Genomic DNA, 57671 nt, shown 5'->3' on the forward strand with positions numbered 1-57671 from the left:
GTAACATTTTTATTAGTCCATGAACGATTTTTATCATTAAATACCAACTTTAATGCATGGTTTTCATATAGTTACAACCAACCCTACCCTACTTCACCAGGTAACATACCATATTCATCTTTGAAACATTTGGTGAAATAAGACGGTGCTGAGAAACCTACTTCATAGGCAACTTCTGCTATACTCATGCTACGACTCTCCAAGAGGCGCTTGGCCTTATAGAGCCGTGCCTTGCGCATCAGGTCAACAACCGAAGAACCTGTCATGGCCTTCACCTTGCGATAAAGTTGTACACGGCTCAAACCGATTTCCCTACCAATATCTTCAACACCAAACTCACTGCGTGAGAGATTTGACTGAATAATATGGTGCAACTGTTTCATAAACTGTTTATCGCGATCATCCATGGACGATTGGTCTATCGTCAGTTCATCGGCCTGCGTAATATCCTTGAACAGCGACTTCAACAATCGGCGTTGCTTCAACAGATTGTTGATACGAGCAAGAAGCACCTTACTATGGAATGGCTTGGTGATATAGGAGTCTGCCCCATGCTCATAACCCTCTGCTCGCTGTTCTTCCAGATTCTTTGCTGTCAGCATGATGACGGGAATATGCGACGTAGCAGTATTGGTCTTCAAACGTTCGGTAAATTCGAGACCGTCCATAACGGGCATCATCACATCGCATACTACTAAATCGGGCACTTCCTTTAATGCCACATCAAGACCTTCCTTGCCATCAGCTGCTTCCAATACAAAGTAATCGTCCTGCAACAAATTACGTTCATACTGACGGATGTCATTATTGTCGTCTATAATCAATAATGTGGGACGGTCGGTATCGGGATTTACCAATTGCTGAACCTTGCCCTGCAGTTTGTCACCGTCATCAATATACTGCATGCTACTCTCATCAACAACTATATTACCTTCTGACTCTTCTGGTTCCACTTCACCTTCTTGGGTAAGAGGCAGAACCACAATAAAGTCGGCACCCTTGCCACTTTCACTCTCCACCCATACTTCACCATGATGCAATTCCACAAAGGATTTGACCAATGCCAATCCTATGCCTGTACCGCTGGCGGCACCCTGGGCTTGGAAGAAACGTTCAAATACCTGCGTTATCTCTTCACGTGCAATGCCCTTTCCTGTATCTTTCACATCGATGCGCAATGCATCAGGAGTTTCTGCATCACAAAGCGAAACAAATATGTTGCCACCAGACGGAGTATATTTCAAGGCATTACTCAGGAGATTGAATACTATACGTGCCACTTTCTCTTTATCGGCAATGATGGTCGGTGAAGCTTTAAAGCCTTCGGTGTTGAAGTGGAGTTGGATATTCTTGCGCTCTGCCGTCAGTCGGAAGTCATCAACCCATAAGGTCATAGCCTCTACAATATTGAAACGATTGAGCGTCAATGTCATTTTTCCATTTTGTATCTTTCGGAAATCGAGAATAGAACCTACGAGTTGCTGTAATGCCAATGCGTTGCGCTTCACCATACCAAGTAGTTCCCTACTACGTCCCTTGATATTGTGATCATCAAGCAACATTTCCACCGGATCAGCTATCAAAGTCAATGGTGTACGGAGTTCATGACTGATATTGGTAAAGAATACCAAGCGCGAATGGGTCAACTCCATCACCTCATCGTTGAGTCGTTTCAGTTCATCGTTCTTATCTTCCAATTCCTCATTCATGCGCTTCAATTCATCATTGGCATTGGCAAGTTTCTCATTGAGTCGAGTCTTGACAATATAGCTTCTGAATATCAACGTAGCAGCAATAATACATACCAGTAGGAAAAGTCCCAAGCTCATCAACAGAACCTTTTGGGCATTATAATCCGATAGATATTTATCTACTTGATGGTGGAGCGTTCTTAGTTTGTGCGTTTGCCGTTCGGCATCTCTTGCCTCCATAAGGGTGAGTTCGGCATTTGCTTTAGTAATGATGGAAGAGCTTAGGTAATTATCACGCTGATAAGGTTGATGGTTTAGTATCGTCAAAGCCAATGCAATGACCTCATCGCCTTTGGTGGGATAGAGATAGGATGCTTCAAACACACCATCGCGCACCAATTCCAAGCCTCCGCCTTCGGTAGCCATGCCATCCACACCAGTATATTTATAATTGCGGTTAACGCCCATTTGTCTGGCTGCCATATAGGCCCCCCATGCCAATCGGTCGTTATGAGCAAACACATAATCGAAATCCTGTGTCTGTTGGAGAATACGTTTCATGGCCTTTATACCACTTTCTTCCTTCCAATCACCACCTTCTGAGGCTACAAGATGAATATCAGGATAGTGTTTGACAGCATCCATAAAACCACGATGACGCTCTATGGCAGGTGAAGAACCCTCCGATCCTCGGATTTCCACGATGCGCCCCTTGCCATGAAGCTGTTGTGCGATGAAAGTACCCATCGACTTGCCAATAACATAATTGTCACACCCGATGAATGCGGTATATTTGTCGGAATTGGTTTTGCGGTCATATAGAATAACAGGAATACCTCTGTCATAGGCACGTTCTACAGCCTTTGATATGGCACTCAACTGATTTGGTGAAACAATCAACAAATCCACGCCTTCATCAACAAACTGGTTGATTTGCTTATTCTGCAATACATTGTCATCGTTGGATGAAGCAAGTTTCACCATAATGGAATCATTGAGATACTCTCCCGTTTTCAATTCTTCGTTGAGTTTGTCGCGCCAAACATCTTCTGAACATTGAGATACAGCTATTAAAAACTTTTTATCAGGTTTTCCACAACCCACAACTATAGCGACAAGCAGTAAGAGTGCCAGTCTGAATATACGGGCAACAGGATACATCAGAAATTTATAAGCTAGTATAAGTTTCATATAATGAATATCTATAGAGAGGTCCAACCGCTTGCAAATATACACTATTCTCGTGTTATTGCCAAAAAAAAGCATACATTTTAAGCTATAAAAATCAAAACACGTCATATCTTTACGTCACAATACCCTATTCATATACGCATATAAAGAAAGCAACAAAGCAGGAAAACAATACAATAATAGCTTGCAGACAGCTTGGCGTATGATTTATTATATATATAATGTACGCGCACGTGCGAACTGTAAATCAACATGTTTATATATTCCCAAACAGTATCAGCCCGATTGGGTTACAACCAAATAATCGATTTTGATTAAATAGCCGGAGCCCCATCATTGATATAATGACAGGGCTTCGACAGGATGGCTATTCAGAGGATTAACTCCATATGGGTGTTGCCGGTTGATTACAGCAAGGCCGATGTACGAACACGACTCAAGGTCTCTGGAGTCATCTGCAAATAACTCGCGATATAGACCAATGGAGCGCGTAGTACCAATTGCGGACTTTCCTTCACCAACTTGGCATAACGGTCCTGTGCAGTCTCGAAGCGCAGCATATCTGCATGCTTCTGAGAGATGATGAGCGACTCTTCCAATATCTTACGATAGAGCATCTGAATATTGACATTCTTAATAGCCTCTTGCTCAAGCGCAGCCTTTGGCAATGCATAGATGATAGTGGGTTCAAGAGCAACAATCTGCTGTTTCGACGGTTCCTCATGAAACAAACTTTCGATAGCCATACAGATTGTGTTTTCTGTTGCCATATATTCGGTCAACTCTTTACCATTTTTATGATAGAACTGTCGCACCAGTCCCTTGACAATCCAGAAGATATTTTTGCATACCTCCCCTTCGCGCAGAATGTATTCACCCTTCTGAAATTTCATTGGAACCAATATACCTTCCAGTATATCGAGTTCGTCATGTGTCATCGTACTGTATCGACGTGCCAGTTCACGAGCCACATCACGTGGCGTCAATCCAATATTAGTCATCGTTTTTGGCTTTTATTATATGAGTTAAGATTTTTATTTGTTCGTTAGTTAGTCTAACTTCAGCACAGCAAGGAAAGCTTTCTGTGGCACTTCCACATTGCCAATTTGTTTCATGCGTTTCTTTCCTTTCTTCTGTTTTTCAAGCAGTTTGCGTTTTCGGCTCACGTCGCCTCCGTAACATTTAGCTGTCACATCCTTGCGCACACACTTAATGGTTTCGCGGGCAACAATCTTGGCTCCGATGGCTGCCTGAATGGCAATATCAAACTGTTGACGAGGAATAAGTTCCTTAAGTTTCTCACACATACGTCGTCCAAAGGATACGGCATTATCCTGATGGGTCAGCGTTGAGAGTGCATCGACTGGTTCACCATTGAGCAAGATGTCAAGTTTCGCCAGTTTGGAAGGTCGGAAACAATCTACATGATAGTCGAATGAGGCATAACCCTTAGAGATAGACTTGAGTTTGTCGTAGAAGTCGATAACGATTTCTCCCAATGGCAACATGAAATGCAGTTCCACACGATTACCACTGACATACTGCTGGTCTATCAGTTCACCACGTTTATCGAGACAAAGCGTCATGATAGGGCCGATATAGTCGGCAGCAGTGATGATTGAAGCACGGATATAGGGTTCTTCGATATGGTCGATGAGCGTAGGTTCAGGCAATCCCGATGGGTTGTGCACCTCTTTCACTCCCCCCTGCTTATCGTAGCACATATAGGTTACGTTGGGCACTGTGGTGATAACATCCATATTGAACTCGCGGTCGAGACGCTCCTGTACAATCTCCATGTGCAACAAACCGAGGAATCCGCAACGGAATCCAAAGCCAAGGGCAATGGAGGTCTCAGGCATAAAGGTAAGTGAGGCATCGTTCAACTGCAGTTTCTCAAGAGAGGCACGCAAGTTCTCATAGTCAGTTGGATCAATGGGATAGACACCCGCAAACACCATGGGTTTCACTTCCTGGAATCCGGCAATAGCCTTTTCGCAAGGACGTGCCACATGAGTAATGGTATCGCCGACCTTCACCTCTTTAGAGTCTTTAATGCCACTGATGATATAGCCCACATCACCGGTACGCAATTCGTTGCGTGGTATCATGTCCATTTTGAGCACACCTACCTCATCGGCTTCATATTCCATACCAGTATTAAAGAATTTCACTTTATCACCTTGACGGATAACACCGTTTTCAATCTTGAAATAGGCAATAATGCCACGGAAGGAATTAAACACCGAATCGAAGATCAAAGCCTGTAATGGTGCATCGGCATCGCCTTGCGGATGGGGAATACGTTCCACTACAGCGTCGAGAATCTGCTGTACTCCTTCACCTGTTTTTCCGCTTGCACGGATAATATCTTCTGGGTCACAACCAATGAGATCAACGATTTCGTCTTCCACCTCATCGGGCATAGCCGAAGGCATATCTATTTTATTGATGACGGGAATAATCTCCAAATTATGGTCAATAGCCATATAGAGGTTTGAAATGGTCTGTGCCTGCACACCCTGTGTGGCATCTACCACAAGTAGAGCGCCCTCGCACGCGGCAATAGATCGCGATACCTCATAAGAGAAATCGACGTGTCCTGGAGTATCAATCAAATTGAGCACATATTGCTCTCCGCCATGCGAATATTCCATTTGGATTGCATGGCTCTTGATCGTTATACCACGCTCTCGCTCCAAATCCATATCATCAAGCATCTGACCACCAGTAATCTGAATGGTCTTTGTATATTCAAGCATTCTGTCAGCCAGTGTTGACTTGCCATGATCAATATGGGCAATAATGCAGAAGTTTCTTATATGTTTCATTGTTTCGTTTACGTACAATTTTGTGCAAAGTTACGAAAAAAATATGAATAACACCCGAACATTATACATTTTTATAGAGAATATTCTATGTTTCTTTACTATGTTCTTATTATTTCCGCCACACACAAACTGTTAATATATCATAATTCTTCGCATCATCATAGTACTTTGTATTGCAAGGTACTAATATTTTGCCTAACTTTGCATTCGAAATCATATAAACGCAATATAGTATGAACATAGAGAATGCAAAATCACAGATGCGAAAAGGTATGTTGGAGTACTGCGTACTGCTACTTCTGAAGCGACGTCCATCGTACGCCAGCGATATTATTCAGCAACTGAAACAGGCAGAATTGCTTGTGGTGGAAGGGACACTCTACCCTTTGCTGACTCGTTTGAAGAATGATGGACTCCTGCAATATCAATGGCAGGAATCGACCCAGGGACCTCCACGCAAATACTATGCTCTCAGTCCTGAGGGTGAAAAATTTCTCGAAGGCCTCGATCTCGCTTGGGCAGAACTCTCAGGCACTATCAATTATCTTAAAAACAATCACCCCAATCTTTTAGAAGCAAAATGAAAAAGAACATTACCATCAATCTTTGTGGGCGTCTCTTTCAGATAGATGAAGATGCCTACGAGCTGTTACAACACTACATAGAGTCGTTACGCCATTCTTTCGGTAAGTCGGAAGGTGGCGACGAGATTGTCGATGACATCGAAGCACGTATTGCAGAATTGTTTACTGAACTTCGCGAACAGGGCAACGAGGCTATCACTATCGACCACGTGAAAGCCATCATCAGCCGTATTGGCGAACCTGAACAGCTGACAGAGAACGAAGAAAGCGACAAAAGCGATAAAGCATACAAGTTTGATTCTTTCAACTCAGCTGCACAAGGTGTGTATGACAATGTACGCAAAAGAACTTGCGGAAAGAAGCTATTCCGCAACCCCAACGATAAAATGGTTGCTGGCGTCCTCTCTGGATTGGCTAAATATACCGACACCGACCCTGTCATCTGGCGGCTGCTGACGGTCTTATTCTCGGCTTTTTATGGCGTTGGTATTATTATTTACATCGTTTTGGCCATCATATTGCCTGAAGCAAGAACGCCTGAACAATTATTGCAGATGGAAGGAAAGGCTGTCACACCACAACATTTGGCAGACATTGTGGTAGATAAAGATCAGAGTACTAACCATCAGCCGAATCTGTTTCGCAGTCTTTTCGCCATTATTTTAAAGATTCTGTTCGGATTCTTCGTGGGCATCGCCTCCATCGTAGCCATCATTCTGTTCTGCGGTTTTCTGTTTGCTTTAGTTGTCTTGGTATCGGCCCTGACATTCCCCGTCAACAGTTATATGCCATTCAATTTGCAAGCCATGGGACTGGCAGAACTGTATGAGACTAATCCGATGATACTCATCATTTTCGTATTCTCTCTGTTTATGATGTTGCTCATACCCATATATGCTATCGTCCACATGCTTCTCTCGCTATCGAAAAAGGTTCAGCCAATGGGCATAGCACAGCGCATCGCATGGATTTTGCTATGGATTGTTGCCCTCTGCAGTATAATACCCTGTAGCATTTCGATGGCGAAATTCCGCCATGAACAACGAACCAAAGAGTATTTCCATACCCATATCTATCAAGACGTACTGATGGATGATAACGATATGGACTTTATGCGCCATGGCGAATGGAATCTGATTAAGGCAGAAGACTGTGCCCACTATACTGCACATGGTGAGTATTTCGACGGTAATAAAAGTGTGAGATACCTTGACACCTATAATGATGAGTGTCGCGCAATATACCAAGTGGAACGCAAACAGGCAGTAGAGCCTGGCATCTACCGCCTCGACTGTATTGCTCGCGCCGAGGGTCCCGGTTCGTTTGTCTATGCCATTGGCGACAGTAAGATGCTGACAAGCATTCCTGCCTATGGCAACAGAGGGGGTGAACTGGCTGCACAAATAAAGAAAGAGTTGAGCCACATGCTGGCAAGCGACTCTCTCAATGACGTGGGCATCGACGAAAGCACTAAAGAAGTTGATATTAAGGGCATGAAGTTTGTCTTGACAGATTTACATCAAGATAACAAAAAGAAGCTGAAACGTATCTGCAAAGGCTATGGTTGGTCTATCGTCAGCATAGACAACATCGTGGTAACTGGCGACTCTATTACCTATGGATTATCTACCGACGAGGGCTTCACGGGCCACCCCAATCGTGCTAAGTGGTTCTCTGCCACCGACTTCAAACTGACACGCACAGGCGATCTGCCTCATATAAAAAATGACAAGACACGCCATCCCCGTATAAAGAGGAACAAAAGGCGATAACCGTCTCATTATCCTAAGACTATTTGCATATATTATTTAAATACGACTCCTACAGACAGTCATGTTCAAAAAGACCATCATCGCCCTACTGCTCGTTATGATTGCAACAACGGGATATACGCAAAACATCAGCAAAGACTCCATTTTCGTCATGGGGTATGTGGCAGACGGATTTACGAAAGCAGCCATTCCCGATGCCTTTGTCACACTCATGAGAACGGACTCCACTGTGGTGGACATCATCAAAGTGCAGAAGCAGCAATCATATACCTTCGGTGTAGGACGTGGAGCTGCTTCCACACGCTACTATTTTAAAATGAGTCGCACTCCTGCTGACTATATTATTAAGGTGGAACATCCGAATTACGAAACATCGTTCACACCTTATACGATAAAGAAATATAGCCGACGAACCTATTACACCAATGTGCCTACCATCTATTTGAAAAAGGCAGCACATGCCCATCACTATGAGGGTGGCGAACTGGGCGAGGTTGTATTGAAAGCCACAAAAGTAAAAATGGTGTGGCGAGGCGATACGCTGGTCTATAATGCTGATGCCTTCAACGTGCCAGAAGGTTCGATGCTTGATGGCCTTATCCGTCAGTTGCCGGGTGTAGAGCTGTCTGAGAGTGGTGTGATCTATGTCAACGGAAGGCAGATAGACAACTTGACGCTGAATGGTGCCGATTTCTTCAAAGGCAAAAACAAAATCATGCTTGACAATCTGCCATACTTCACAGTAAAAAACGTGAAGGTATTTAACAAGCAGACTGACGAAAACAAGTTCCTCGGCATCAACGATGAGAGCAAAAAGGAATACACGATGGATGTGGTGCTGAAACGCGAATACAGCATAGGAGGCTCTGCGAATGTTGAAGCTGGAGTCGGTACAGACAGTCGTTACAAGCTGAAAGGGTTCGGACTGCGTTTCAGCGACCGCACCCGTGCCGTAATCTTTGGTGGAATGAACAATATCAACGAGACTATGGAGTATAACGGCAACAACAGCAGTTACAACGATGAACAGCAACAATCTGGCGACCGCCATTTCCGACATGCGGAAAGACAGGATAACAGAATACTTGTTTATCCATAACCAGAAGGACTGGATTCCATTTATGGGAATCCAGTCCTATTTATTGTTATCTGCGCATAGGATGATTCTATCAATAGGAATGTGGCTATAGAAGTTTGTGCTATAGTACATAGTTGTGCAATATTCTACAACCTATATATGGATAGACATAACGTTTGGGTTGATTTATCAGCACACAGCTATTTTAGTTTTCAGGAAAATTTCGACCACTCGACCACACTTATTGCCATCGCTTATCAACATGAAACTGCTAAGCAAATAATCCTTATCGATGCCTAAGCGGAGGCATGATGATTATTACGCTTTTATCCAACGCAGGATAATACTTTTATCAAACGTTGGATAACACCTTTATCAAACGTTGGATAATACTTTTATCAAACGTTGGATAATACCTTTGTCAAACGTTGGATAATACCTTTGTCAAACGTTGAAAAGACCTTTTTCAAACGTTAGACAACATCCTTGCCAAACGTTAAACAATACTTTTGCCAAACGTTGACAATACTTTTGCCAAACATTTGGCAACAACTGCAAAACGTTATCTAAGAAATAGCACTCTCTTTTATTTCTGAGTAACAATTGTTATTGTTGACGGACATATACAAACATCGCGGATACGCTTACCAACAAGTGTGGTCGAAGTGTGGTCGTAAATTCTGAATTACAGGAATCGACCACGCCTGTAAGAGAGTGATTGACAACGAGATGCAGACGCCTGTGGTCGAGTGGTCGAATATTTCATGAAAACTAAATTTCTGGAGCAGTTATCACCCCACCCTTTCGCCTTACAAGCGTTTGGCATATATCTGTCGCCCATCACATAGTGGTCGCGATGCTCATGCTCTCGCTCAAGTCAACTATGATTTATACACCAATCTATCAATCATCAACTCAAATTTACCCACAACCTTTTTGATATTTTGGATGTGTGAGCGTACAAAACGAATACGATAAATATGGCTCATCGGTCTGCATATAGTCAGGAAGAAAAGCAGCATAATGGGACGCTTGAGAGTCTTGGCTGTTGCAAATAGTTGCTTTTCAACATCACGCATGGTTTGTTTCACACCTTCAGGACATGCCACCTGAGAAATCAGATGCTTGTCTCTCAACAAAGCTGGGAACACATAAAGCAACATTCCAGTTGGCCGAACTTGTTTCAAATTCATAGCATGGTCGATGATAATCTGAAAACTGTGTAGTCGTTTTACAAGATTCGCCACCTTGTCTTGGGTAATAGAAGTGGTTACATAGCGATAATAATAAGTAACCTGGGGCAGTACCACCACGGTAGAAACCTCAGACAAAAGTTGATAAGTCCATGGATTGTCTTCATGGATAATGCCTTCTATGAAATACAGCTGATGAGACAAGATAAACTGGCGGTTGACGAGTTTGTTCCATGCCATGATGGGAATGCGATCAAACAATATTGCCTCCACACATGCTTGTCCACCAGTCAACACATAGGGACGAGAGGTATGATACCACAATGATTTCAGTCCTACGCCCCACAGATTGTTGGCTTGAACCACATCTGCCCCAGGACAAAGATCGAAGCCCGACACCAAAGTTGAAAGGCAATCGGCAGATAGATAATCGTCGGAATCGACAAAAAGCAGATAATCGCCCGTTGCGGCATCAATACCCGTATTGCGTGCAGCAGACAAGCCGCGGTTCACTTCGTGACGAAGTAAACGAAACTGAACAGCTCCCTGATAGTTATCCACAAAACGCCGAACAATATCCATACTCCCATCGGGCGAACAGTCGTCAACGATGATACACTCGATATTAGCCTTTGCATCTGATTGGGCTACTACCGAAGCCAGACATTCTTCGATATATGCCTCTACTTTATAGACGGGTATGATAATGGATATGGTTAACATGTATTCCTTTATTCGTAGTTTTGGGTTGTAAGTTATTATCGGTCGAAGCACAGGTCTTAATAGTATTTATTAGCATAAGCGCTACGACAAGGCAAAGTTAAGAAAAATAAATAAGAAAAGAGAATAATAGCCAAACTTTTTTCAAACACATCCCGAACACATCCCGAACACATCCCGAACACATCCCGAACACATCCCGAACACATCCCGAAGGCTGCAAATATTACAAAAGCAGCAGTTTCAGACCAATCAAATCTTCCATCCAGAAAGGTTCAGCAACTTATCATAGTCTCACCCCACTACCATTTCAACTGGTCAATCATCAGTTCCAATGCAAGCATTATGCGCTCCAATATATGATAATTTCTGCGAACGAAATGGAATGAATAGATGTGGTAGAACGGTTTGAAAATAGTCAGCGAGAACAGTAACAATAATGGGCGTCCGTGGCTAATGATATTCTTAAGCAACCGACTGCGCAGACGGCGGAAAGCTTGTAACTCTTCCTCAGAGCAACCATGCTGATCTATCATATTTTGTATCTCCAACAATCGGGAGAAGACATTGACCAACAGACATCCCCGAATATTGCGCTCCTGCTTGAGCATGGTTGTCAAAATAACATCCCAGCAATAAATTGTTTTGCCTATTTTCAATTGTCTTGAGTGCATGATAGAATTAGCATTAGGGCGATAGTAATAGGTAACTTGTGGCAACACCAACACTTTTTGTACAACAGCCATCAATTGATAGCTCCAAGGATTGTCTTCAAAAATGATACCCTCAACAAAATAAATATGATTATTTATGAGCACATTCCGCCTTATCAGTCGGTTCCATGGGGTGACAGGAAAAATAAAATTTACCAAAGCGCCAAGTCGTTCTTTTTTAGATAACAATACTATAGGCTTTTGTCTCTTGCTATATACTTTCTTGTCTAAAAACAAACTATTACCCTGTACAACGTCTGCGTCAGGATTTGCCAACAACCCATCAACCAACGTTTTCAGACCATGTTCCATCAAATAGTCGTCGGAATCGATAAAAAACACAAAATCGCCCGTTGCCGCATCAATACCCGTATTGCGTGCAGCAGATATTCCGCGGTTCACTTCGTGACGAAGCAAGCGAAACTGAATGGCTCCCTGATAGTTATCCACAAAGCGTCGAACAACATCCATACTGCCATCGGGCGAACAATCATCAACGATGATGCACTCGATATTAGCCTTTGCATCTGATTGGGCTACTACCGAAGCCAGACATTCTTCGATGTAGGCTTCAACATTATAAACGGGTATGATGATGGATAGGTCAAGCATGTGTTTCTAATTTCGTAGTTTTGGGTTGGAAGTCATTATCGGTCGAAGCACAGGTCTTAATAGTATTTATTAGCATAAGCGCTACGACGAGGCAAAGTTAAGAAAAATAAATGAGAAAAGAAAACAATAGTCAACTATTTTCTATAAGCCTCAGTTAAATCTTATGTGATTGTACATGAATATAACGATAGATCTAATCAGCATTATACTGTTTTTAGACCCTAAAAAACAATGGCTTTTCTTTATAAGAACAAAAAAAATAGTAGCAAATACATATATTCTTAGAAGAAAAACTTGCGATTATCCTCAATATCCATTATCTTTGTGGAACAAAAAACTAAAAACAACACTCCAATGGCATGGTATTCGAAATATCTATCAATATACGGAAAGAACTTCAACGAAGTATCTAACGACATCATCAGCGAAACAAGAGAAAGGTTGGCTGCATTGCAAAGCGAGAAACCACTTGCTTCAATTGTGGTCATTGCCTATAACGAAGAACAACACCTACAGGCTTGTCTTTGGGCTCTTAGCGAGATAAAATGCAAGTATCCTGTAGAAATCATTGGCGTTGACAACGATTCGAAAGACCGTACTGCAGAAATTTTCGAGGCATCAGGCATACCATATTACACCGAATATCAGCATAGCTGTGGCTATGCACGCCGCTGCGGTCTGCAACACTCAAAAGGCAAATACTATTTCGATATAGATTCTGACACCATCTATCCACCACACTATTTTGACATCATGTTGGAGGAGCTATTAAAACCTGATGTATCCTGTGTCAGTTCGTTGTGGAGTTATTTTCCTGATGAAAACCATTCATGGATTGGTCTTAAACTCTTTGAGACATGTCGCGACCTCTTTTTATATATACAGCACTTCAAACGACCAGAGCTAAGCGTCCGTGGCCTTGTATTTGCCTATAATGCCGATTACGCTCGCCAAGAGGAATATCGTGTAGATATCATCAGAGGAGAAGACGGTTCGATGGCATTATGCCTGAAGAAATACGGCCGTATCGCCTTTATCTACAACCGCAAAGCACGTGCAATTACCGGCTATGGTACACTATCATCAGATTCGCTTTTTAAAAGTTTCATCAAGCGCATCAAGATTCAAACAAAAGGCATTACTCGCATTTTCTTCACAAAAGACCATTACGAAGATGCTGATGACAATTTGGTGAAATAGATACAAGCAACAACAATTGAATGATTTTATAATTGACCAGTACTTTCTCTTAGAACAGCAAAGCTTCCACTACATCACTTCTCGGTTGTGCCGAGAAGTGCCTTTACTAAACTGTTGATGAGTATTTGGTTTTTGCTGCTCATCTTGCGTGCAAAGAGATATTCGGAACTGAGCAATTCCGCTTCGTCACCATCCTGCCAAGTATAAGGTTCACCACGTCGTTGCTGTTCGATGTTGGCACGTTTGAAATCGATAAAACGCATACAACTATGAACACCATCGTCCATATCAAAGATATTCTTCTTCAATTCGGGATTGGAGATGATCAACGAATGTTTATACATCTCATCGCCACACGATGTATGGGCAAAGCGTTTGTTGATAAAAGCCTCCTGGGCTATCAGATATTTCACGGCATTCTCCGTCAGCGAAACCCAGTTGTGACCTGTACGAAAAGTCAGTTCGTTGCCTCGTGAAAAATGGATAATATCCTGCAATTTCAAGAGAATATGACGGATAATCTGTGCGGGCACAACCTTCCAACGCGGTTCAAAGGGACAACGGAAGTTCCAACGCATCAAGACATAATATCTGCGGCGCTTGCGCTCAGTATCGGCTTTGATATAATCGGTACGGTCGAAGAAGCCGATAAACTCCTTGCCTTCATGTTCATCGAAGAACCGATGGATGTAGTCTTGAGTCTTGATAGGCAGATCCACACCCGATAGTAAATGGTAGTATTGATAGGGACCATGCAGGAAAGCAGTCTTGAAAAGTTCCATCTCACTATGTATCTGGCTGACATCTCCCCATCTCACATCGTAGCGTTTGGGCGTATAGTAGAGCGTAGAATGTTTGGGCTGATACAGCTCTGGCATTTGCTTCACCTTCTTATCGATATGCAGATAAATATCGTTGCGATCATCGTCAAGCAACGAGAGCGACACATTGAGCAGGCTCCATTCATTATGAGCAATAATTAAATAGGCGTGTCTGTGGTTTGTCATTATCTGTTAGTTGTTGGTTTAATGATTATCATTTTGAACTATCGTTTCAAACAGTTTCGTCCATTGTGGCATAATATTGTCTGAGGTAAATCTTGCAGCATTCAATCTTGCTCGTACTCCCAACCATTCGCGCAACTCTTTGTTGTTGATGAGCAGTTCCATCTTTTCAGCCAACTGTTGGATATTGCCATTCTCTACCAAAAAGCCATCTTCACCATCGCGAATAATATCACTCGGTCCATAAGGACAATCGAAGGAAACACAGGGCAAACCACATGACATTGCTTCAACAAGCACGAGCCCCCACCCTTCATAGCGCGAACTCATCACATAGAAGGCGCTATTCTGATATTCTTTATAGATGTTGTCGGTCGTACCAGCGAAAGTCATAGACGATGTAAGGCCAGCTTTCTCCAACTGCTGTTGTAACTTCTGTAGGTCTCCACCATGTCCATAGACGACAAGTTGCCAATCAGGATGCCTTGCGGCTATAAGTTGCCAAGACTGAATCAATAGGTCGAAGCCCTTCTGTTCGTGAAGTCTGCCTACGGCAATTATCCTTTTCGGTCTATCTGCAACATCGGTTGTTTTTTCTGGATAATTAGTCACTACGTTATGAATAACCACGATATTGTCATAGCCTTTCCAGCATGCCGCATCCTTATGAGTAAGAACAACAACCTTTTCACATCGTTTCAGCATCTTCAACAGATGCTGCGAAATCTTTCGGTCTAACCATGGAATATGAGTAAAAATGAACTGTAACAAGCGTCCATAATAGACATGCGACTCTACTACGTGCCGATAGGGCATGGATAAGATTTCGCGGAAAAGGGCAAGTGAATTAGTCGTGGATATGACCAGATTAGGCTGAATCTCGTCTAACAACTGTCGTAAGCGATGTTTAAACAATCGTGGCATAGTGATTTTAAAGTAGATTCTCTTCAGCAATGACATCGTGCCCGTTGTAAAAAACCTTGTGTTTAAATCGACATGTCTGATTTTATTAGACAAAGGATATGCGAAAGGATGGTTACCTTGTTCGTAAGTTACAAATACTATCTCATATCCTGCAACTTCAGCCAGCCAGTTCATCTTGTCACAGAAAATACGCTCTGTGCCACCTTTTGCTGCAAATGAACTGAATATATAGACTAACTTCATATCTGAAATTGTTTGTTCGTGCAAATATATAAAATATTTCTTTATATCCATTTACATTTCGTGTTTTTTTAGTAATTTTGGCGGAAAAATCATTGGTATGGCAAAAAAGGTATGCTTTTTGGTTGATTCCATCTTCAGTATAGGAGGGGTGCAGCGCGTTACTGCAGTCATTGCCAAAGCGTTAAGCAACACCTATGAGGTGACTATTGTCACATTGGACGCTCCATCGGCTTACGATACAACCCTCTACGGACTGGATGAATGTCAGATCAACTTCCGTTTCTTCCAATACCCTCCTGTAGGAAAATGGAAGAACCTGATGTGTAAGGCATATAGCTACCTCTATCGGAAAGTGTTGCCACAAACACACTTCACCTCTGACCTCTATGCGCATAGTTCTTTTCCATCAGAACTTCGGAATGCTTTGGTTGCTGAATTAGACCGACAGTATGACGTCATCATTGGCGACCACGCACCATTGGCAGTCAGAGTGGCAACATGCAAAAAACAGCTGAAAGGATCGAAATTGATGGGGTGGATACACAATTCATACGCTGCACTCTATGGCAAAGGGTCATTATATATAGGTGAGGAGTTGCAACAACACTATGAATACCAACTGTCGAAACTACAACATACCATCGTTTTGTGTCATTGCGATGCCATCAAATATCATATCCCAACCGACGTGATCTATAATCCCCTAACCCTCAAACCGGGTCAGCCTTCTGACGGAACATCCAAGCGATTTCTTGCTATTGGACGTTTCTCGCCACTCCACAAGGGATTCGACATACTGATAGATGCCTTCTGTCTGTTTGCCCAACATAATAGCGAATGGCATCTGGATATAGTGGGTGAAGGTCAGGAAGGCGATCGCATCCAACGAATGATAGACAAATACAAGCTCAACAACAGAATCACTATCCATCCATTTACCAACAATATCCAAGCGTATTATTCACGTGCTCAAGTCTATATATTGAGTTCGCGGTGGGAAGGTATGCCGTTGGTATTGATGGAAGCCATGTCACATGGGCTTCCTGTGGTTTCTTCCGATCTCCCCGTGTGTCAAGAGATTATGGGCGATTTCGGCATGTACTTCAGAAATGAAGATGTTGAAGATCTGTCGCGCAGAATGGGCGTTGCCACCATGATCAATTGGAAAGAGAAGTCTGCTGAAGCCATGGACATTGCCAAAAACTTCAGTACAGACAGTATTATCAAACAATGGAAAGCACTAATTGAAGAATGAAACACAGTAAGGGATTGGGAGAAATCATCCGTTTCGGCATTGTCGGAGTGATTGCCACCGGCATCCAATATGGCATATATTACTTGCTGCTGGGGCACCTCAACGAAACTGCTGCCAATACGGTGGGCTATCTGGTTAGCTTTGTCTGCAACTTCATCATGACAACCTACTTTACATTTCAGGTAAAACCCAATAGAAAGAAAGCAGGCGGCTTTGCCTTGAGTCATTTGGTCAACCTGATATTGCAAAACATATTCCTCAATTTATTCCTATGGCTGGGTGTCGCAAAAGAATGGGCGCCATTGCCTATGTTTGCCATCTGCGTACCCATCAACTTCCTCTTGGTGCGGTTTTTCGTCAAACGTTAGTCAGAATCACTCTTTCAACTGATGGGTTGGAAACACAGATTCAACCACTTTCTGCATCTGCACCTTCCACGACAGATGATCCACACTATGACGTATGACCGTAGGATTCCATGATTGACTATCTACAAAGTCGATGATATCACAGATATTGATGGGCGATTCATCTGCTGGAGCCTTTAAGACATAAGACTGATGATCGAAATCTTCATCTTGTTCGCTATATATAAAAGGTATGCCGCGAGTGGCATACTCACGATTTTTCAAGGTCTTGATACGAGTTATACCACTACGATGGCGTCCTAAAGAACCGATGGCAAACTGGCATTGGTTGAAGACATCATCCAATTCTGCACCAAACAAAGCTCCATGGAATATAACTTTATCCTTCAAATCATAGCGGTCTATCAAAGTTTGAAAGCCTATCTGCTTGGAATTGCCTATCATATACGTTTCATCCACTCCACCCACAATATGGAAGATGACGTCACGCTTCACCTTGCTCGGCTGTTGGTAATAGGCACCCAAACCAGCTATCAGTCGGTCGAAGCCGTGCCAATAATGCACCTCTGCCACACCGATCAGGTGAAGGGGATTGGATAATTGCGGAAACGCAGGATGCAAAGGTGTGCTATCCATATCCACACCATTGCTAATGCGGATGGTTTGCTGACCAAATATCTCCTGTTCGTCAGAGAAAGTGACGATGGCTGACATGGTTTGCGCCAATTGTTGGCGGTATTGTTTATTGATAAAGACACCCAACCGCACACTCCATCCATAGTCGTGAGTATATTCCGAATCATAGGGATAGGTGGGGATTTCGGTAACTGCCACTATTCCCTTTGATCGCAATCTACGGAAGAAACGAATCAGGAAGGGATTGGCATTATGAAAGCTGCGGGCATAGACGAACGCTATTCCCTCACGAAGACAGTAGTCATACACACAGCGATAGTCAATACGCTGACGCACAGCAGCCAAGCGTCCCTTGCCATAATCCTGTATAACCTGACCATCAATATATCGACAACGATGGCCTTCGGGAGAGAAAGCATAGTAGCAGAGGCGGACATCGTGTCCGTTTTCACGCAGTCCCTTCACTTGATAGTGAATCTTCTTGCTGATACCGCTATAGTCGGAAAATCCGTGGTAAACGAGGAAGAGTATCTTCATCCTTATAGTATTTATCTTTGCAAAAGTATAGATTATTTTCGAAAAATCACCATAATATTTGCATTTTTACACTTTTAGTAGTACCTTTACCGCCATGAAAGACAAAGAAACGATGCGAGAACGGCTGAAAGCAAGTCCACGATTGAAACATCTGTTGGACTGTATCATCATGAACCAACGAGATGCACGCCCCCGATGGTACATCAGAATATTGGCGCCTCTCTATCAACATCGTGGTCGCAGTTCGAAGATATACAGTAGTGTGAGGATGGACACCCCACCCTACCGAAAGTTTTCGCTTGGCAAGAATAGTGTGATAGAATCGTTCTGCTGTATCAACAATGCTGTAGGCGACGTCAGTATTGGTAATCACACGCGCATCGGGCTTCATTGCACAGTAATCGGCCCTGTAGCAATCGGCAATCATGTCAATCTGGCACAAGGCATCACCGTAACTGCGCTTAACCATAATTTCGCAGACACCAATCTACGTATTGATGCGCAAGGTATCAGCACACAACCTATTATTATCGGCGATGACGTATGGATTGGCGCCAATGCCGTCATCCTCCCTGGTGTTTCCATCGGTTGCCATTCGGTTGTTGCAGCAGGTGCTGTGGTCAGCAAAGATGTGCCCGACCATTGCGTCGTGGCTGGTGTTCCAGCAAGAATTATCAAGAGACTGGACTAAATAATATTTGAGAACTATTTCCCCATATAAGGACTGTGAGATGATGAGAATTGGTATTGAAGCGCAACGCATATTCCGCAAGAACAAACACGGCATGGATTTCGTGGTTCTTCAAGAGATTAAAGAACTGCAAAAGATGGATACCCCACATGAGTATTTTGTCTTTGTCAAACCTGGCGTTGATCGCTGTATAGAGAGTTCTGAACATGTTCACATCATCGAAGTCAATTGTCCGTCCTATCCGCTTTGGGAACAATGGGCTTTACCACGTGCTGCAAGAAAAGCAGGTGTAGATATTTTGCATTGCACAAGCAATACGGCACCTATCTGGTGCGACATTCCATTGGTGCTGACGCTGCACGACATCATCTTTCTGGAGCCACGCGACAAAAAGAATAAATCGCTCTATCAAAACCTGGGTTATTTCTACCGCCGATGGAATGTGCCTCGCATTCTGAAGAAATGTCGCCGCATCATTACGGTATCTGATTTTGAATTAGGCAATATCAAACAGAAACTTCAACTGCCCGACAGCCAGTTGAAGATGATTTATAACGGTTACAACGAGTGGTTTCGTCCTATAGAAAGTGACAAACAACAATACAGAAAATATATTGCCGATGCTGGCTATTTCTTCTTCCTTGGCAATACCGATCCGAAAAAGAATACGGAACGCACGCTTGTGGCTTATGCCAAATATCTGGAACTATCAGAAGTGAAACGTCCTTTGCTTATGGCTGATCTTGACCAAGAATATCTCAATGGCATCATCGAGCGCAACGGCATAGAGGCTATCCGTGACCACATCGTGATGCCTGGATACATTATCAATAGCGATTTACCTTATATCTACAATAATGCCTTTGCATTTCTCTACACATCATTGCGTGAGAGTTTCGGCATTCCTTTGCTTGAAGCCATGGCTTGTGGCACACCTGTTATCACATCAAACAAATCTTCCATGCCTGAAATAGCTGGTCATGACGCCATTCTTATTAACCCTGAAAGTAGTGATGAGATTGCGTTGAAGATGTTGCAACTGGAACGTGATACAGATTTCTACCAACGACAGAAGGCTGTAGGACTGGAGAGAGCCAAACTCTTCTCATGGCGCAAGACGACAGAAAACCTGCTTCGTCTTTATGAAGAGGTGTATAAGGAAATAAAATAAGTATGTTTGATTGGTCGCTAATCAAATAGACTAAGCGAAAGATCTTGCTGTTGAGGTTTCTCATCTTCGGCTTCCTCGATGTTTTCATGCTCTTGAAATTCGAGCATGAGTTGTCGGGCATCTGCCGAACCTTTGGTATTGAGACGATAATAACCTCTGCGTTCTGTTCTCTCTATGAGCGACAAAGACGATCGTGAATTGCGTAAGAGATACTGTTGTACATAGGTGCGTATTTCCTCAAAGTCGGGAGATACAAAAAACGACACATTCATATTAAAGACGTGTCTTGCTATGGTTTGAACCGAAATGCCGCGCTCGCCAGCTTCAGTCAATATATGTAGAATCTGTTGGTCGTATGTCATTTGTTAGGAAAGAAAAGGCCGATAAGCGAAAAACTTACCGGCCTCTTCTATAGTTTCATATTGGATTATGCCAATGTGATTTTGTCTTCAGCCGAAACGAGCTTACCCTCTTTGAAGAGCCATCCCAGACCGAGGAGAGTTTCCTCTTCGCTGATTTTAGCAGCTTTGGCAATTTCCTTAACGGTCAGAGCCTTTTCTGCAGCAGCGAGTGCCTGATATACATCACCAGCCTTGAAGCCGATATTCTCTGCATTGACTACTACTTCAGCAACCTTCTTGGCTGCGGGTTTCTTTACGGCTGCCTTTTTAGGCTCAGCAACTTTAGCAGTTGCAGTTGCCTTCTTTGTTGTTTTTTTCTCTGTCATAGTTACGTTAAATAATACACTATTCAATATCTTTCCCTAACATTCCGTTGCAAATTTAGGTAAAATCTTATAATATATTAACGTATTAACATGAAATTTACACTTTTACCGCTTTATTCTTGACGTAGGTCAATAGACAGGTTAAGTTCTTCTAACTGTTTGGCATCAAGCTCACCCGGTGCGTCGAGCATCACATCGCGTCCGCTATTATTCTTTGGGAAAGCGATGCAGTCGCGGATGGAATCGAGTCCTGCCATAATGCTTACGAAGCGGTCGAGACCGAAGGCAAGTCCTGCATGAGGGGGTGCGCCATACTTGAAGGCATTGATGAGGAAGCCAAACTGTGCCATTGCCTTTTCGGGTGTGAAGCCCAAAATCTGGAACATTTTCTCCTGAAGTTTACCATCATGGATACGGAGTGAACCTCCACCGACTTCGATGCCGTTGCAGACAAAGTCGTAGGCCACCGCACGCACACGTTCTGGATGTTCATCAAGCAAGGGGATGTCGTCTGGATTAGGCAATGTGAATGGGTGGTGAGTTGCCATGAGGCGCTGTTCTTCATCGCTCCATTCAAAGAGTGGGAAATCGACAATCCACAGACACTCAAACTTGTTTTTATCGCGCAGTCCGAGGCGGTCGCCCATCTCCAAGCGTAGTGTACAGAGTTGTACGCGAGTCTTATTGGCATTGTCACCACTGAGGATGAGTACGAGGTCGCCATCTTTTGCACCTGTCTTTTCTTTGAGCTGTGCCCATACTTCAGGAGTATAGAACTTGTCTATGCTGCTCTTGACAGTACCGTCGGCATTGTATTTCACATAAACCAATCCCTTGGCGCCTACCTGTGGACGTTTCACAAATTCGGTCAGTTGGTCGAGTTGTTTGCGGGTATAGTCAGCGCAACCTGGCACAACAATACCGCCGATATATTCTGCCTCGTTGAATACTGAGAATGAACCAGTTCCTTTGAGCACATCCATCATCTCGACAAATTCCATGCCGAAGCGCAAATCGGGTTTATCGGAACCGAAACGACGCATAGCATCATGCCATGTCATGCGTTGCATCTTAGGAATCTCTACGCCGCGAATTTCTTTAAAGAGATGGCGTGCGAGATCTTCGAATATCTGAAGTACGTCTTCCTGGTCGGCAAACGACATTTCGCAGTCTATCTGTGTGAACTCTGGCTGACGGTCAGCGCGCAAGTCTTCATCGCGGAAACACTTGGCAATCTGAAAATAGCGATCGAATCCACTCACCATCAAGAGCTGTTTCAAGGTCTGTGGACTCTGTGGCAAAGCATAGAACTGACCGGGATTCATACGGCTGGGCACCACGAAGTCACGTGCACCTTCAGGAGTACTTCCAATAAGTATTGGAGTTTCAACCTCTATAAAGTTCTGATTGTCAAGGAAGTTACGAATCAAGATGGTCATACGGTGACGCAGTTCAAGATTCTTTCTCACAACAGCACGGCGCAGGTCAAGATATCTGTATTTCATGCGGATATCATCTCCACCGTCAGTATTATCTTCAATAGTGAATGGCGGTGTAAGGCTCTCGCTCAACACGTTGAGTTGTTTGGCAAGAATTTCAATATCGCCAGTAGGCATTTTAGCATTCTTCGATTGGCGCTCGCTGACTTTACCCGTCACCTGTATGCACCATTCGCGTCCCATGCGGTTGGCCTGTTCGCAGAGTGCGGCATCAGCCGACTCATCGAATACCAACTGTGTGATTCCGTAGCGGTCGCGCAGGTCAACGAATGTCATACCGCCCATCTTACGTGTTCTTTGTACCCATCCGGCAAGTGTCACTTCGCTGCCGGCATCAGTGAGTCTAAGCTCACCGCAAGTTTTTGTTCTGTACATTATCTTACGTTATTTATTCTTTCTTTTAGTTTGCAAAGGTACGAATAAGTGAGCGAAATGCAAAAGGAAAACCCGTTTTTCTTTTCATTTCCGAACGAGAGTACCTAAGATGCGTAGCATCAAAGGTACGAATAAGTGAGCAGAATACAAAAAGAAAAAAGCAATTTTCTTTTTTTATTCTCGAACGCAAGTACCTTGGACTATAAGTCAAAGGTACGAATAAGTAAGCAGAATACAAAAAGAAAAAAGCAATTTACTTTTTTATTCTCGAACGCAAGTACCTAAGCGACTATGGCGCAGAGGTACGAATTTTTCTCTTTCAAACTACCTATTGGCTACTACAAAGGCCATTTATACCTTATTCTTTCGGGATGCGTTCGGGATGTGTTCGGGATGCAATCATCAGTACAAACAGATAGAATTTGATAGTTACTCACCTGAAAGACATCAGTTAAAAATACAAAAAAACCATCTGTTTTTTGCATATGTATCAAGAAAAAGCCATACTTTTGTATCGTTTTTAAGAACAAAGAAAGGAAAGAACATGAAAAAAATGATACTTATGGCCTTGATGCTCGTATGCGGAATGGCCACGATGATGGCTCAGAAACCTGCTGAAATCAAGTTTGAGAAACTCACCCACAACTTTGGCACTTTCTCTGAAAAGAATCCAAAAGTGACTTGCACCTTCTCCTACACCAACGTAGGCGAGAAACCACTTGTCATCAATCAGGCCATTGCCTCATGTGGCTGTACCGTTCCTGAATACACCAAAACTCCCATTCAGCCCGGTGGAAAAGGTACGATCAAGGTGACATACAATGGCGAAGGAAAATTCCCTGGACACTTCAAAAAGACCATCACTATCCGCACAAATGGTGCTATAGAGATGACTCGTCTTTATATTGAAGGTGACATGACAGAATAATACCTATTAAGAAATTATAATATGAAACCGGTCTGTTTACTTGATGCAAACAGACCGGTTTTTTATTTGAGACATAGCTGAGACCCAACACCTCATAAATCCATCTCTCAAACGCTACATTATTTCAATCACGACGCTACCTTATCTTGAGAGCATCATTCCAATATCCGTCACACCACGAAACAGACTTCGAAAGACAAAGCAAAAGACATACCGAAGTAATGGTCTGCATACAAAGACTCCCCGACAAATTACTGTCGGGGAGTCTTTGTATGGGTATCGAATGCAGAATCAGAACGAATAGTTCAGACCCAACGAGCAATATTCCTGGAATTGAAAATAGCCAAGTTTGTCGTCGCGCTTGCCAGAATCGTCGAAGCGAGGATAAAGGAAAAGGTTGGCTGAGATATACTTGCTCACCTGAAACCGGAATTGGTTTTCCCATTCCATCAATCCACGATGATAAGAGGTATAATAGTAAAGACGACTCTTCCACGTCACTTGGTCGGTAATCGTCCACATCACATCACCAGTAAACTGCGAACCGAAGTCCTCCTTAGTATGGTGACCACCAAGTTTATAACGGTCCAACAAGGTATTGCGTGCTACATAGCGGAAGTTGAACGAGAGGGGCGAGAAGTTGAGCGAACCTGTCAATTTTCCATTAAGCGCCTTCAGCTTATATTCCATACCGACACCAAGGTTGAGATCGAAAGGCGACATGAAGTCGGAATAGGTAAACTCATCGTTGGATTTCAGTCCTCTAGCAAACTGCGTATAAGCCAGCAACTGCAAGGTATAATACCATTTTTTCGATGCTTGCAGTCCGAGTTTACTGGTCAGACGAAGCAGGTCGTTGTTGGCTTTAAACTTATGCAACGTATCAGAGCGAGAGGTTTGGAAACCTAATTTCATCTCTAACTTGTTTGAAAAAGTTATCTTATCCTTGTCGTTATAGTTCATCTCAAGGGTAACAGCTCCTACTGCCGAGTAGTTGCTCTCACCACCTTTATGCCAGTTGTCCGACACATAGTTTTGCAGGAATTGCAGATAGCCTTCGCCTTTAAACTTCCAGAAGTTAGGCTTCGTAACTACCAGTCCGATGGGCACAGCCTCTGGTTCTTCTGGCTGCAACTCAACTTTTCGTGTAAGATCTACCTTCTGCTTCACTTCCTTGTTGACATCCTCTCGTAGCGTTCCAGCTTTCTTCAAACGTGTCTCGTTATTCTTCACCAAGTCTGGACGCTTCATATAGAGTTGGAGCATAGCTTTGTCAACAGCCTCTGCTACTTCGTCACCTTTCTCTCCATCAAGCGACAACTGACGCTTCACACCTGAGTGATAGAATGTTGTAGGAGCAAAAAGGCGATAATAGCGCCCATCGGTCGATTCGCTATGCAGGCTATCGTTCACTCGCCGCACTTCTTCAAGCTGTTGCTTGAGTAATGCCAACGAGTCGGCATATTGCTTCACAATCAAAGCGGTATCGGCACTTGCCCTACCACTTTTAGTCAATCTGCGCTGGGCCATAGACTGTGTGGCAGTCAGCAGAGTAAACAATAGAAGTAACAGATACTTGTATTTCATCATTATCAAATATTTCGGATGCAAAGATACGAAATAAATCTCAAATCATATCCTAATACCCATATTTATTTCGCCATACCGATGTTGCACACCCATAGATAGCGTTATAGATGTATCGGGAATAAGCATGGATAGTTTGACACTTGCGTTCAAAAATGAAAGAAAAACAAAATATCCTTTAGCATTTCGCTCACTTATTCGTACCTCTGCGACGTTGTCGCTTAGGTACTAGCGTTCGAGAATACAAAAGAAAAGAAAAGTTTTCTTTTGTATTCTGCTCACTTATTCGTACCTTTGCACCTTGTATTAATAATTATACTTATATTATTACATATGACACACACAAAATACATTTTCGTCACGGGTGGCGTAGTATCGTCACTGGGAAAGGGCATTATCTCTTCATCAATAGGAAAGCTTTTACAAGCCCGTGGCTACAACATCACTATTCAAAAGTTTGACCCATACATCAACATCGATCCGGGCACGCTGAATCCCTATGAACACGGAGAATGCTATGTTACGGTAGATGGTATGGAAACCGACCTCGACCTCGGACACTACGAACGGTTCACAGGCATTCAGACTACCAAGGCCAACTCGCTGACAACAGGACGAATCTACAAAGCTGTCATCGACAAAGAGCGCCACGGAGACTATCTGGGAAAAACCATTCAGGTGGTACCACACATCACCGACGAGATTAAGAGAAACGTCAAACTGCTGGGAGAAAAGTACCACTACGATTTCGTCATCACAGAGATTGGCGGAACCATCGGCGACATCGAGAGTGCTCCATTCATGGAAGCCATCCGACAGCTGAGGTGGGAATTGGGAAAGAATGCCATCAACGTGCACCTGACCTACGTACCCTATCTGAGAGCAGCAGGGGAACTCAAAACCAAGCCAACCCAGCATTCAGTAAAAGAACTACAGAGCGTGGGCATACAGCCCGACATCCTCGTGCTCCGCACAGAGAAACATCTGAGCGATGAGATACGCCATAAAGTGGCTGCCTTCTGTAACGTCGATTACGACTGCGTCATACAGAGCGAAGACCTACCCAGCATCTATGAAGTGCCGGTCAACATGCAAAACCAAGGCATCGACACCGCCATTCTTCGCAAGATGAACATGGAGGTCGGTCCCACTCCAAAACTCGGACCATGGAAAAGTTTCCTCGACCGACGCAACAAAGCCACAAAAGAAGTACACATCGGACTGGTGGGAAAATACGACTTGCAGGATGCATACAAGAGCATTCGCGAAAGTCTCTCGCAAGCAGGAGTATATAACGACCACAAGACTGTGCTGACATTCATCAACTCGGAAGACATTACAGAAGATAATGTGGCACAAAAACTGACAGGTCAAGACGGTATCGTCATCTGTCCGGGATTCGGCCACCGCGGCATAGAGGGCAAAATCATAGCCGCCCACTACACCCGCACACACGATATCCCCACCTTCGGCATCTGCCTCGGCATGCAGATGATGGTCATCGAATTTGCACGCAACGTGTTAGGCTATACTGATGCCAACAGCAAGGAAATGGACGAAAAGACACCACACAACGTGATTGACATCATGGAAGAACAGAAAGACATCACCAACATGGGCGGAACCATGCGACTCGGTGCATTCGACTGCATCCTGCGTCAAGGATCACACGTCTTCAACATCTATCAGAAAGAACACATACAGGAGCGCCACCGCCACCGCTATGAGTTCAATAGTGACTATATCAAGGAATATGAGCAAAAAGGCATGCAATGTGTAGGCCGAAACCCAGAAAGCAATCTCGTGGAGATAGTAGAAATACCAGAGCTCAAATGGTACATCGGAACACAGTTCCACCCAGAATACCAATCGACCGTGCTCCATCCACATCCGCTCTTCCTTGATTTCATAAAAACAGCAATAATAAATAAATAAAAAATAATCAGAAAGAACAAAACAACAAGAAATGAACAAGAACACCATCATCGGTTTCATCCTCATCGCAGTCGTGCTGATAGGGTTCAGTTGGTACAACAGTCCCTCGCAAGAGCAGATCGAAGCCGCACGTCAACAAGACTCCATCGCCAATGCACTCCAGGACAAAGCTAAAAAGGCCGCTGCCCAAGAAACTATCAACAAAAAGCAACAGGAGAAGGCGCTGGCTGCCGACACTACGGCACTCTTCTACCCTGCCCTTAACGGCAAATCAAAACAGGTTACTCTGAAAAACAACAAACTCGAACTGACACTCGACACCAAAGGTGGCGTAGTGCGCAAGGCTCGTATTCTCGGTTTCAAAGACCTCAATGGCGCTAAAGACCTCACACTCTTCGATGCCAAGGACCAAAACCTCAACTTCCTGTTTGCAGGCAAAGAGGACAACATCGTAACTGCCGACCTCTACTTCGTTCCATCAGAACAAACTGACTCGACCGTTACCATGACAGCCACAGCCAGCAATGGCGGACAGCTCATCATGAAATACAGACTCGGCAACGACTACATGCTCCACTTCTCACTTCAAGCTCAAGGACTGGCAAAAGCCTTCGCACCTACCTATAAGGAGATGGAGATTGAATGGACTGACCATTGCCGCCAGCACGAGAAGGGACACTCCTTTGAGAATCGCTACACCTCTATCTTCTATAAAGAGAGCAAAGGTAGCACCGACAATCTCTCCGAGTCGGGTGATGAGTCAAAAACCATTGAGGAAGAACTCGACTGGGTGGCTTTCCGCAACCAGTTCTTCAGCGTTGCTTTCATTTCTAAAGACAACTTCTCGGCTAATGCTGCACTCTCCAGCATCTCACAGGAGAAAGGCACCAACTATCTGAAACAGTTTGATGCAAAACTCAAGACTGCATTCGATCCAACAGGTGTCAAGGTCTCTGAGTTTGAAATGTATATTGGTCCCAACAATTTCCGCCTCATACAGAGTGTAGAAGCACAAAGCCAGTTTGGCAAAGACCTCGACCTCGAACAGCTCGTCAACCTCGGATGGACACTCTTCCGCTGGATCAACCGTTGGTTCACGCTCTATGTCTTCGACTTCCTGGCAAGCCTCGGCTTCAGTATGGGTGTCGTGCTGATTCTCATCACCATCATCCTCAAGGTTATTACCTATCCTATGGTGAAGAAGAGCTACATGTCATCTGCCAAGATGCGCGTGCTCAAACCCAAACTCGAAGAGGCTACCAAGCAGTATGACAAGCCGGAAGACCAGATGAAGAAACAACAGGAGATGATGTCACTCTACTCCAAATATGGTGTAAGCCCAATGGGTGGATGTCTCCCCATGATTATCCAAATGCCAATCTGGATTGCCATGTTCTGGTTTGTTCCAAATGCCATTCAACTGCGTGGACAGAGCTTCCTCTGGATGGACGATCTCTCTACCTACGACCCCATTTTTGAATGGGGCACCAATATCTGGGGTATCGGCGACCACCTCTCACTCACCTGTATTCTCTTCTGTGCCGCACAGCTCATCTACACATGGATTTCTATGCGCCAACAGCGTGACCAGATGGTTGGACAGCAGGCAGAGCAGATGAAGATGATGCAATGGATGATGTACATCATGCCGCTCATGTTCTTCTTTATCTTCAACGACTACTCCAGCGGTCTTAACTTCTATTACTTCATCTCGCTGTTCTTCTCTGCCAGCATCATGTGGCTGCTCCGCAAAACCACTAACGACGAGAAACTCCTCGCCATACTGGAAGCCAACTATCAGGCCAACAAGAACAATCCTAAGAAACAAAGTGGACTGGCTGCACGTCTGGAAGCACTACAAAAGCAACAGGAAGAACTGCAACGCCAGCGCAACAATCTCCACAAGAAATAACAAGATCGCTAATATCATGACAATAGGTTTCGACAACGATAAATACCTCAAAATACAGTCAGAACACATTCGCGAGCGTATCGCCAAGTTCGATGGTAAACTCTACCTCGAACTCGGCGGTAAGCTGTTCGACGACCACCATGCCTCACGAGTTTTGCCTGGCTTCAAGCCCGACAGCAAACTCCGCATGTTTGGACAACTGCGCGATAGTTTGGAAATAGTCATCGTCATCAGCGCTGATGACATTGAGAAAAACAAGGTGCGTGCCGACCTCGGCATTACCTACGATGAAGATGTGCTCCGACTGCGCGACGAATTTATGAGCCGCGACTTCATGGTCGGCTCAGTAGTTATCACCCACTACGACGGACAGCGTGCTGCAGATGCCTTCCGCCATCGCTTGGAACGTCTCGGCATCAAATCCTACGTACACTATCTCATCGATGGTTATCCACATGATGTGGCACTCATCGCCTCGGACGAAGGATTCGGCAAAAACGATTTCGTAGAGACTGAACGCCCACTCGTCATCGTCACAGCTCCTGGACCCGGAAGCGGTAAGATGGCTGTATGCCTCAGCCAACTCTATGGCGAAAACAAACGTGGTGTTCATGCCGGATATGCTAAGTTTGAAACATTCCCTGTATGGAATCTGCCGCTGAAACATCCTGTCAACATCGCCTACGAGGCTGCTACCGCCGACCTCAACGATGTCAACATGATCGACCCCTTCCACATGGAAGCCTACGGCAAAGTGGCTATCAACTACAATCGCGACATAGAAATATTCCCTGTGCTCAATGCGCTCTTCGAAGGAATCTATGGCGAGAACCCCTACAAATCACCCACAGACATGGGTGTCAATATGGTAGGCTTCTGCATTTCCGACGACGAAGTTTGCTGTCAAGCATCAAAGGATGAAATCATACGTCGCTACTATGCTGCTACCAACAAACTGGCTGATGGTGCCGACAATGAAAACGAGGTAAACAAAATCCTGATGCTCTTCAATCAGGCTAAGATTACCACAGCCACCCGCAAAACTACCGTGGCTGCTGCTAAATACAAAGCAGAAACAGGACACACCTCAGCAGCCATCGAACTCCATGACGGTACGATCATCACCGCCAAGTCGAGTCCGTTGCTCGGATGTTGCGCCGCACTAATCCTCAATGCCACTAAATATCTGGCTGGCATCAACCACGAGGTGAAACTCATCCCACAAAGCATGATAGAACCCATTCAAAAGACTAAGACCGAATTCCTCGGAGCAAGAAACCCACGTCTGCACACCGATGAGGTACTCGTGGCGCTCTCCGTACTTTCGGAAAACGATGAGAACTGTCGCCGCGCATTAGAGCAATTGCCACAGTTGCGCGACTGTCAAGTTCACAGCACCGTCATGCTCAGCGAAGTAGATCGAAAGATTTTCAAGAAACTGGGATGCGGACTGACATGCGATCCTATCAAGAAAAAATAGCTAAGAATTGTAATCTATGAACAAACTAATTACACTTGTCGCCACCGCTCTGCTCATCATAGGCGCTGGGACAGCAAAAGCACAAGACAACGTGAACATTGGAAAAAGCAACATCAAGCTCAACAGCCGGATGATGACTCCCGAAGCTCTTTGGGCCATGGGACGCATTGGCGGTGTGGCTGCATCACCCAACGGCAGTCAGGTGGTCTATCAAGTAGGCTACTACAGCGTGAAGCAAAACAAAGGCCATCAGGTCATCTGCATCATGAATGCCGACGGTAGCCAGCAACGCCAGCTCACCACCAGCAGCAAGAGCGAGACAGATCCCGTATGGCTTAATGCCGAAACCATTGCGTTCAACTGTGGCGGAGAAATCTGGACCATGAAAGCCGACGGTAGCGATCGCCAACAACTGACTAAGACTGGGGGCAAGGTAGAAGGCTTCAAATTCTCACCCGACGGAACGAAAGTCATCCTCATACAGTCGATTCCTTTCCACGAAATCATCAAGAAGAATCCCGACGACCTGCCTTTGGCTACAGGACGCCGCGTTACCGACTTGATGTACCGCCATTGGGATCATTACGTAGAGAGCATCCAGCATCCTTTCTTAGCAGAAGTGACTGCTGAAGGAGTTGGACAGGGTATAGATATTCTTGAAGGCGAACCTTTCGAATGTCCTATGGAACCATTCGGTGGTATTGAACAGTTGGCATGGAGTCCCGATTCGAAGACCATTGCCTATACTTGCCGCAAGAAAATCGGCATGGAATATGCTACTTCGACCGACTCTGATATCTTCCTTTATAATATAGGTACGCGCGAGACACGCAACCTCTGCAAACCTGCCGACTGGAAACAGCCTGCAACCGACATGACCCACACCCGTACGGATCAGGCTGTCAATGCAGACCCTAATGCCAATACTGGCTACGACCAGAATCCTATGTTCTCGCCAGACGGTAAATATATTGCTTGGCAGTCGATGCCTCGCGATGGCTATGAGTCTGACCTTAACCGCATCTGTGTCTATTCGCTCGAAACCGGCACCAAGCAGTACGTTGCCCACAACTCAGATATCGATGCCTTCTGCTGGGCTCCTGCAAAAGACAAAACTGCCATGCTCTACTTCATCAGCGTATGGCATGGTTGCAAGAACATGTATCGTGTAGATCGCAAAGGCGTGGTAAGTCAGCTGACCGACCACTGGTCTGACTGGACTTCGCTCCAATTGGCCAACGACGGTAAGCGCATCCTCGCTACTCGCCAGAGCATTTCCGCTCCAACAGATATCTACATGGTTACTCCCGGCAAGAACATCGAGAAGACTCAGGTTACCCAGATCAGTCAGGAGAATAAGCAGATTCTCGACCAACTCACCTTCGGTAAGGTGCAACAGCGTTGGGTGAAGACCACCGACAATAAAGAGATGCTCGTATGGGTTATCTTGCCTGCCAACTATGAGGAAGGTAAGAAATATCCCACCCTGCTATTCTGCGAAGGCGGTCCACAGAGTCCCGTATCACAGTTCTGGAGCTATCGCTGGAATTTCCAGATCATGGCTGCCAACGGCTATGTAGTCATCGCACCCAACCGTCGTGGTCTCCCCGGCTTTGGTCAGGAGTGGAAAGAAGAGATTTCTGGCGACTGGACCGGCCAATGCATGGATGACTATCTGTCTGCCATCGATGATGCCGCAAAGAATCTGCCTTTCGTTGACAAAGACCGCTTGGGTTGCGTTGGTGCTTCATTTGGCGGTTTCAGCGTATATTATCTCGCTGGTCACCACAACAAGCGCTTCAAGGCGTTCATCTCACACGATGGTGCTTTCAACCTCGAATCCATGTACACCGACACCGAAGAAGTATTCTTCAGCAATCAGGAGTACGACGATGCTTATTGGAAGAAAGACCGTACCGCTCGTGCCGACAAGACTTATAAGAACTCTCCCCACTTGTTCGTAGATCAATGGGATACCCCCATTCTCTGCATCCACGGCGAGAAAGACTACCGCATTGTTTATAACCAAGGTATGGGTGCCTTCAATGCCGCACGTCTGCGTGGCGTTCCTGCCGAACTGCTCATCTTCCCCGATGAGAACCACTGGGTATTGAAACCCCAGAACGGCATTCTGTGGCAGCGCACCTTCTTTGGCTGGCTCGACCGTTGGTTGAAGAAATAATCCGTAGTACACTCACTCTGCAACAAACAATTATCTAATAAACAAATGACACAAGAAATTCAAAAGACACTGAGAGATTCTGCCGCCATGCGCTGGACAGCCCTTCTGTTGCTTGCCCTCGCCATGTTCTGCAGCTATATCTTTATGGATATTCTCTCGCCCATCAAAGACCTCATGCAGGAGTATCGCGGATGGGACTCTACCGCCTTCGGTACCATGCAGGGTTCGGAGGTATTCCTCAACGTATTCGTATTTTTCCTCATCTTTGCAGGTATCATCCTCGACAAGATGGGTGTGCGCTTCACCGCTGTACTTTCAGCAGCCGTTATGTTGACTGGTGCTATTGTCAAGTGGTACGCTGTGACCGACTATTTCACAGGCAGCAGTCTGGAAGTATGGTTTAATAACAACCTCAACTACATTCCTGTATTCGACGAATTGGGCGTTTCGCCTTTCTATGAGGGAATGCCCGCCTCAGCCAAGTTTGCCGCCTGCGGCTTTATGATCTTCGGCTGTGGTTGCGAAATGGCAGGAATCACCGTGAGCCGCGGTATTGTGAAATGGTTTAAGGGACGCGAAATGGCACTGGCTATGGGTTCTGAGATGGCATTGGCACGTTTGGGCGTTGCCACCTGTATGATTTTCTCTCCCTTCTTTGCCAAGCTCGGTGGTAATATCAGCGTTAGCCGTAGCGTTGCCTTCGGCGTAGTACTGATGTGTATTGCCCTCATCATGACCATCGTTTATTTCTTCATGGATAAGAAACTCGACAGTCAGACTGGTGAGGCAGAAGAGAAAGACGATCCATTCAAGATTAGCGATCTGGGACAGATCCTCACCTCAAGTGGTTTCTGGCTCGTTGCCCTGTTGTGTGTGCTCTACTATTCGGCTATCTTCCCATTCCAGAAGTATGCGGTAAACATGCTGCAGTGTAACCTCACCCTCGTTGAACCTTCACAGGATTCGTTTTGGGCAAGTTCTTCTGTAACCATCGTACAGTATGTTATCATGCTCGTCGTAGCTGCTGCAGGTTTTGCCAGCAATTTCCAAAAGGTAAAGAGGAACCAGTTTATCCTGCTCGCCATTTCAATTATCTCGCTCATAACCTATTGTTACATGGGTTACATGCGTCAGTCGGCAGAGAGTATCTTCGCTGTATTCCCACTGTTGGCAGTACTCATCACCCCAATCCTCGGCAGTTATGTTGACCACAAGGGTAAGGCAGCTTCTATGTTGATACTCGGTTCGGTATTGCTTATCGCTTGCCACCTGACCTTTGCCTTCATTCTGCCTTTGTTCAAGGATAGCGCTGTGGGTGGTATCATCATTGCCTACGCTACCATTCTGGTATTGGGAAGTTCGTTCTCGCTGGTTCCTGCTTCATTGTGGCCCAGTGTGCCCAAACTGGTTGATGCTAAGGTTATCGGTTCTGCCTATGCGTTGATCTTCTGGATTCAGAACATCGGTTTGTGGCTGTTCCCCTTGCTCATCGGTAAGGTGCTCGACAAGTCTAATCCGGGTGTTACCGATCCTACAAAGTTCGACTACACCGCTCCCCTCATCATGTTGGCAAGTCTTGGCGTTGCAGCCCTGTTGCTCGGTTTCGTGCTGAAGGCTGTTGACAAGAAGAAAGGTCTGGGACTGGAAGAACCCAACATCAAGTAATTGCAATTGATAACTCAATGCAACATACCCATTCGGGGACTCACCATGAGGTTGAGTCCCCGAATTTCGTTTATCTCAATGTGATATTATTCCATTTCATAGTAATCATTACATAAGAGCATGAACTTCGCTTTATGATACAATTATATTTACACGCGTAAAGCGTTACAATATTACAGTATTACAGATTTCAAAAAGCTAAAACATTGGTTTTAGAGTGTATTTTTTTCGATTTTCGGCCTATAAACAGCAGAAAAATTCGTTTTCTATTATTGTAATAACACAATTGCTCGAAGTTCTTGTTTAGATTGGGTTGCCATTCCCCACTTAATCCTCAATTCACCTGGTACAGATTCAATCCAGTCACTAAATGGCTTTAGTTCCTCCATCAGTAAAGGGCGGTCTTCTGGGAAGAATAAAAATATCAGAGCATGACTGAATGGCTCATACTTCTTGGTGTTTACGATTATCAGATCCATCAGCAATTCCATCCTTTTCTTCATTGATGCATCTACAGAAGCATTATAAGCATGGATTTCACCTCCTTCCTGAAACAAGTCTCTCACATCGTTAGCATCTATTTTGACGATACTATTGCGCGAGTCAAGCACCTCTCTAATTAACGATTCATCATTTGTATTCATTCTATTTGTGGATTTCAATGTTGATTTCTGTCTCAAACTCACGCACATAGACGAAGTCTGTAATTGCGAACTCCATGTGTTCATAGAGGTTGTGGAAGGCACTTGTAAGGTGCAAATCCTTAGTGAGTTCTCTGTCGAGTCCTTCATTCCAATTATTATAACCATCATCCATTCCAATGAAGCTTTCAAATGATTCGTCATTGCGAGGAAGGGAGAGACTTGTCAGCGAAACACCATCGGCATATAATTTGTTCCAACCAGCGTCACAGATGGCATTCCACAAATCTTGCCTATCATCACCTTGGACGGGATGAAGTTTCGGATAGTCGTAACTAAGATAGCATTTTGCCTCGATCTCGGCACCCTTGAAATCCTCATTGTCTTTGATGCTGTTCCAGATACGATGTGCCCTGTCATATAGTTCCCGCAGAGCGTCAGTCATGGCATCATTGAATGCGATGATGTCTGGGAGTATTTCTTCCTGATTGGCAAGAACCCTTTCGTTTATCATATCCTTTCGTAAGGACAACAAACAGTCACAATCTGGATAATCACATGGGGATTTGTCGTACTTCCAAAGAATTTTATGCTCAATGCATTGAATGTCGTAATCGTTAATGTCAATCATATTGCTACTTGTTTTTGATTATATTATTGATTCGTCTCCAAAAATTATTAAATCCAAGAACACGTTCCTTTTCTGTTGATGTAACAGCGATGTCAAGTAACGTCATTAACAATATTTCCATATAGCTCTTTTGTGGAACATATTGCTGTCGAACATATATGTCCATATATGCTTCTATTTTTTGGCTGACATTCTCAGCAGCTTTAATATAACGTTGTTCCTCATTTTCTGGAACATACACATCAATATCCCATTCATATATATGGATTTTTAAATGTTTCTTTTCTTTATTCTTGAATAATTTTCTCATATTGCACTGTGTGATGTTTAATTCTGAGTGCAAAGAAAACCAAGACCTTCGCCAACTGGTGGCAGAGGTCTTGGAAAAATGCTGTTATTAACAAAAAAACTATGCTATTGGGTCTGGACAGAACTCTCTACGCTTGCAGGTCTTACAGAATTTACCCATCCATACTTCATCAAACTGGTTCATAGCTTGTTCGACAATTACTGGTTCATCTGTAAGGATGCCGGCTTCAAAGTTTCTTTTATTATCCGTCTTCATACCGATACCGGCACCAGTAAGGTTTGCACTACCGATATATACTTCTTTTCCATCAAAGACAAGCATTTTGAAATGAACACGAGGACAGAGAACTCGCTCCAAGCGGTCGTATAGAACAGGGTACTTGTCAAAATCCTCACGAAAGTTTGAACCTGGTTCTTTTGCATGAATGAGCCTTACCTCCACACCACGCCGAATGAGTTGGGCAATGAGAGCCAGAAATGGCTTCTTCTCTTTGCCCACTTCCACATAAAGGTCTTTAATATCAGCAGTTCCTATCCAAAGCATATGCTTCACGAGTTGTACTCGTGAAAGAACCTATTTATAGTGGGAAGTGTCGGAGATATAGGTGAGCATTAGCTATTTTTTCTATTATGGTGTATTTTACTGTATTCCTTCAAATTGCCATAGTTACTATTGTTTCATTTTTAATTGATATTCTAAAAACTCTCTATAATGATACATAACACCACTATCATAGAAGTCGCGGGAAGTTTTTCTATCGCTCGGATGATATGAAAAGAATATCAGTGTACCTGTCGATGTATGTAAACGCATTTCTTGGTGCCCTTCAATGGTTATGAGTTCCTCTTGTGGATATAATTTGTTGATAGCAAAGTCATATATAGGTCCTCCAGCACATACTATCATTGTCGGTGACAGTATTTCTATTTCACGTATGAGGAAATCCCCATAGTCAGCAAGATGTTGCTTAAGTTTTTTGTCTTCGAGTTTTCCTCCACCTGGTTGTTTTTTACATTCAACAATTGCGAAAGGTTGGGTATTGAAAAAATCTTTTACTTCGTCAAAATGCTTTATGACCTCATCATACCACCAGGGGTTGTCTTTGTCGGCCTTTGACAATCCCCAAAGGAGATATGCGAGATTTCTAATAAAACGAGGAGATAAATTTCTATTAGCCTCCTTTATCTTCAGTTGGCTTTCGGTCTTGTCATTTACTGTATCTATCAACCACTCACGGATGTCTTCATCCCACTTCTCCATTCCTTGTTGATTCTGATCTTTCAACAAAAACAAGACACGCTTTGATGAAGAAAACCAAAAGTCCTCATTTTGCTCATTGGGTAAACTGTTATACATCAGTCCATCCCTCGTGAAATGGGACGTATTGTCATTCGCCTTCATTTTGGATTCCCACTCTGCAAAAAGGACATTTAACTCATGTTCAATACTCCTGTTCATTGACAATAAGTATTTTCATTCAAAACGAAACGTACAAGCATTATTCGGTAAAAACTGCTACGGCAATAGACCTTTTTCTTTTGCAGCATGGTAAAGTGAAGTGAACCTTTCAACTCCTTTTTGGGTAGTATACCATGCTATAAACTCTTTGTTATCCGCTTGGAACTTATTGATTCCTGCTCCTGTGATTAACGTCTCAACACATTTGTACAATTCGGGATTATCATCCTTTTTATATGTAGTGTATTGAAATCCCCAGTACGGTAGATGATTAGCAGAATCGTAGCCATCCCATACCCCTAACCACACTTTGTTATTGAGTTGTACACCAAAAGAATGATCATCTTGTGAGAGTTTTATGCAGAGTTGCTCTTCTATCTGTCGTTGCCACTCTCTCATCATCTTGTGTGACAGTTCTTTTCTCAGTTCTATTTTGAGACTATCTATAGAACTGAGAAGTTCCTGTGTTTTGTTATACTGACTGTCAAGAGCTGACAGTTGTTCTTCCAACGTACTGTTGTCCACTTTGAGTTCCTTTAACAGAAAATCTTTAATTTCGTTGTTCATGTCTATATCTAATGAAGTTGTGTGAAATTTATTCTCTAAAAAATCTATATACTGGTCTAATGCGCTGACGATATGTGGCTCATTGTTAACCGATATACTGCGAAGCCAATCTGTGACATCATATTTATATGACAGGACTTTATAGTGATCCTCACCCAATTCTTCAAAAACGTTGTTTTCATTATTTTCGTCACAGAGAGAATACTCTGAGGGCGGATTATTATTAGTGGGATTCAAATATAGCACATATATCTGAGATAGGTCGTAGCTATACTTGTCTATGGCAATTTCGTGTACGTATCTGTATACTTGACAGTTTTGCTCTTCTGCTGCATTAACTTTGTTCTCCACTATAACAAAGATATCATCACCTTTGAGGGCAACGTCAACTCTATCAGTTTCTGCTGTGACCTCCATATAGTCATGGCTTAGTCCAAGAAGATGTTCCATAAATGAATTCTGAATAGCTGGATGCCTGAGCATGTCTGCAAGTACAAGGCTATGTCCTGTTTCCTTAAATCTTCCGTGACATGCCGCCTCTATGACATTGAGATGAAACGGGCGACGAGACAAATGTCTTGCAATTATATCAGATACTTGACAGCCACATTTGATTCCCATTTTCATGCCATCAAGTTTATACTGAAATATATTATTGCTAAGTTGTAGTGTTTTAATCATTTTCTATAACGAATAATAGTTATAATATTTCTCTTGCTATCCAAGCACAGGCTTCTGCATCGGCAAGGGCGTGATGATGGTTATCTAACATATAACCACAGGCGGCGGCAACAGTCTGGAGTTGGTGGTTTTCTAAATCAGGGAGCACTCGTCGTGAAACACAAAGAGTGTCGTAAAACTCGTAATCTGGGTAATCCATCTGATATACTCGAAACACAGCCTTCAGACACCCTTCGTCAAAAGGTTTATTATGAGCGACAAGCGGTAAACCCTCTATTAGAGGTACTATTTGTGCCCATACTTTCGGGAATACTGGTGCATCCTCAGTATCATCCTGGCAGAGTCCATGCACCTGAGAACACCAATAGTTATAATAGTTCGGCTCTGGCTGGATGAGAGAGTAGAACGAATCTACAATCTCGCCATTACGAACAATGACTATTCCAACGGAACAAACCGAAGAACGTTCGTTATTGGCTGTTTCGAAATCTATTGCTGCAAAGTCTTTCATTTATTTGTCCTCCTTGTATTTGTTCCACATTCTCTTAATCTTACCGGCAATCTCTTTGCGGAGCCAGTAGGGTTCAAGTACCTCCATGTCTTCACCATTCCAAAGCAGTTCCTGCTGGAAGTCAAACTCTGGACGGAGATTAAAGGTAAAGATGCTATACTCTTCATTGCGCTCTATCTCTTCCTGCGACTCGTGCATCTTCAGGTCACGGATGTAGTTGGCCTGTCCTGCTGATACTTTTAACTTAACAGGTTGGATTTTGACAGACTGTTCGGCAATGATTCCAAAGCAGCCATCAAAGAAATCCTCTGCCGTCCAGTTCTTTGGCATTTCAAAAGTATCATCTGTTGCATGAAGATATTTGATACGATCAAGGGAATAGATACGTGGCCCTTTCTCATAATAGTAGGAATAAGTGCTACGAGCCACCATGTACCAACGCTGCCGGAATAGTTTTACACAATACGGCTGAACATCGAAGTTGTTCTCCTCGTCCTTCCAATAACTGTGATAAGTCATGTTTAGCACACGGTTTTCCTTCATAGCTTCGATGATGGGCTGAAGGTAATCCTGCCCCGATGGAACATACTCCAAGATGATACGATCTTTGATGCTCTGGCTATTCGCTAAAGCATTGCTAACACAGAATGTGTTGTATAGCCAGGAACGGAGTCCATTTTTACTAATGTCTTCCTCGTTCTCAATGTAATAGCGGTACTCACCACGGTTCTCATTGACTATGCTGATTCCAAACATGTCCCAAATGACATAACGCCAGTTATCAAAGGTACGTTTTGGAATGTCCACACCTCTGCTGATGTCATCACGAAGCCAGAGTTCATTCAATTCTTTGAATGAAATCTTGCGTCTGCGATAGATGGTTTCTATCACCCAGACGTATTTGGTAATCAGGCTTTGCCCTCTATCGTTATTAATCATTTTAAATTGTTTTTCTGCAAAATTATACAGGGGTGCGCCAAACTGTGGCAGAGGTTGGAGAAAAAGTAGATTTTGTTAAAAATTCATCTACATTCAACCTTTAGGGACATCTAAAGCTCGGAATTGTTCTTGAAGGTTCGTTATCTTTTCCATCAACTCGCCGAAAGTCAGAGGTTGCCCATAAATGAAGCTCTCCTTCATTTCGTTATAGTCAGCTTCGTAAGAGGACATCAGTTCGTCACTTGGTACAATCTGAATAGTGGCAGGTAGCTCTTTGTCGTAATCCACATAACCAACATGATAGAACTTGCGACGATGCTCCACAATCTCATGATAGAGCACCAAATCATTAAGAGCCATTTCTGCGTATGGGGTTTGCATCAGTCTCTCCAAGTCGTAGAAGTGACGTGTCATTCTATGCGTTCTCGGTTCGTCCTTCTGGAACTCTTCACACAAGAGGAAAGCTTTTTCCAAGAAAGTCCTGGCGGGACTGACAGTGCGGATTGTCTGGACAAGGTCGGAATCCACATCTTCATCCTTGAAGGTCTGTTCTATAAGTGATGAAATTCTTCTCATCTCGTAAGGCTCGGACATTGACAACACGCTAATCTCTACTTTAACCGTTGGTATTGCGTATGCGGCTTGGCTATCGTAGAGTGAAGGATATTGAACATAAAGAACAGATGGGTCTTTATCGTGTGGAACCTTTTGGGGCTCACCATTTTCATTGGATATGTCCTTGTCTGTGAGAACTGTTACTTCAAGCCCCATTTCGACAAGTTTCGCCGATAACTCGTCTTTGAACTCGCCATACAAGAAGTCCTGTCCTTTCTCTCGAAGATTATGTATTTGCGTATTACTGGTACAGCTCGCACAAGAGAGTTGCTTGACGTTCAGAAAATAGTCACGGCTCAATGCTAAATCAATATCTTCACTGAATCGGTTGATGATATCCCAGCCTTTACTGAGACTCGTACCACCTTTGAACAACAGATATTCTGATACACTGGAGTGAAAAAGGGCATACAACACTGCCGTTACCCACCAGTCCTTCTCAGCAGCAGCTTCATCAATTTGTCTTGCCTCAACTACACCTTGTATCATCGCCTTTCGCTCGTCGAGCGAGAAATCTATCCATTTACTCATTGCTTTATTCCTTTATTTATAATTTGTCGCATCCATACAGGAGCCAACAATAAATCATATTCTATGGTGTCAGTCTCAGGAGTTTCTGAGAACAATTGTCCAATCCTCGCTTCAACATCCTGAGTGATGTTATGCTCACCAATGTTGCGTAATGCCTGTACCAGTTCTGGCATCAAACGTCCTCGGAATGCAAAGTTCTTAGGTGCCCCATGCTTCAGAGTCACTGTTCGATTCCCTAATTTCAATTTTCGCCCAGACCCAGTAGTCAGAAAAATAGTATTCATGGGTACTTGCGTTGAGAATCCTAAGCGATTAGCGGCTGTGGCTCCAGTTGGTATAACTTTTGCCTTATCTCGTTTAGCAATTTTTTTCACTAATTCGTAAGCCGAAGGGTAAAGGATGCCAAAACGTGTCTTGCGTGGCTTGACATACACACCCTTGGCTATACGGGTAACCAATCCTTCTTTCTCAAATATGGCGAGTAACTTTGTGACATACTCAACATCATACTGAGGAAAAGAAGAAACAAAGAATATCTCGCCGAATTTACTGCGAGTAATCTTCTTTCTAATCTGCTGTACTACTGCATTCTCCATTGATTTTGTATATAAATTATGGTCGGAATGATAACAAATATTTCCGACCGCAAAGATATAAAATTTCTTTCATACAACAATACTTTAAGTGTTGAAATTAAGTTTCATTGGCAAATTATAGCGTTTTTCTTGTTGTGCAGATGGCATTCCTATATAAATAATGTGTCGTTTTTTACATTAGGGGGCAATATAGCCAGAAAAGACGACTTCAAGAATAAAATGCCATGACTTAATCAAATCATGGCACACTTGTATGCTATTTGTGGTTCAAAAAAGTTACAAACGTTAAATATTCGTCTTTTTCCCAATCTTTAGAATCTAGGTTATCACTTTTCTGCCGATTAGTTCATAAACCATTGATATAAATCACTTTACAAATACTAGGACTATAATACTGTGATGCGATAAGGCTCTAAAAGCAACACTCTTTCTTTACATTACCATATTGCTTCCCATTATTAGCGCCCCACACTTACCATTGCTAAATGTACGTATCACATCCCATGTAACTCCGTTAGAAGTCCCACGTAAGTCCCAATAATCATACAAGCAAGATAGGAGACTGATGGGAGCCACCACGGTCGTACAAATGGAACACTAATTACGTGGTCACATTTGCATGTTGCAATAGTAATCATCACCATAAAGATAAGACTTTAGCCTTGTACCACACATTTTTTGAGTATAATGTTCTTTGTTTCAGAGAAAAACGTGTAAATTTGTAGGCATGACTTAATAAAAAAAAACTATCCTTATGAAACAAAGGTTTTATAGATTTGGAATATTGACCTGTCTGCTGCTTTTCCTACTGACGGGCAATATAGTTGCGCAAACCAATGAAGAGAACCAACAGACCTACACCAAGTCGATAAAGCAAAAAGATTACCGCATTGCAATCATAGTGATGGATGAGATTCTAAAAGACGAGGAAAGGAGGACTGCGGAGAACTACTACAAACGGGCTGCCGCATACGCTGCCATAGATACCGACCACCAACACTACACCTTCAGCGAAATGCTCACAGACCTCGATTCCATCGCCAAACGCTATCCCGACTTTGTGAGTTACGAACTTGACAGCGCCACAACCCTACTGGGACATCGGTTGCCTGTGGTCACACTCGGCAACCGTTCGGCTCGTCACCACATCATGGTACAAGCCACTATGCACGCTCGCGAATATATGGCAACACAACTCACCATGGCACTCCTCGAACATTATGCCCAGATGTGCTATCAAGACATTTGTGAATATAAAGGCCAACGCATCAGCAATCTGCTGCAACAGGTGTGTTTCGTCATCATCCCGATGGTCAATCCCGACGGAGTGGAGATTGCACAAAACGGCAGCAACGGTCAACTGACCGATGAAGTGAAACAATGGATAAGGCAGACTGAAGACAACGGCACCTCGCATACAAAAATCAAAGCCAATGCCAACGGGGTGGATATAAACCGCAATTTCGGCAATGGCTTCAACAATCCGTTTATTTCAAGCCGTAAGACACATCGCAGTTTCAATTTCTATTCGGGCTTGTTGCCCTACTCCGAGCCAGAGAGCCAACTGATGCTCCGTGTGTCGCAGCGCTATGACTATGACCTTTTTCTCAACTATCACACATCGGGCAACATCATCTATTACGGATGTCAGAATGCAAAAAAATACGTCAACAAGTTAGCCCACGACTATGCCAAACTCATCCATTGCCACACAAATTATCCACTCTATGGTCCAGATAGTGCTCCTGCCGGCGGCACATGGGCTGACGACGTAGAGATTATCTACCAATGTCCCAGCGTTACCGTAGAATTAGGAAGTACCAATCCCGTACCCATCTCGGAGTTTCCTACCATATTCGAAAAGCATAAAAATGTTTGGGCTGACCTCGCTATCGAAGTGCTGGACAACCCATAGCCTCTATACTTTTTAATGTATTTCCCGTCAAGAATGGGAAAGTGCAGTCTTGGTAGATTTTCTGTAAAGCAACATCAGACAGACAAAACCCAACAAACAGAAAGGAATACCGGCAAGTGCCGTATAACGCGGTGTGCAACCAAACGAGATGGGCAATCCGCCAACAAATGCACCAAGCGCATTACCAAGATTGAACGCCATCTGTACGCAGGCACCTCCCAGCATCTCACCACCTGGTGCATGACGCAGAATGAGGAATTGCTCAGGACCGCTTACGGCAAACAAACAGCCAGCCACTACCACCATAAGCACTACCGAGAGCCATCCATAATCGGCAAGGAAGAAAATCAATATCAGTCCGACAACGGCAAGAAGCTGTGTGGCTGGTGCAACACGATAGGCTGAATAGCGGTCGGAAAGCACTCCACTCAGTATGTTGCCGAGCACCATTCCTGCACCAGCGGCTATCATCAGCATCGGAACTTGAGTCAATGCAAATCCACTCTCTTGCGAGAGCAACGGAGAAATATAACTGTACCAACAGAACACGCCACCATTGCCAAGCAATGTTGCCGTAAGTATCAACCAAGGAGCACTGGAGCTAAGAAAGCGAAACTGCCCTTTGAAACCTGTCACTGGCAAGCGATCCATATTGGGCACCCAGCGCCAGATACTGCAAAGGACGAGCAAGGCACATATACTGGTAATGAGGAAAGGGAATCTCCAAGACCATGTGGAACAAAGCCAAGACGACACCGGAACACCCATCAGGTTTGCCACCGTCATTCCTGCTATCATGGTTGATACTGCCTTACCCTTCTTATCTTCGGGTGCAAGATGCACAGCCACGATAGACGCTACTCCGAAATAAGCACCATGGGGCAGTCCTGAAATGAATCTTGCCACCAGAAACAACCAGTAGTTGGGAGCAAGCACAGAGAGTACGGCACCCGCAAACATCACCAATGCCAAAAACAGCAAGACACTCTTGGGCTTGAATCTATAGCCCACAATGAGTAGCGGTGCACCAACTGCCACACCTAAAGCGTATGCAGAAATCAGGTGTCCTGCCTGCGGAATACTAATCGACAAACTTGATGCTATTTCCGACAAGATAGCCATCATGACATATTCAGTAATACCTAATGCAAAAGTGCCAAGAGATAAGGCAAAGAGAGCTTTCTTCATTTGTGTTTTCAATTTTCGTGCAAAGATAGGGTAAGAAAGTAAGGTATAATTGGTAGATATTATCAAATAATTGTCTAATTTTGCACCGACAAGCATTATACCTGATCGATTATGAGGAAATATTCAAAGTCAAAGGATATGGTTACCGACGAGAAACAACCTGCGTATGAGGTGCTCGACTACGACACAGAGGGAAAGTCGTTTCGCTATCTGCATCATGAGGTGCCGATAAGCGAAGAGATTGCCATCCACTTCCATCCTGAATTGGAAATCAACTGGATAGTGCGTGGCTATGGTATGCGCATTGTTGGCACCTGCCATGAGTTTTTCTCACAAGGTGAAATGGTATTCATGCCGGGCAGCATGCCCCATTGTTGGATATACGATCCTGAGTCGTGTGGCGATACAGGTCGCAAGGAGTCGCATGTGTGTCAGTTGTCTGCCAACATACTGTTGCATGCCTGCATCATATTTCCCGAACTGAAACCTGTAGTCAACTTTCTGCTTAGTCTGCGCCAAGCATATCTGATTACGGGCAGCAGCAAAGCTGTAGTCTGTCAGCAACTATTGGCGATGGAGCATGCTGATGATGCCATGAGGCTGTGTCATCTGTGGTCTGTCCTTACCTATATAAGTCATCACCCTGCCGATTTATTACCCATTGGTAAACCGGAAGACACCACGTTTGAAATGAATCAGAGTATTGAACAGATGCGCAAACTATTGGACTTTATATCGCTTCATTATAAAGAGGAAATCAGGCTCAATGATATTGCCCAGCATCTGAATCTCAGCACAGCGTCATTCTGCCGATGTGTGAAGCAGGCCACTGGTCAAACATTCATTGCTTATCTCAACAGTTATCGGTTAAACAAGTTTTGCGAACTGTTACAATCTGACACAACACAGCGCATCAACGAATTGGCATGGGCATGTGGCTTCAGCGATATCCCCTATTTCAATCGGTTGTTTAAGAAAGTAAAAGGCATGACTCCATCCGCATGGATTGCAGAGAGTCGGAAGTGTGTGGAAACAAAGTCGTAAGATTTGAGCGAGTCTGAGACATCAGAATGAGACAAAACTGGCTGTTTCCAAATACTGTATGAAATATCTGTAAATTCGTCAAGGCTGCCCTTTAATAACGATATTCTTCACTTCCACAGCCATATCAAGGTCGGTGCGTCGGCAACGGGCAAGCCATTTCCTAAAGTTTTCTACTGTGGTCTCTCTGGGCATGAGTTCTGTGGTTGAACGGTCGATGGTCTTGGTCAGAGGATTGGGTGAGAAAATGATGTAGAGCTGATTATACTCTTTGCTTTCTTGACTGTTGAGTATGTATTCATCTACTAACGAAGCGATACTGCGGTCAGCATCCTTAGGTGAGAAAAGCACATAACGACGGTTTGCCTTTACTGGAAAATTGCCTGTCGTCTGTTGGCGATAAGGCAAGAGGCAATAGGCTTTCTGACTCTCATCGATGAGATAAACCAGACAATAAGCATCAGTGGGCGACTGGAAAGAGAACACCGTGTACATGATACTGACAGCCTTCTGCATGAATTTCTTCGACTTAAAAGAGCGTTTTCGTTAAGCCAAATATGCTGAGTTAAGCTTGTTTTCACTATGCCATGTCAGAATTATCACTTATCTTAGTGTTGCAAAAAGAAAACAAGCAAAAACTCCTTCTTTTTCTTTATATCCGCTTTTCTATGCGGCAAAGTGGTTCGTTTATGCCACCCATTTCCTTTTTATATCTTTCGTCGCCACGACACATGTCGAAGTCTACTATACCTTCGTTCATCCAAAGCTTTGTAGCCTCCAAAATAAGCAATATACCTGGCGAATAGCGACTAAAAGAGGTGTCGATAGCAAGACGTGGCATAAGTAGATTTTTGTTATGACGATATACAATCATAAATGCTGCAGGCTTTTTGTCTATTTCCAAAACATAAAGTTGAGCATCTTTTAGCTTTTTCAAGCTTGCTGTAGCGCAACCGTTTTTCACCTCGTAGACAGCCTTTAAGTAGGTGGTGATATTGCTGAAAGCATTATAGCTCTTGTGTCGCCAAGCCATCTTACGTTTGAAATAGAAATGCCAAAGATAGCGCAAATAGCTGTCGGAAGCCATATTGTCGTGGTTAAACACTTTTAGCTCCATTTTCTTACCATCTGTGGTAAGATGATTATACGACTTGCGAATATTCTTATATATATTTTTAGGTAGCGACGACACATATTCTTCGTGAGAAGCAAATTGTGTTAATGGTACATGAAAGCTTGTACGCTCGATAGTATTATTGTCGATTAGCTTCATTATTTTAGCAAAAGGAGTTTGACACGGCACATCAGCAAGGCTTAGCGTCATTCCCTTACATGAGGCTACTATATGGTCGGCAATAGCCTTCATTATCTCCTCGTTGCCTTCGTATGTATATGGGCAAACCATATTCAGCACACCTCCTACTCGGCATGATGGTATTCGTGCCTTTTTTGATGAGCGTGTAACAGCAAAAGGAATAATGGCGAAAGGTTTACCATCTACTGTTATTAAATCGTAGCGCATAATGGTAGTAAGTATTCCTAAACCATCTGTAGAATGGTGAGCAATGAAGTAATTCCATTCGTATGTCTGATAGTAGGTATAGTTGATGTATGCAGATGTTTTGTTTTCTGCTATCTTGTCGAGCACAAGCCATTGATTCTTAATGCTTTCTATCTTGCTATGTTGACTAATAGATATATTATTTTTCATAAGTCTTATACAATAGTTCGTTAAAATTTGAGTATATGGCTACGCAGCCTTAGGCTGCCAGCCAATGAGTTCTTAGACTAGCTAAGCGGCAGGGCCGAGCGTCCCAGGATTTTGCCATGTCAGAGGATTCACTTAATTTAGTGTTGCTGTAATAATCAAACAAAACCTCATCAGACATGACAAAAATACAAATAAAATCTGAGAAACTCACTCCTTTTGGAGAAATTTTTGCAATCATGGAGCAATTTAACCCAAATCGGTCTTTATAAAATTACAAGATGCTTGTTCTAATGATTTGGTTAAAACAAATGATATATATAACCACCAATAAGCCCAATTGGTATTGATTTTCTTCATTTTTCATGCCCTTTAATAACGATATTCTTCACTTCCACAGCCATATCAAGGTCGTTGCGTCGGCAACGGGCAAGCCATTTCCTAAAGTTTTCTACTGTGGTCTCTCTGGGCATGAGTTCTGTGGTTGAACGGTCGATGGTCTTGGTCAGAGGATTGGGTGAGAAAATGATGTAGAGCTGATTATACTCTTTGCTTTCTTGACTGTTGAGTGTGTATTCATCTACTAACGACGCGATACTGCGGTCGGCATCCTTAGGCGAGAAAAGCACATAACGACGGTTTGCCTTTACTGGAAAATTGCCTGTCGTCTGTTGGCGATAAGGCAAGAGGCAATAGGCTTTCTGACTCTCATCGATGAGATAAACCAGACAATAACCATCAGTGGGCGACTGGAAAGAGAGATAGAGTTGATCGTTGGTATTGAAGCGGTCGGTTTCAAACTTATCGTCGGTGCCATTGCACAACACTTTTGCCATAAACTCTACCTTGGCTCTTTTTATTTCGCGCGCCTTTCCCTTTACTTTTGCTGTGATGAGAAAACCATCATCTTGTGGTATTACGGTTATATCCGGTTTACCGACGGTCTCTATCCATTCGCCATTCACCTCGTATTCTGCCACCTGTACAAACTTATCGATAGATTCACTACTGGTTTCTTTGGCAAACGACGAATTGGTCATCGATACGGTAGTTCCAAATTCGTCTGCCAATGCTTTGATTTTAGCTCTTTGCAAGGCATAGTCCTTGGCTTCGCGCAACGTGACATTTTGTGGTGCTGCGTATGTATATTCACCTGCTACGGTTTTCACCTTCTACGCCATCAGCATGATGGGACAAAACAACATGGCAAAAAGCATCGTAAACTTCATTCTATTCATCATCTTTATAGATATCCTTGAAACGACAGAGCATACTGTCCATTGCCATACGCCGTGCATGGTAATGCTCGATATCTTTATCGTTCCATTCCAGTATTGTTTCACCCAATAGAGAAAATTTTATCATTTGAATATTGATATTGTTTATTTCTTTTCGGAGCTCGTCTATTTTTTTATTGCCAAGTTCTAATGCTTCTATCTCCTGCCATTCATAGAGGCTATTATATGCCATACATCCGATAAGAATGGAGATAAGTATATATCCCAACTGTATTGCCTTATAGAAATTTCCTGACCGCTCCATTATTTTGATGACATTGATTTTTGGAACATGAATAAAAGTTTATCTTTTTCGTTCATGCGGATATTATCAGAATAATCGCCTTTTGTTATTTGATACCCGCATGGCTTGACCATAAAAACGCCTAAGCCCTTAGTGTATGAACTTACTTCTGAGGCGTAGTCTTTACTTGTATTTAATGGAACTTTCCCTTTAATATGACACCACTCATTATTGCAACTGATGTCTTCAATCTCAGACATCATTTTTTGCAAATCTGTAATAGCTTTGGAACTTGCCGCTTGGGGTATCTGCAACTCAAAATAGAGCATCGGTTCGAGAATGTCCACACCTGACTGTTGCAAGGCCAGCCTGAAGACATAAGGGGTCAGCTGTCTGAAATCAGCAGGTGTACTTACCGGGCTATAATACTCGGCTTGAGTAAAAGTTACTTTCAGATCAGTCACTTCCCATCCATGTAAACCAGATTGGCAAGACATACGAATCCCTTCAAAAACGGCATTTTGAAAAGAATGGTTCAGATAACCATAGGAGATGTCACTTTCGATTTGCAACCCTGTCCCTAACGGCAAGGGTTCAAGCGTCAGCCCTATTGTGGCCCAGTAAGGGTTGGGTGGCACTTCGATCTGAATAATCTTATTGACCTTTTTTACAGGTCGTTCTTTGTAGATAGTCTTGATCTCATCAAAATGGACCTTTACGGAAAATCGTTCTTCCAGCAATGTCTGTATGATTTCCTTTTGTGTCAAACCATATAACGAGATTTCCAATTCATCACTATATGAGTTTATGGAAAAGGACAAAGACGGGTCTTCAATCCACAATGTATTCAGAGCGGATATCACCTTGCTTCTCTCTTCGGACCTGTCTGGCCGGACGGAGGATTTGAGAGCGGGATGCTGATGAGATAACCCTTGAATCAAACAAGGTTTAGTACCTAAATAATCTCCGATTCGAAAATCTTCCATATCTTCTACAATCGCGATATCATTGGCCCCCACTTCATCAACATTTATCTCTCTGCCCTGATAAATAGTCTTTAGATTTTTAATCTTGATGAATTTTTCCGAATCGTTGATTCTTACAATGTCTCGAAGTCTCAGACTTCCGTCAATTATTTTTAGAAAACTTCTTTTATGTCCTTTGGGGTCATGCTCTATCTTATAGAGATAAGCTGAAAGTCTGTTTGAGACTGATTCTGGAGGAAGTATAAAAGAAGAGATGGCGTCCAACAACTCATTGATACCGATATTGAACATTGCTGATCCATGTAGTACCGGATAGACTTTGGCTTTTGCCACAAGATCGATTATCGTATTCCAATAATCAGCCGGTGAAATTTCGCTATCCGCCAAATATCGTTCTAATATATTGTCGTCATGGTTGCATACAAATTCTTTGTATTCTTCCTTTATATATGTTTGGGAGCAAATCGGATAAACCAATCCATCGACAACAGTTTGCATAAACAGGACATCTTGAGACAGATTTGTTTTTATATCCAGATACAAACGCTCTAAATTCACACCGTCACGGTCAATTTTATTGATAAATATAATTGTCGGGATTTGCAGTTTTTGTAAAGTATTGAACAGCAACTTTGTTTGCGCTTGTATGCCTTCCTTTGCGGATAAGATGAGGACTGCTCCATCAAGCATTTTGAATGTCCGCTCCACTTCCGCAATAAAATCCATGTGTCCCGGAGTGTCAATGATATTGCATTTCACTCCATTCCAGATAATAGATGTCGTAGAAGCCCGAACAGTAATTCCTCTACGTTTCTCTATATCCATAGAGTCTGTTATGGTGTCACCATTATCCACACGGCCGCACTTTTCCGTTGCTCCACTGGCAAACAGCAGATTCTCGGTTACGGAAGTTTTTCCTGCATCAATGTGAGCAAGAATTCCTAAATTTATAATATTCATTTGGATTAAGCAATAATATACTACAGTAGATGCATTGTCGAAACGCACCTTTTAATACCTCCTCGTAGCATGTGAGAACTACAGGATTACTAACTCGTATTAATATGTATATTATTACTGCCGCATAACGATTACAAAATTACACAAACCTTAATTCCGCAACACTTTGATTTAACTTTATTTATAAGTTCCTGAGCAACAAAAAGTTGCCCAGGATTTTGCCGTGTCAGATTTTTCACTTATCTTAGTGTTGCAATTAGAAAACAAGCGAAAATCGTAACAAGGCATGGCAAAGCTACAAATAAAATCTGAGAAACTCACACCTTTTGGAGGAATTTTTTCAATCATGGAGAAATTTGACTCCATGCTTTCACCCGTTATCGACTCAACACTGGGTCAGAGATGCCGCAGTATCATCGGATATCAGTTCAGCGAGATAGTCCGTTCGCTGATGAGCGTTTATTTCTGTGGCGGCTCATGCGTGGAAGACGTAACGTCACAACTGATGCGCCATCTCTCGTATCATCCTACCCTTCGTACATGCAGCTCTGATACCATCCTCAGAGCCATCAAGGAACTGACACAGGAAAACATCTCCTATACTTCCGACCAAGGCAAGACCTATGATTTCAATACTGCAGACAAACTCAACACATTGCTTATAAACGCTTTGGTTTCTACAGGCGAGTTGAAGGAAATTGAGGAATACGATGTTGACTTTGACCATCAGTTTCTTGAAACGGAGAAGTATGATGCAAAACCGACCTACAAAAAGTTCCTCGGCTACAGGCCTGGCGTATATGTTATCGGTGACAAGATAGTCTATATCGAGAACAGCGATGGCAACACGAATGTGCGTTTTCATCAGGCAGACACCCATAAGAGATTCTTCGCTCTTCTGGAATCCCAGAACATCCGTGTAAATCGCTTCAGAGCCGACTGTGGTTCGTGCTCGAAGGAAATTGTCAGTGAGATAGAGAAGCATTGCACGCACTTCTACATCCGCGCCAACAGATGCAGTTCGCTCTACGATGACTTGTTTTCACTGAGGGGATGGAAGACGGAGGAAATCAACGGCATCCAGTTTGAACTCAATTCCATTCTTGTTGAGAAATGGGAAGGCAAGTGCTATCGTCTTGTCATTCAGAGACAAAAGCGCATGGATGGAGAGCTTGACTTGTGGGAAGGTGAATACACCTACAGATCCATTCTTACCAACGATTATGACTCATCAACAAGAGACATCGTCGAATTTTACAACAAGCGTGGGGGCAAAGAGCGTATATTCGATGATATGAACAACGGATTCGGCTGGAACAGGCTCCCCAAGTCGTTCATGTCAGAGAACACTGTATTCCTTCTGCTTACGGCATTGATACACAATTTCTATAAGACCATCATTAGCAAGCTTGACACCAAGGCTTTCGGGCTCAAGGAAACGAGTCGCATAAAGGCTTTTGTCTTCAGCTTCATCTCCGTACCTGCCAAGTGGATCATGACAGCAAGGCAATACGTGCTGAATATCTATACTGAAAACCGGGCTTATGCAAGACCTTTCAAAACTGGATTCGGATAAAGTCCGTTCCTTATGGTTTTAATCTGCGTATTGCCTCAAGTCGCATTGTGGGGTAAGGGGAAGGTATGCACAAATCGGACAAAATTCACGCTCATACTATCATGATGCATAGTGTTCAAGCTCTTTACTGCAATTGAGATTGCCATTGAGATTGCTTGCGGATTTTAGGGATATCAAATTTGTAATGGTTAGCATACTTATTGTTTCACGCTGCAAATATAAGGACTATTTCCGGTTTTACAAAGTCTATTTTCACATTTTTATTGTAGCAGTACGAGGATGGCTCATTCATACTCAACATGAAACCCAAGCTCTATATACTAATGTACGCACGCGCACATACGCGCACGCGACTCGTCAACTTTTCGACCACCGACCACCAATTACGCATAACAACCTACCATATAGCATCTTACAACGGTGGTCAAAAGATATTCAAATGAGAGATCGACCACCAATCGACCACCAATCAATATCCATGGCTGCCTATACAGTCTCCCCTTCAACACCATTCTTTATTACTTGATAACAATAGGGATAGTACCTTCTATGACAGGCCATATTGTTCATTGTGTTTGTACAACATTACACAACATTTGGCCAAGCGTTGGAAAACACCCTTGCCAAACGTTAGAAAATACTTTTATCAACGTTGGAAAACACTTTTGTCAACGTTGGATAATACTTTTATCAAACGTTGGATAATATTTTTATCAAACGTTGGATAATACTTTTATCAAACGTTGGATAATACTTTTATCAAACGTTGGATAATACTTTTATCAAACGCTGGATAATACTTGAAAATAATATAGTAGTTTACACAACTGCTCGTTTTCCAGGTATTTGTGTCAACTGCAAGTGTTATTGCATCTATTTCTTTTATTTGTGCCAACAACTATGTTCTGTTCATAGACCTAATAACACCGCACTGGTTTTGTAAATGTTTAAACCATACAACAAACGCCACCATGTAAAATTATAATATATTTTTGCCCTAAAATCCGTTATTATTAGCAAAATCTTAACAGTACACGTACATGCTTGATAACTAAAGCGTTAGACGATATATAACGGCTTTTAACGTGAGAGGGGTGAGGCATAGAATTCAGAAAGATCTGTTGACAGAAGTTAAAATTTGAGAGAGCACTAAACTTAATGGAGAGAGATAGGTATTGTGACGTGCTTTATGAATATTTATAGGTACGCGCGCGAGCTGTGTTATGGTAGGCGCACGTCAAAAATACCCATTGTGGCCATTTCTGCAACTTCAACTTGTCAGTGTACCACCCGACGGGTTGATTCGCCACAGACGCCTTGTAAATGCCTTAAAACGGGTATTATAATCACCAGATAGTATCGGCGATTTGATTATTGGCTGTTCGTCGCCACCTCGACCCATCTTCGTCGTGTTCTCGTCGTCATTTCGCTGTTTTTTCGTTGTTTTCTCGTTCGTTTTTCGATTGGTTCTTTATCGGCAAACGAATGACGAGCGAGAGACGAACGAAAGACGAACGAGAACCGAGCGAAAAGGGAACGAGAAGCGATCGAGAACGGAACGAAAATGGACAGAAAAAAGATTAAAATTCAGTATGTTTTGTAAACAAGTATGCCTGCACATCGCATTCATCTTGTTAAAAATGTTAGCATACTATATATAGACATGATAGTATGTTGGCTATTGTTTAGTGAAGAGGTATCATACGATTTGCTAAAAACTGAATGAGATATATGTTTTCAGAGACGCAGAATGTAATAAATGTGAAAAGAAACAGAATAATCGCTATTTTTCTTTGTAATACGAAACAAAAAACGTAGATTTGCCAACGAATACTAATATTAAAACTATGATGAAACTCAACGACAAACAAACAGCTGCTGCCATTATCGCTGTAGGCATGGCATTCATGGGAATGGCCATCCGCAATGGCATTGTGACTTTTAAAGACCGCGACCGTACCGTGGCAGTCAAAGGATTGTGTGAACGCGAAGTGAAAGCTGATAAAGTGACATGGTCGCTGACCTATAAAGAGATTGGCAACGACCCTTCCGCCATGTACGACCTGCTGGAACAGAAGAACCGCAAGGTGGTGGCTTTCCTCAAATCGGCAGGCATCAAAGATGATGAGATAAGCATCAATCCTGCAGAGATTGCTGACCGGCAAGCCGACAACTATGGCAACGAAATCATGAACTACCGCTATAAGGCGAAAAGTGTGATTACCGTCACGTCAAACAATATCGACCAAGTGAGACAACTGATGCGCCGACAGGCTGAACTGATGAAGCAAGGCATTGCAATCGTCAGCGAAGAGTATAGCAACAACGTCACTTATGAGTTTACAGGGCTAAACCGCATCAAACCAGAAATGGTGCAGGAGGCTACCAAAAACGCTCGTGCCACTGCTCAGAAATTTGCAGACGACTCCGGCAGTAAGTTGGGAGATATACGTAGTGCACAACAAGGACAATTCTCGATTGAGAACCGCGACAACAACACACCGTATATCAAACGTATCCGCGTGGTCAACACCATGGAATATGCCTTAGACTGATACAGGAGCAGTATAAAGCAGAACGTTAAAAAAGTATCGTGCCCCTTCTGACCTACAGGTCAAAAGGGGCACGACTGTTATAGTACGACTACTTTATGCTGCAAAAGCAAAGAGTCCGTCGAAGATGCATGAGCATACACCGAAGAGCACAATACCAGCAATGGTAAGTACCAAAGCTACACGAGTAGCGCAATCAGTGGTAAAGGTAGGCAATGGATTCTCTGACTTGTTGATATACATAGCCTTCACGATGAGCAGGTAGTAGTAGAGTGACACTACCGTGTTGATCAAGGCGATGAATACCACAAAGTAAGCCAGGAACGATCCCTGCTGAGCGGCAGCCATGAAGACGAAGAACTTCGAGAACATACCGGCAAATGGAGGAATACCTGCCAATGAGAACAAGGCGAGCGTCATGAGGAATGCCAAGCGTGGGTTGGTCTGATACAGACCATTGTATGCCGACATCATGGTAGAGCCGTTGCCACGCTGTTCAACAGTATTGATGACAGCGAATACAGCCATATTTGCCACCACATATACCAATACGTAATACATCAGCGAAGCCATGCCCATCTGAGAAGCACCAATCACTGCCAACATAATGTAGCCTGCCTGTGAGATAGAACTGAATGCCATGAAGCGCTTGAGTTCTGACTGGCGGATAGCGAAGAGGTTGGCAATAGTGATGCTGAGCACGATAACGATATAGAGCAGATACTCCCAATACTCAGTAAGAGGAGCAAATGCACGCGAAAGTACTACCAACAGAGCGAAGGCAGCTGCACCTTTTGACACGACGCTGAGATAACCAGTAACGGCAGTAGGAGCACCCTGATAGGTATCAGCAGTCCAGAAGTGGAATGGAACAAGCGAGAGCTTGAAACCGAGTCCGCTGAAGAAGAACACCAAACCCACAATAGCCAAAAGCAAAGAGGGCTGATAGTGTGCTACGCTGAAAAGCATCTGGAAGCGTCCTGCAACGTCATTGAAATAGAGCGTGCCTACTGTGCCATAAATCAAAGAGATGCCATAGAGCATGACACCACTTGAGAATGTGGCAGTGAGTACAAACTTAGCAGCAGCCTCAGCTGAGCGATTCTTATACTTATCGAATGCCACGAGACAAGCCATGGGCACTGAAGCCATTTCAAGTCCAAGGAAGAACAGCAGGAAATTGCCGCTCGACATCATGACATACATACCAAGCAGTGTGGAAAGTACCAATACATGGAACTCACCTGCAAGTTTCTCTGCATCGCGCTCAAGCCATGACTGGGCTACAAGCACTACGAGAAGTGTACCGAGAGTGAGAATAATCTTCATCACCTGAGTAGCCTTGGTAGCTACATACAGTCCGCCAAAAGCTTCTGCAGGACCTACGAAAGCGCATGACACAATCTGTGCCACGAGCAATACGGTCATCAGCATGCCGAGCGTCTGCACCTTCTTCTTTCCCTTGCCAAGCATCAGGTCGGCAAAGAACATGATAACCAGAGCAAGCACGAGTGATGCTTCTGGTAGCATATGTAAGAATTGTCCGTAATTCATTGTTGTATCTTTTATTTAAGGGATTAAAGAATGTTTGCCAGAATAGGACCTACTGCATCGCTGATAACATTGCTGGCCCAGAGAGGGAACAGACCGAGACCTGCCACACAAGCAATGAGGCAGATAACAGCTACACGCTCGTCCCAAGAGGCATCGGTCAACTCCAGGAAGTGAGGATTCTTCACCTCGCCATACAGAATCTTGCCGACTACACGCAGAATATAAACTGCGGTGATAACAATACTGGTACAAGCGATGATGGTGCAGACACGATGGAACATGTCGCCATTCTCAAACGAACCGACGAAAATAGTCATTTCTGCAATGAAGCCTGAGAAGCCGGGAAGACCAAGGTTTGCCAAACCAGCAATCACATAACCCACTGCAAGGAAAGGCATAATCTTCATCAGACCGTCCAAATAACGAATGTCACGAGTATGGGTACGACCATAAATCATACCGATGAGGGCAAAGAAGAGAGCCGTC

47 protein-coding genes and 1 pseudogene (1 of these 48 only partly in view) are annotated in these 57671 nt (G+C 43.5%); 18 read left to right on the forward strand and 30 right to left on the reverse strand.

Annotated elements, in window-relative coordinates:
* Positions 1 to 83 precede the first annotated feature (83 nt).
* From CIK93_RS11925 to lepA, 3 genes are all read right to left on the reverse strand, one after another.
* Positions 84 to 2882, reverse strand: a complete 2799-nt coding sequence (locus tag CIK93_RS11925) for a substrate-binding domain-containing protein (protein WP_254046795.1) — start codon at positions 2880 to 2882, stop codon at positions 84 to 86.
* Positions 2883 to 3289: 407 nt separating this feature from the next.
* Complete coding sequence (locus CIK93_RS11930) at positions 3290 to 3883, reverse strand: Crp/Fnr family transcriptional regulator (protein WP_094440407.1); 594 nt, start codon at positions 3881 to 3883, stop codon at positions 3290 to 3292.
* 48 nt (positions 3884 to 3931) lie between these two features.
* Positions 3932 to 5713, reverse strand: a complete 1782-nt coding sequence (lepA, locus tag CIK93_RS11935; protein ID WP_094390661.1) for a translation elongation factor 4 — start codon at positions 5711 to 5713, stop codon at positions 3932 to 3934.
* Between the two features lie 233 nt (positions 5714 to 5946).
* Here lepA and CIK93_RS11940 point away from each other — a divergent pair, with 233 nt between their 5' ends.
* The 3 genes from CIK93_RS11940 (at position 5947) to CIK93_RS11950 (ending at position 9168) form a co-directional block, all read left to right on the forward strand.
* Positions 5947 to 6297 (forward strand): PadR family transcriptional regulator, encoded by a 351-nt coding sequence (locus CIK93_RS11940; RefSeq protein WP_094390662.1) that lies wholly within the window; start codon positions 5947 to 5949, stop codon positions 6295 to 6297.
* The gene (locus tag CIK93_RS11945) at positions 6294 to 8069 is read left to right on the forward strand and encodes a PspC domain-containing protein (RefSeq protein ID WP_094447482.1); all 1776 of its coding nucleotides are present in this window, start codon (positions 6294 to 6296) and stop codon (positions 8067 to 8069) included. Before CIK93_RS11940 ends, CIK93_RS11945 begins: the two co-directional genes overlap by 4 nt.
* A gap of 61 nt (positions 8070 to 8130) precedes the next feature.
* A complete protein-coding gene (locus CIK93_RS11950; protein ID WP_094447483.1) occupies positions 8131 to 9168 on the forward strand; it encodes a hypothetical protein in 1038 nt (345 codons plus the stop codon).
* Between the two features lie 860 nt (positions 9169 to 10028).
* Here the strand turns inward: CIK93_RS11950 and CIK93_RS11955 are convergent.
* Positions 10029 to 11063, reverse strand: coding sequence for a glycosyltransferase (locus tag CIK93_RS11955; RefSeq protein WP_094447484.1), 1035 nt, complete (start codon positions 11061 to 11063; stop codon positions 10029 to 10031).
* Positions 11064 to 11362: 299 nt separating this feature from the next.
* Positions 11363 to 12385 (reverse strand): glycosyltransferase, encoded by a 1023-nt coding sequence (locus CIK93_RS11960; protein WP_094447485.1) that lies wholly within the window; start codon positions 12383 to 12385, stop codon positions 11363 to 11365.
* A 354-nt stretch (positions 12386 to 12739) separates the two neighbouring features.
* Between CIK93_RS11960 and CIK93_RS11965 the strand changes: the two genes are divergently transcribed.
* Positions 12740 to 13585, forward strand: a complete 846-nt coding sequence (locus CIK93_RS11965; RefSeq protein WP_094390666.1) for a glycosyltransferase family A protein — start codon at positions 12740 to 12742, stop codon at positions 13583 to 13585.
* Between the two features lie 74 nt (positions 13586 to 13659).
* Here CIK93_RS11965 and CIK93_RS11970 read toward each other — a convergent pair whose 3' ends face one another.
* Together CIK93_RS11970 and CIK93_RS11975 are read right to left on the reverse strand one after the other, a co-directional pair.
* Positions 13660 to 14592 (reverse strand): beta-1,6-N-acetylglucosaminyltransferase, encoded by a 933-nt coding sequence (locus tag CIK93_RS11970; RefSeq protein WP_094447486.1) that lies wholly within the window; start codon positions 14590 to 14592, stop codon positions 13660 to 13662.
* A gap of 18 nt (positions 14593 to 14610) precedes the next feature.
* On the reverse strand, positions 14611 to 15756 hold the full coding sequence (locus tag CIK93_RS11975; protein ID WP_158215518.1) for a glycosyltransferase family 4 protein: 1146 nt from the start codon (positions 15754 to 15756) through the stop codon (positions 14611 to 14613).
* Between the two features lie 97 nt (positions 15757 to 15853).
* Here CIK93_RS11975 and CIK93_RS11980 point away from each other — a divergent pair, with 97 nt between their 5' ends.
* Positions 15854 to 17011, forward strand: a complete 1158-nt coding sequence (locus CIK93_RS11980) for a glycosyltransferase (protein WP_094447488.1) — start codon at positions 15854 to 15856, stop codon at positions 17009 to 17011.
* On the forward strand, positions 17008 to 17379 hold the full coding sequence (locus CIK93_RS11985; protein ID WP_094390670.1) for a GtrA family protein: 372 nt from the start codon (positions 17008 to 17010) through the stop codon (positions 17377 to 17379). The genes CIK93_RS11980 and CIK93_RS11985 overlap by 4 nt, the downstream gene beginning before the upstream one ends.
* Before the next feature lie 6 nt (positions 17380 to 17385).
* Here CIK93_RS11985 and CIK93_RS11990 read toward each other — a convergent pair whose 3' ends face one another.
* The gene (locus CIK93_RS11990) at positions 17386 to 18552 is read right to left on the reverse strand and encodes a glycosyltransferase family 4 protein (RefSeq protein WP_094447489.1); all 1167 of its coding nucleotides are present in this window, start codon (positions 18550 to 18552) and stop codon (positions 17386 to 17388) included.
* Between the two features lie 94 nt (positions 18553 to 18646).
* On the opposite strand from CIK93_RS11990, the gene CIK93_RS11995 reads away from it, so the two are divergent.
* Together CIK93_RS11995 and CIK93_RS12000 are read left to right on the forward strand one after the other, a co-directional pair.
* The gene (locus tag CIK93_RS11995; RefSeq protein ID WP_094435739.1) at positions 18647 to 19243 is read left to right on the forward strand and encodes a DapH/DapD/GlmU-related protein; all 597 of its coding nucleotides are present in this window, start codon (positions 18647 to 18649) and stop codon (positions 19241 to 19243) included.
* A 43-nt stretch (positions 19244 to 19286) separates the two neighbouring features.
* A complete protein-coding gene (locus CIK93_RS12000; RefSeq protein WP_094447541.1) occupies positions 19287 to 20414 on the forward strand; it encodes a glycosyltransferase family 1 protein in 1128 nt (375 codons plus the stop codon).
* Between the two features lie 17 nt (positions 20415 to 20431).
* On the opposite strand, the gene CIK93_RS12005 is transcribed toward CIK93_RS12000, so the two are convergent.
* The 3 genes from CIK93_RS12005 to aspS all read right to left on the reverse strand — a co-directional run bounded on the left by CIK93_RS12005 (position 20432) and on the right by aspS (position 23015).
* Positions 20432 to 20776: a hypothetical protein gene (locus tag CIK93_RS12005; RefSeq protein ID WP_094390673.1), complete on the reverse strand. Its 345-nt coding sequence runs from the start codon at positions 20774 to 20776 to the stop codon at positions 20432 to 20434.
* Between the two features lie 65 nt (positions 20777 to 20841).
* A complete protein-coding gene (locus tag CIK93_RS12010) occupies positions 20842 to 21141 on the reverse strand; it encodes a winged helix-turn-helix domain-containing protein (protein ID WP_094440420.1) in 300 nt (99 codons plus the stop codon).
* A 113-nt stretch (positions 21142 to 21254) separates the two neighbouring features.
* On the reverse strand, positions 21255 to 23015 hold the full coding sequence (gene aspS, locus CIK93_RS12015; protein WP_094390675.1) for an aspartate--tRNA ligase: 1761 nt from the start codon (positions 23013 to 23015) through the stop codon (positions 21255 to 21257).
* 544 nt (positions 23016 to 23559) lie between these two features.
* On the opposite strand from aspS, the gene CIK93_RS12020 reads away from it, so the two are divergent.
* Entirely contained in the window at positions 23560 to 23943 is a 384-nt protein-coding gene (locus CIK93_RS12020; RefSeq protein WP_094435741.1) for a DUF1573 domain-containing protein, read from the forward strand.
* 291 nt (positions 23944 to 24234) lie between these two features.
* Here CIK93_RS12020 and CIK93_RS12025 read toward each other — a convergent pair whose 3' ends face one another.
* Positions 24235 to 25533 carry a DUF3078 domain-containing protein gene (locus CIK93_RS12025; RefSeq protein WP_254046796.1) on the reverse strand — a complete coding sequence of 433 codons (1299 nt, stop codon included), beginning with the start codon at positions 25531 to 25533 and terminating at the stop codon, positions 24235 to 24237.
* Positions 25534 to 25863: 330 nt separating this feature from the next.
* Between CIK93_RS12025 and CIK93_RS12030 the strand changes: the two genes are divergently transcribed.
* From CIK93_RS12030 to CIK93_RS12050, 5 genes are read left to right on the forward strand one after another with little or no spacing between them, the layout of a single operon-like run.
* Positions 25864 to 27465 (forward strand): CTP synthase, encoded by a 1602-nt coding sequence (locus tag CIK93_RS12030; RefSeq protein WP_094447490.1) that lies wholly within the window; start codon positions 25864 to 25866, stop codon positions 27463 to 27465.
* 31 nt (positions 27466 to 27496) lie between these two features.
* Positions 27497 to 29377 (forward strand): membrane protein insertase YidC, encoded by a 1881-nt coding sequence (gene yidC / locus CIK93_RS12035; protein WP_094447491.1) that lies wholly within the window; start codon positions 27497 to 27499, stop codon positions 29375 to 29377.
* A 16-nt stretch (positions 29378 to 29393) separates the two neighbouring features.
* On the forward strand, positions 29394 to 30857 hold the full coding sequence (locus tag CIK93_RS12040) for a DUF1846 domain-containing protein (RefSeq protein WP_094390679.1): 1464 nt from the start codon (positions 29394 to 29396) through the stop codon (positions 30855 to 30857).
* Between the two features lie 16 nt (positions 30858 to 30873).
* Positions 30874 to 33039 (forward strand): S9 family peptidase, encoded by a 2166-nt coding sequence (locus tag CIK93_RS12045; RefSeq protein ID WP_094447492.1) that lies wholly within the window; start codon positions 30874 to 30876, stop codon positions 33037 to 33039.
* A gap of 45 nt (positions 33040 to 33084) precedes the next feature.
* On the forward strand, positions 33085 to 34704 hold the full coding sequence (locus CIK93_RS12050) for an MFS transporter (protein WP_094447493.1): 1620 nt from the start codon (positions 33085 to 33087) through the stop codon (positions 34702 to 34704).
* Positions 34705 to 34973: 269 nt separating this feature from the next.
* On the opposite strand, the gene CIK93_RS12055 is transcribed toward CIK93_RS12050, so the two are convergent.
* From CIK93_RS12055 to CIK93_RS12100, 10 genes are all read right to left on the reverse strand, one after another.
* Positions 34974 to 35348 carry a hypothetical protein gene (locus tag CIK93_RS12055; protein WP_094447494.1) on the reverse strand — a complete coding sequence of 125 codons (375 nt, stop codon included), beginning with the start codon at positions 35346 to 35348 and terminating at the stop codon, positions 34974 to 34976.
* Between the two features lies 1 nt (position 35349).
* The gene (locus tag CIK93_RS12060; RefSeq protein ID WP_254046797.1) at positions 35350 to 35859 is read right to left on the reverse strand and encodes a hypothetical protein; all 510 of its coding nucleotides are present in this window, start codon (positions 35857 to 35859) and stop codon (positions 35350 to 35352) included.
* 121 nt (positions 35860 to 35980) lie between these two features.
* Entirely contained in the window at positions 35981 to 36286 is a 306-nt protein-coding gene (zapA, locus tag CIK93_RS12065; RefSeq protein WP_094447496.1) for a cell division protein ZapA, read from the reverse strand.
* A 99-nt stretch (positions 36287 to 36385) separates the two neighbouring features.
* Positions 36386 to 36829, reverse strand: coding sequence for a phospholipase D-like domain-containing protein (locus CIK93_RS12070; protein WP_254046798.1), 444 nt, complete (start codon positions 36827 to 36829; stop codon positions 36386 to 36388).
* Between the two features lie 126 nt (positions 36830 to 36955).
* Positions 36956 to 37744: a uracil-DNA glycosylase family protein gene (locus CIK93_RS12075; protein ID WP_094447497.1), complete on the reverse strand. Its 789-nt coding sequence runs from the start codon at positions 37742 to 37744 to the stop codon at positions 36956 to 36958.
* Positions 37745 to 37801: 57 nt separating this feature from the next.
* Positions 37802 to 38992: a PD-(D/E)XK nuclease family protein gene (locus CIK93_RS12080; RefSeq protein WP_094447498.1), complete on the reverse strand. Its 1191-nt coding sequence runs from the start codon at positions 38990 to 38992 to the stop codon at positions 37802 to 37804.
* 19 nt (positions 38993 to 39011) lie between these two features.
* Positions 39012 to 39503: a 3'-5' exonuclease gene (locus CIK93_RS12085; RefSeq protein ID WP_094447499.1), complete on the reverse strand. Its 492-nt coding sequence runs from the start codon at positions 39501 to 39503 to the stop codon at positions 39012 to 39014.
* Positions 39504 to 40442: a YafY family protein gene (locus CIK93_RS12090; protein ID WP_094447500.1), complete on the reverse strand. Its 939-nt coding sequence runs from the start codon at positions 40440 to 40442 to the stop codon at positions 39504 to 39506.
* A 93-nt stretch (positions 40443 to 40535) separates the two neighbouring features.
* Positions 40536 to 41588, reverse strand: coding sequence for a nucleotidyl transferase AbiEii/AbiGii toxin family protein (locus CIK93_RS12095; protein ID WP_094447501.1), 1053 nt, complete (start codon positions 41586 to 41588; stop codon positions 40536 to 40538).
* Complete coding sequence (locus CIK93_RS12100) at positions 41585 to 42184, reverse strand: DUF6088 family protein (RefSeq protein WP_094447502.1); 600 nt, start codon at positions 42182 to 42184, stop codon at positions 41585 to 41587. Before CIK93_RS12100 ends, CIK93_RS12095 begins: the two co-directional genes overlap by 4 nt.
* 754 nt (positions 42185 to 42938) lie before the next feature.
* On the opposite strand from CIK93_RS12100, the gene CIK93_RS12110 reads away from it, so the two are divergent.
* The gene (locus CIK93_RS12110; RefSeq protein ID WP_094447504.1) at positions 42939 to 44099 is read left to right on the forward strand and encodes a M14 family metallocarboxypeptidase; all 1161 of its coding nucleotides are present in this window, start codon (positions 42939 to 42941) and stop codon (positions 44097 to 44099) included.
* Positions 44100 to 44126: 27 nt separating this feature from the next.
* Here CIK93_RS12110 and CIK93_RS12115 read toward each other — a convergent pair whose 3' ends face one another.
* Positions 44127 to 45287 (reverse strand): MFS transporter, encoded by a 1161-nt coding sequence (locus tag CIK93_RS12115; protein WP_094447505.1) that lies wholly within the window; start codon positions 45285 to 45287, stop codon positions 44127 to 44129.
* A 111-nt stretch (positions 45288 to 45398) separates the two neighbouring features.
* On the opposite strand from CIK93_RS12115, the gene CIK93_RS12120 reads away from it, so the two are divergent.
* On the forward strand, positions 45399 to 46331 hold the full coding sequence (locus CIK93_RS12120) for an AraC family transcriptional regulator (RefSeq protein WP_094440439.1): 933 nt from the start codon (positions 45399 to 45401) through the stop codon (positions 46329 to 46331).
* A 78-nt stretch (positions 46332 to 46409) separates the two neighbouring features.
* On the opposite strand, the gene CIK93_RS12125 is transcribed toward CIK93_RS12120, so the two are convergent.
* The 5 genes and pseudogenes from CIK93_RS12125 to tet(Q) form a co-directional block, all read right to left on the reverse strand.
* Positions 46410 to 46844 carry a DUF4384 domain-containing protein gene (locus CIK93_RS12125; RefSeq protein ID WP_094447506.1) on the reverse strand — a complete coding sequence of 145 codons (435 nt, stop codon included), beginning with the start codon at positions 46842 to 46844 and terminating at the stop codon, positions 46410 to 46412.
* A 136-nt stretch (positions 46845 to 46980) separates the two neighbouring features.
* Positions 46981 to 48039, reverse strand: coding sequence for a GNAT family N-acetyltransferase (locus CIK93_RS12130; RefSeq protein WP_094390700.1), 1059 nt, complete (start codon positions 48037 to 48039; stop codon positions 46981 to 46983).
* A gap of 353 nt (positions 48040 to 48392) precedes the next feature.
* Positions 48393 to 49205, reverse strand: a complete 813-nt coding sequence (locus CIK93_RS12135; RefSeq protein WP_094447507.1) for a DUF4384 domain-containing protein — start codon at positions 49203 to 49205, stop codon at positions 48393 to 48395.
* Positions 49206 to 49281: 76 nt separating this feature from the next.
* A pseudogene (locus CIK93_RS12140) lies at positions 49282 to 49578 on the reverse strand (N-acetyltransferase); the annotation flags it as partial.
* On the reverse strand, positions 49578 to 51503 hold the full coding sequence (gene tet(Q), locus CIK93_RS12145) for a tetracycline resistance ribosomal protection protein Tet(Q) (RefSeq protein WP_002560998.1): 1926 nt from the start codon (positions 51501 to 51503) through the stop codon (positions 49578 to 49580). The gene tet(Q) and the pseudogene CIK93_RS12140, both read right to left, overlap by 1 nt.
* A gap of 286 nt (positions 51504 to 51789) precedes the next feature.
* On the opposite strand from tet(Q), the gene CIK93_RS12150 reads away from it, so the two are divergent.
* The gene (locus CIK93_RS12150) at positions 51790 to 53079 is read left to right on the forward strand and encodes an IS1380-like element IS612B family transposase (protein ID WP_094447508.1); all 1290 of its coding nucleotides are present in this window, start codon (positions 51790 to 51792) and stop codon (positions 53077 to 53079) included.
* A gap of 1847 nt (positions 53080 to 54926) precedes the next feature.
* Positions 54927 to 55634, forward strand: coding sequence for an SIMPL domain-containing protein (locus CIK93_RS12155; protein WP_254046639.1), 708 nt, complete (start codon positions 54927 to 54929; stop codon positions 55632 to 55634).
* Positions 55635 to 55727: 93 nt separating this feature from the next.
* Here CIK93_RS12155 and CIK93_RS12160 read toward each other — a convergent pair whose 3' ends face one another.
* Positions 55728 to 57185 carry an NADH-quinone oxidoreductase subunit N gene (locus CIK93_RS12160; protein WP_094435766.1) on the reverse strand — a complete coding sequence of 486 codons (1458 nt, stop codon included), beginning with the start codon at positions 57183 to 57185 and terminating at the stop codon, positions 55728 to 55730.
* Between the two features lie 23 nt (positions 57186 to 57208).
* On the reverse strand, positions 57209 to 57671 hold the end of the coding sequence (locus CIK93_RS12165; protein WP_094390703.1) for a NuoM family protein. The gene runs 1019 nt beyond the window's last position; only the last 463 of its 1482 coding nucleotides appear in the window; its start codon lies off the right edge, out of view — the gene reads right to left on this strand; it ends in the stop codon at positions 57209 to 57211.

The sequence above is a fragment of the Prevotella sp. P3-92 genome, from assembly GCF_002251205.1.
Classification (GTDB): Bacteria; Bacteroidota; Bacteroidia; order Bacteroidales; family Bacteroidaceae; genus Prevotella.

Excerpts from the sequence above, each read along its gene's own strand:
- CIK93_RS11925 (WP_254046795.1), bottom strand. The coding sequence starts at position 2,882 with ATGAAACTTATACTAGCTTATAAATTTCTGATGTATCCTGTTGCCCGT.
- CIK93_RS11930 (WP_094440407.1), bottom strand. The coding sequence starts at position 3,883 with ATGACTAATATTGGATTGACGCCACGTGATGTGGCTCGTGAACTGGCA.
- lepA (WP_094390661.1), bottom strand. The coding sequence starts at position 5,713 with ATGAAACATATAAGAAACTTCTGCATTATTGCCCATATTGATCATGGC.
- CIK93_RS11940 (WP_094390662.1), top strand. The coding sequence starts at position 5,947 with ATGAACATAGAGAATGCAAAATCACAGATGCGAAAAGGTATGTTGGAG.
- CIK93_RS11945 (WP_094447482.1), top strand. The coding sequence starts at position 6,294 with ATGAAAAAGAACATTACCATCAATCTTTGTGGGCGTCTCTTTCAGATA.
- CIK93_RS11950 (WP_094447483.1), top strand. The coding sequence starts at position 8,131 with ATGTTCAAAAAGACCATCATCGCCCTACTGCTCGTTATGATTGCAACA.
- CIK93_RS11955 (WP_094447484.1), bottom strand. The coding sequence starts at position 11,063 with ATGTTAACCATATCCATTATCATACCCGTCTATAAAGTAGAGGCATAT.
- CIK93_RS11960 (WP_094447485.1), bottom strand. The coding sequence starts at position 12,385 with ATGCTTGACCTATCCATCATCATACCCGTTTATAATGTTGAAGCCTAC.
- CIK93_RS11965 (WP_094390666.1), top strand. The coding sequence starts at position 12,740 with ATGGCATGGTATTCGAAATATCTATCAATATACGGAAAGAACTTCAAC.
- CIK93_RS11970 (WP_094447486.1), bottom strand. The coding sequence starts at position 14,592 with ATGACAAACCACAGACACGCCTATTTAATTATTGCTCATAATGAATGG.
- CIK93_RS11975 (WP_158215518.1), bottom strand. The coding sequence starts at position 15,756 with ATGAAGTTAGTCTATATATTCAGTTCATTTGCAGCAAAAGGTGGCACA.
- CIK93_RS11980 (WP_094447488.1), top strand. The coding sequence starts at position 15,854 with ATGGCAAAAAAGGTATGCTTTTTGGTTGATTCCATCTTCAGTATAGGA.
- CIK93_RS11985 (WP_094390670.1), top strand. The coding sequence starts at position 17,008 with ATGAAACACAGTAAGGGATTGGGAGAAATCATCCGTTTCGGCATTGTC.
- CIK93_RS11990 (WP_094447489.1), bottom strand. The coding sequence starts at position 18,552 with ATGAAGATACTCTTCCTCGTTTACCACGGATTTTCCGACTATAGCGGT.
- CIK93_RS11995 (WP_094435739.1), top strand. The coding sequence starts at position 18,647 with ATGAAAGACAAAGAAACGATGCGAGAACGGCTGAAAGCAAGTCCACGA.
- CIK93_RS12000 (WP_094447541.1), top strand. The coding sequence starts at position 19,287 with ATGAGAATTGGTATTGAAGCGCAACGCATATTCCGCAAGAACAAACAC.
- CIK93_RS12005 (WP_094390673.1), bottom strand. The coding sequence starts at position 20,776 with ATGACATACGACCAACAGATTCTACATATATTGACTGAAGCTGGCGAG.
- CIK93_RS12010 (WP_094440420.1), bottom strand. The coding sequence starts at position 21,141 with ATGACAGAGAAAAAAACAACAAAGAAGGCAACTGCAACTGCTAAAGTT.
- aspS (WP_094390675.1), bottom strand. The coding sequence starts at position 23,015 with ATGTACAGAACAAAAACTTGCGGTGAGCTTAGACTCACTGATGCCGGC.
- CIK93_RS12020 (WP_094435741.1), top strand. The coding sequence starts at position 23,560 with ATGAAAAAAATGATACTTATGGCCTTGATGCTCGTATGCGGAATGGCC.
- CIK93_RS12025 (WP_254046796.1), bottom strand. The coding sequence starts at position 25,533 with ATGATGAAATACAAGTATCTGTTACTTCTATTGTTTACTCTGCTGACT.
- CIK93_RS12030 (WP_094447490.1), top strand. The coding sequence starts at position 25,864 with ATGACACACACAAAATACATTTTCGTCACGGGTGGCGTAGTATCGTCA.
- yidC (WP_094447491.1), top strand. The coding sequence starts at position 27,497 with ATGAACAAGAACACCATCATCGGTTTCATCCTCATCGCAGTCGTGCTG.
- CIK93_RS12040 (WP_094390679.1), top strand. The coding sequence starts at position 29,394 with ATGACAATAGGTTTCGACAACGATAAATACCTCAAAATACAGTCAGAA.
- CIK93_RS12045 (WP_094447492.1), top strand. The coding sequence starts at position 30,874 with ATGAACAAACTAATTACACTTGTCGCCACCGCTCTGCTCATCATAGGC.
- CIK93_RS12050 (WP_094447493.1), top strand. The coding sequence starts at position 33,085 with ATGACACAAGAAATTCAAAAGACACTGAGAGATTCTGCCGCCATGCGC.
- CIK93_RS12055 (WP_094447494.1), bottom strand. The coding sequence starts at position 35,348 with ATGAATACAAATGATGAATCGTTAATTAGAGAGGTGCTTGACTCGCGC.
- CIK93_RS12060 (WP_254046797.1), bottom strand. The coding sequence starts at position 35,859 with ATGATAAACGAAAGGGTTCTTGCCAATCAGGAAGAAATACTCCCAGAC.
- zapA (WP_094447496.1), bottom strand. The coding sequence starts at position 36,286 with ATGAGAAAATTATTCAAGAATAAAGAAAAGAAACATTTAAAAATCCAT.
- CIK93_RS12070 (WP_254046798.1), bottom strand. The coding sequence starts at position 36,829 with ATGCTTTGGATAGGAACTGCTGATATTAAAGACCTTTATGTGGAAGTG.
- CIK93_RS12075 (WP_094447497.1), bottom strand. The coding sequence starts at position 37,744 with ATGAACAGGAGTATTGAACATGAGTTAAATGTCCTTTTTGCAGAGTGG.
- CIK93_RS12080 (WP_094447498.1), bottom strand. The coding sequence starts at position 38,992 with ATGATTAAAACACTACAACTTAGCAATAATATATTTCAGTATAAACTT.
- CIK93_RS12085 (WP_094447499.1), bottom strand. The coding sequence starts at position 39,503 with ATGAAAGACTTTGCAGCAATAGATTTCGAAACAGCCAATAACGAACGT.
- CIK93_RS12090 (WP_094447500.1), bottom strand. The coding sequence starts at position 40,442 with ATGATTAATAACGATAGAGGGCAAAGCCTGATTACCAAATACGTCTGG.
- CIK93_RS12095 (WP_094447501.1), bottom strand. The coding sequence starts at position 41,588 with ATGAGTAAATGGATAGATTTCTCGCTCGACGAGCGAAAGGCGATGATA.
- CIK93_RS12100 (WP_094447502.1), bottom strand. The coding sequence starts at position 42,184 with ATGGAGAATGCAGTAGTACAGCAGATTAGAAAGAAGATTACTCGCAGT.
- CIK93_RS12110 (WP_094447504.1), top strand. The coding sequence starts at position 42,939 with ATGAAACAAAGGTTTTATAGATTTGGAATATTGACCTGTCTGCTGCTT.
- CIK93_RS12115 (WP_094447505.1), bottom strand. The coding sequence starts at position 45,287 with ATGAAGAAAGCTCTCTTTGCCTTATCTCTTGGCACTTTTGCATTAGGT.
- CIK93_RS12120 (WP_094440439.1), top strand. The coding sequence starts at position 45,399 with ATGAGGAAATATTCAAAGTCAAAGGATATGGTTACCGACGAGAAACAA.
- CIK93_RS12125 (WP_094447506.1), bottom strand. The coding sequence starts at position 46,844 with ATGCAGAAGGCTGTCAGTATCATGTACACGGTGTTCTCTTTCCAGTCG.
- CIK93_RS12130 (WP_094390700.1), bottom strand. The coding sequence starts at position 48,039 with ATGAAAAATAATATATCTATTAGTCAACATAGCAAGATAGAAAGCATT.
- CIK93_RS12150 (WP_094447508.1), top strand. The coding sequence starts at position 51,790 with ATGGCAAAGCTACAAATAAAATCTGAGAAACTCACACCTTTTGGAGGA.
- CIK93_RS12155 (WP_254046639.1), top strand. The coding sequence starts at position 54,927 with ATGATGAAACTCAACGACAAACAAACAGCTGCTGCCATTATCGCTGTA.
- CIK93_RS12160 (WP_094435766.1), bottom strand. The coding sequence starts at position 57,185 with ATGAATTACGGACAATTCTTACATATGCTACCAGAAGCATCACTCGTG.